Origin of the sequence: Streptomyces sp. NPDC005195 (genome assembly GCF_040608315.1) — a bacterium.
Taxonomy (GTDB): Bacteria; Actinomycetota; Actinomycetes; order Streptomycetales; family Streptomycetaceae; genus Streptomyces; species Streptomyces kaempferi.
Window position 1 is genome coordinate 109,751 of record NZ_JBEXHZ010000013.1, and the last position, 57,671, is coordinate 167,421.

Consider the following 57,671-nt stretch of genomic DNA (forward strand, 5'->3'; position numbering starts at 1 on the left):
GCCGGGGCGAGCCGCCCGCACACTCGCCCGCCTCGCACCGCCCCGCTGGATCAGCGTCAAGTCGTCAACTCAGCGGGTGAACCGCTGGTTGCGTGCGCCCGCCAGGGCGCGGTCGGGTCAGGATCAGAAGGTGCGGTGCGGTGGATGGCCTGGCGTCCTGGGCCGTCTCTGGGCCGTGCGAGGTTGCTCAACAGTGGCCAACGACGACCAATGACACCTACGCAGGCGCAGCGAGGCACCGCTCGGATCAGCGAATACGCAGGTCGCCAACTTCCTGGGCAGGACCCAGGGCAAGAAGAAGGCTTCAGGGACGGGGATCCCAGAGCGATCGGTTTGAGCGGCAGGAGATAGGTTGCCGAAAAGCTGTTGATCCGAGGAGGCCCGCCAGTGCCGCAGAGCTTTGCAGGTCCGCCGTTCGATCTGGATGACCTGATACCCGAGCTCGCGGTTCTCGGCCGGCGAACCACGTTGCTGTTGCCGAAGAGCGGGTCTCCCAGTGTCCGGGAGAGCTCTCTTGGCGGCCCCATGCTCTGGCCAGTTGTCGAGCCCTGGCCCTCCTGCGGACAACCGGGACACTGGGCGTGGCCCAACGAGAAGAGCCCGGCCGGGACGGTCCCCATGGTGCCGGTGATGCAGCTCTTCGCCCGCGACGTACCCGAGCTTCAGTTCCCGGAAGGCATGGACGTACTCCAGCTGGTCTGGTGTCCGTTGATCCACCCTCAAGACCAGGCGTGCGCTGCACTGCCGAAGCTCTTCTGGCGCAGCGAGACGGACGTTCTCGCCACCGGCGTGCTCCGGGAGATCCCCGTCCCGCAGGAGGGTGAGTACGAAGAAGAGTTCATGCCCAGTCCGTGCACGGTGTCCCCCACCCCAGTGGTGGAGTACCCGAACCGGGACCTGCCGCAGGAGCTTCAACAAACTCTGCAACCCCGTATTGACGAGCTCGTAGAGCGCTTCGGCATGGAATACACACTGCTGGCGTGTGCGCTGCAGAACAAGGTCGGGGGGTATCCGGCCTGGAACCAATCGCCCGACTGGCCCGCCTGCCACCGCGGCCACGACATGGAACACCTGCTCAGCGTCACCCCAGAGGAAGACCTCGACATGGTCATGGGTGACCTCGGAGGCATCTATATCTTCCTCTGCCGCCAGTGTCCCGAACTCCCCTACGCGCACCGCTACGACTGCTAGAGCGCAGCCTCGGAGGCAACGAGAGGCGTGCCAGACACGTGCCAGATACTGCGGTGAGCCACGGAGAATCGCGGGAAGGAAGCCCGCGGCCAACCAGCCGTGCATCAGAACCCGACAAGAGGGCGGAGCGGGAGGAGTACCGCTCCGAGGTCACGGCGTTCGAGCTGCGGAAGAGCTTGCCGGTGCTGTAGGCGCTGGTCAGTGGCAGGTCAGGGGCAGGTCAGCGGCAGTTCAGGGACGTTTTTCGTGATGCGGTACGCGGGGCCCTTGCTCGTTGACCGGGGCCCCGCGGCTGTTCTCGCGGCCCCTGGGACGCCGTCGGCGGTGCGGTCAGCCCAGGTAGAAGTCCTTGCGGGCGGCGACGAACTCCTCGATCGACCGGGCGGGGGCGCCCGTGACGCGCTCGACGCCGTCGGTCGTGCGGTCGTAGCGGCCGTCCCGGTGCAACTGGGCCATGGTGGCGACGTGCTGTTCGAGGTGCGGCGGCATCCCCAGCTTCGGGAGCTGGGCCTTCCACCGGTCCAGCGGCAGGTCCACGTACGACACCGGACGGCCCAGCGCCCGGGAGAACTCCGCGGCCAGCTCCGTCATGTCGACCGAGCGCGGCCCGGTCAGCTCGTGGACCCGCCCGATGTGCGGGGCCGGGTCGCGGAGCACGGTGGCGACGACCCGGGCGACGTCGTCCACCGCGACCGGCGAGGTGCGTCCGGTGCCGAACGGCAGCGCGATGGTGCCGTTCGCCTGGATCGACCGCGCGGCCATCATGGTGAACAGCGGAGTGTCCAGGAAGACCGTCGGCCGGATGTGCACCACGGGCAGGCCGGACCAGTCCAGTACCTGCTCCGCCAGCCAGTGCAGCCGCTGCTGGTGCGACTCCTCGGTGCTGGTGGCGGTCATCTGCGACACCGTCATCTGCGACAGGTCGACCAGGGCGTCCAGCCCGCCGTACTCCCTCGCGACGGAGGCCACGACGGTAGCCGCCAGCAGGTGGTCCGGCGAGACGCGCATCGCGAAGTACATCCGCGTCACGCCCCGCAGCGCGGCAGCCACGGTCTCGGGCCGGGTCAGGTCACCGATGACGACCTCCGCGCCGAGCGCCCGCAGTTCGGCGGCGCGCTCGTCCTCGCGGCGGACCAGGAAACGCACCGGCACATCCTGGGCGCGCAGGTGCTCGAAGACCGTGCGGCCCACGCCGCCGGCACCGGGTATGAGAACAAGGTTGTCAGTAGCCATCGGTCGATCTCCTTGGAAGTGTGGGAACAGCCGCGTTGGGTTGAAATGCCTTGATGAGGTGCTGCGTTGATGAGGTGATGAGGTGGATGAGTCGAGTGAATCGACGAGGTGACGGGGACGGTTCGTGACCGCGGTCGGGCTCAGCCGGTCTGGCGCCGGGCTCAGGGGGTCTGGCGCCGGGTACTGCCGCCGGCGGCCACGGCGGCGTCCTTGCCCGGGAGGAAGACCAGTACGACGACCGCGCCGACCAGGGCGACGGCTGCCGATCCCATCGCGGTGATGTGCATGGCGTGGAGGAAGGCGTCGTGCGCGGGCCGCACCAACGACCTGCCGGCCGGGCCCAGCTTCTCGGCGACGCTCAGGGTCGCCTGGACGGATTCACCCGCGGTGTGCCGGTCGGAGGCGGGCAGTGCGCCCAGATGGCCGTCGATGCCGTTGCGGTAGGTGGTGGACAGCAGCGACCCCAGGACGGCGACCCCCATGGCCCCGCCGACCTGCCGGAAGGTGTTGTTGACCGCGGATCCGGAGCCGGCCTTCTCCCGTGGCAGCGACGACATGATCATGACGGTGGCGGGCGGCATCACATGGGCCATTCCCGTGCCCATCAGGAAGAACAGCACCTCCAGTACCCAGATGGGGGTGTCCTGGCCGAGCAGCAGGAAGCCGGCGAAGGCCACGGCGGTGACGACGAGCCCGGTGGCGCATACGGCTCGGGCGCCGAAGCGGTTGACGACCAGCCGCGCCCTCGGGGCGAAGAACATCTGGGAGACCGCCAGCGGCACCACGAGCAGACCGGACTGCAGGACGCTGTAGCCGCGCACGCTCTGGTTGTAGAAGACGCTGAAGAACGTGACGCCCATGAGGGCGAAGAAGACCAGGCCGATGGCGGCGACGGACGCGGAGAACCGCCGGTTGCGGAAGTAGCGGACGTCGAGGGCCGGATGGTCGCTGCGGGCCTCGTACACCACGAAGCCGGCGAGGACCGCCAGGCCGCCGAGTATCGTCGCCCAGGCCTCGGGCCGGGTGAAGTCGCCCAGCTGGCCGCCCTTGATGATGCCGTAGACCAGCAGCGCCAGGCCGGCGATGGACAGCAGTACGCCGACCGGGTCGAGCCTGCCGGGCCGGGGATCCCTGGAGTCGGGGACGATCGCCGCCATCGCCACCATCGCGGCGACCACGATCGGCACATTGACCAGGAAGACCGAGCCCCACCAGAAGTGCTCCAGCAGGACGCCGCCGGCGATGGGGCCGGCGGCGATGGCGAAACCGACCACACCGGTCCAGATGCCGATGGCCTTGGGCTGCTCCTTGGGCTCGAAGACGTTCATGATGATCGCGAGGGTGGCGGGCAGGATGAAGGCGCCGCCGAAGCCCATCACGGCGCGGAAGGTGATGAGCTGGCCGGACGAGTCCGACAGCGCGGACAGCACCGATCCCACGCCGAACACCAGCATGCCGAAGAGCAGCACCTTCTTGCGGCCGAGCCGGTCGCCGAGCAGGCCCGCGGTGAAGAGCAGTCCGGCGAAGACCAGCGTGTAGGAGTTGACCGCCCACTCCAACTGGCCCTGGGTGGAGCCGAGTCCGGTGGGAGCGGGCTGGGCGATGGTCTTCATCGCCACGTTGAGGATCGAGTTGTCGAGCATCACCACCAGGAGGCTGAACGAGAGCACGGTGAGGATGGCCCAGCGCCGGCGGTGCACCACCTCGGAGACGCCTTGTCGCGGGGCGGGCGGCACGGGCGGCGTGGACGTCGCGGGCGTGGAGGACTCGGTGGGGGTGGGGGGTGATGCCACAGGGGGTCTCCAGTGTTGGTCGGTGGCTCTGCGATCGCGGGGCCCGGGTCGTCGGCCCTCGGACGGTGGGAGGCGGCGCGTGGTCGTGCTGACCTGCCGGTCGATCCCATCGACGTAAATAGATGTCGCTAGCAATCTAAACTGGGAGTAGGATAGATGGCAAGCCACATCTACTGAGGAGAGTGATTCCGTGGGCCGTGTGTCCCGGGCGCAGGCAGAGGAGAACCGGGAGCGCGTCGTAGCCACCGCCTCCCGGATGTTCCGTGAGAAAGGCACCGCGGTCAGCATCGCCGACCTGATGAAGGCCGCCGGGCTCACCCACGGCGGCTTCCACAAGCAGTTCGCCTCCAAGGAGGACCTGATCGGCGAGGCCATCACGCACGCCTTCGAGGAGCAGGCGGGACACTCGGCGGCGACGGAGGAGGGGAAGGCCGAGGAGCGCGCCGTCGAGCAGGAGCGCGAGCACGCCGGGGAGCATGCGGCAGCCCGCCGGACGATGATCGAGGACTACCTCTCGGTCTGGCACCGCGATCACCCCGGGGACGGCTGCCCCGTCTCCGGGTTCGCCACCGACCTGGGGCGCGAGCCCGGCCAGGCGGCCGACGTCCGCCACATCTACAGGAACGGGGTACGCAACCGCGCCGCTCGGGTGGCCACCGGCGACGACGACGGCATGGCCCAGCTCTGCACCATGGTCGGAGCCCTCGTACTCGCCCGCGCCACCAGGGACGACCCGATCTCCGAAGAACTGCTGCGGGCCGCGCGCACGGCCCTCCTCGGGAGCGACACCGGGCAGTCCGAGCCGCGGCAGCGCACGGACTGACCCGGCTCGGGCGGATCGGCCGAGGCGCTGCGTCCGGTCCGTCCCGTCCTGCCCGCGGAACTGACCGCCGGCCGGCGTCTGGAGGTGAGCGACGGGCGTGAAGCGGGTGCCGGCGCATGCGCCGCCGTCGAGAATGCCGTGACGACTGCCGGTTCGACGGTGACCTCTGGCCGTGCGACGACCTGCTCGATCATGCCCTCCCCTACCGGGAACACCCCGACTTTCCCGAGCGCCACAGGCCGAACCGCGGTCCATGACCGAGGGTCCGGTGGCGCCTCACTCGGCGGACGGTCCGTCGCCGGTCCGCCGGCGGTGGTTCCGTGGGGTTCAGCCCGTCGGCCGGTTCACGTACGCGGGGGACACCGCCGCGGTGCTGATGCGCCGCGGCTTTCCCGTGCCGTCGGACGGGACGGTGTACAGGTCGGCTCCGTAGTCGCCGGGGAGGGCGTAGACGAGGGTGCGGTCGTCGCGCCAGACGGCCTGGTCGTCGACGCTGCGGGGCTCGGCGAGAGGGGTTTCGCGCAGGGTGCGGAGGTTCAGGACGTACAGATGCCAGGGGGCGTCCTTCGGGAGGCCCTCCACCCGCTTCTTGTAGGCGACGCGGGTGCCGTCGGGGGAGAGCGACGGGCACTCGACGTTCGGGTGGACGGTGGTCAGGGTGCGGGCGCGCAGATCGCCCCGGACCAGGTACGTACTGCCGTGGGTGGCGAGCGTCGCGTAGAACGTGCGGTCGTCGGCGGCGAAGGTGACACCCCAGAAGTTGGCGTCCGCCGCGTGGTACGTCCTGCCGTCCTTCACGACACGGAACGCCTCCAGGGACGGGGTCAGCCGTCCCGTGCGGGTGTCGACGACCGCCGCGCGGGTCGAGAAGTTCGTGCCCGCGTACGAGTCACCGCCCACGAACGCCGTCCAGGCGGCGTAGCGGCCGCTGGGGGAGACGCGGGCGCGGGACGGGATGCCGGGGACGTCGTAGCGGGCCGTCACCCGGAGCCGGGAGTCGAGGATGACAGCCCGGTAGGTGTCCTGGACCGGGCCGTGCTGCGACTGCAGACAGACCCCCGTGCCCCCGGCCGCGTAGAAACGCAGGCACTTCACCTTCGAGGCCGTCCTCGGGCCCGCCGGGTCCGACGCCGGGACCGACGTCACTTCGTCACGGTGCGGGCCCCACGCCATGTTCCGGAAGATCATGCGGCCCCGCGTGCTGAGCGCCACCTGCCCCGCGGCGATCCTCGGGCCACCCGGTACGGCATGGTCGCGGCGGTCGGCGCGGGCCGAGGCGTGCAGGACGGACGCCGTGCCGACGCCCGCCAGCACGACGAGGGCCGAGACCAGCACCAGGAGACGGGTACGGAGGGTCATGCGGGGCCTTCCGAAGGGGTGGGCCGCAGGGCGAGCGCGACCAGGACCCCGAGCGCGAGCAGCACGGCCGACACGGTGAGGGCCGTACGGTCGCCCCAGGCCGTCCAGGCGGCGCCGAAGCCGAGCGAGCAGACGAAGCGGGCCAGCGCCTGCCCGGTCTGGACGAGGGCCAGTCCGGACGAGCGCAGTTCCTCCGGCACGCTCTGGGAGGCCGCGGCCATCAGCACGCCGTCGGTGGCCGCGTAGAAACCGCCGTGCAGGAGCAGGACCACGTACGGCAGCGCCGTGCCGTGCCAGGCCGAGAGCAGCAGGGCGTACACGAGCAGCAGGGCCCCGTGGCCGGCCAGGAACAGCCGCCGGCTGCCGATCCGGTCGGCGAGGCGGCCCAGCGGGACGGCCAGCAGGAGGAACGCGGCGGCCGTGCCGAGGGGGAGCAGCGCGAACCAGCGGTCCGGTACGCCCAGACGCCGCTGGAGGAGCAGGAAGACGAAGGCGTCGCTGACCGTCGCGAGGCCCAGCAGGAGGGCGCACAGGGTGACGCGGCGTACGGCGGGAGTGGCCAGCAGGGACAGGGCCGCGCGAAGGGTGGGGGGCGCGGTCGTGCCCGCGGGGTTCTCGCCGGCCGGCGGCGGCTCGGACTCCGTCGCCTCACGCGTGGACCGTGCCCCGGCCTTCGCGCGGGTGTCTCCCGGCACGAACAGCACCAGCACCAGTACTCCCACCACCGCCACGCAGAAGCTCACGGTGAACACCGCGTCGTAGCCGTCCACCGTCGCCCGCAGGATCAGGAAGGCGGCCAGCGGGCCCAGCAGCGCGCCCGCCGTGTCCATGGCCCGGTGCACGCCGAAGGCGCGGCCGCGCGTCGCGGGAGTGCTCGACAGGGAGATCAGCGCGTCGCGCGGGGCGGTGCGCAGGCCCTTGCCGGTGCGGTCGGCGGCCAGGACGAGGCCGATCGGGGTCAGCGAGTGCGCCAGCAGGAGCAGCGGTTTACAGGCCGCCGAGAGCCCGTAGCCGAAGCCCGCCACCCACTTGTGGCGGCCGCCGCCGCGGTCGGCGAGATGACCCCCGACCAGTCGGACGAGCGCCGAGAAGCCGTTGTAGACGCCGTCCAGCAGGCCGAAGCCCAGCGGGGAGAGGCCGAGGCCCGCCACCAGGTACAGGGGGAGTACCGCCGTGACCATCTCGGACGAGACATCGGTGATCAGACTGACTGTGCCGAGCGCCAGCACCGTGGGCGCGACCGCGGCGCGGCGCCGCCCGGCACGGGGCCGGGCGGCGCCTTCCGCGGACGCCGCACGCGCACCGGCGCGGCTGTCCGCCACGTACATCTCAGGACGTCCAGATGCCGGTGATGTCCTTGCCGGAGGCGGCGTTGCCGGCGTGCGGCAGGCCGTGCATGTCCTCCAGGGTGCGCAGCAGGTCGTAGTGGTTGTAGGTGGTGGTGGAGGAGGATCCGGCCGTCACCTGCTGGCCGTAGAGAACCGTGGGGATCTTGTTGCCGCTGAGCCGGTTGTCCTCGTCGAAGGTGACGACGAGCAGGCTGTTGTGGGTCTTGGCCCAGGTGGCGTAGGCGCCCAGGTTGTTCTTCAGCCAGGTGTCCCCGGAGGACACCGAGCAGTCGTGCATGTCGCTGCACAGGTTCGGGACGACGAAGGAGACCTGCGGCAGCGTCGTGTAGTCGGTCGGGAACTGCGTGAAGGTCTTCGCGCTCGACGTCGGCACGTTGCCGAAGCCGAACCAGGGGTTGTGCTTCTGCGCGTACTTGCCGCTGCTGCACGTCGTGGAGCCCTGGCTGGGCAGCGTCTCGTTGTAGCTCGCCCAGGTCCTGCCGGCGGCGATCAGCTCGGAGGCGAGGTTCGGCGCGGAGGAGAAGCCGGGCCTGACGCAGCTGTCGTCCGTGACGCCCTGGGTGGACCCGGAGAACAGGGCGTAGTAGTTGGGTTGGCTCGGGTGCGTCTCGGCGTAGGACTGGGAGAGGTTGGCGCCCCCGGTCTTGAGCGAGTTGATGTACGGGGCGCTGGAGGAGCCGATCACCTGGCTGTACGCGTGGTTCTCGAAGACCACGACGACCACGTGGTCCGGGGTCGGGACCCCGGCCGCGGCATGGGCGGTGGTGGACCCGCCGAGCCCGGTCCACAGTCCCACCGCGGCCGCGGTGAAGGCGAGGGCGGACGCCACGACGGCACGGCGGCGGCGGTACACGTTTCTGCCGGACACTTCAGACCTCCGGTGGGGGAGAGGTGACGGTGACGATGACAGTGCGAACAGAGCATGTACACGCCAGCATTCGACCGCCTCACCGCACCCGGCCCGGGGGATGAAGACCTGGTGAACTGCCCGCCTCGCCGTCCCTTCGGCGCCCCCGTTCCGCCGGCCCCGCCCGGGAGGAGTCACCGCACGCCCCGGCGCTTCCGCACGCCTCTCCGGTTAGGCTCGGGCTCGTACGACCTTGATCGGACCGGCTGCGCGACGCTGACCGGACCGGTGGTGCGACTTCGATCCGAGGGAGGCCGAGGATGACGGCGCCGGGGCGCAGAAGCAGTACCTTCACACGGCTGCTGCGGCACGGCTTCACCGATCCCTCGGCGGCCGAGCGGCTCCTGGAGAGCGGCCAGCTCGCGCCCATAAAGGCCGATCCGGTCCTCCTCGAAGCACTCGGGACGACCGCCGACCCGGATCTCGCACTGCTCGGGCTGGTCCGGCTGGTCGAAGCGCAGGGCGGGCACACGGCCGAGCGTGAACTCCTCGACACACTGGTCGCCGCCAAACCGCTGCGCGACCGGCTGCTGGGCGTGCTCGGCGCCTCCGCCGCCCTCGCCGACCACCTCGCCCGCCACCCGGGCGACTGGCGGGAGCTCGTCACCTACGAGCCGCAGGACCTGCATCCCGGAGTGGCGGAGTTCGAGCGCGGCCTCGCGGAGGCGGCCGACCCGGTCTCGCTGCGCGTCGCCTACCGGCGCTGTCTGCTGTCCATCGCCGCACGCGACGTCTGCGGCACCACAGACCTCGCCCAGACCGCCGCCGAACTCGCCGACCTCGCGACCGCCACCCTGCGCGCCGCGCTCGCCATCGCCCGCGGCGCCGCGCCGGGCGACGCCGCGCTGTGCCGGCTCGCCGTCGTCGCGATGGGCAAGTGCGGCGGACATGAGCTCAACTACGTGTCCGACGTCGACGTGATCTTCGTGGGGGAGGCGGCCGACGGGGCCGACGAGAGCAAGGCGATCCAGGCCGCCACCCGCCTCGCCGCCCACATGATGCGGATCTGCTCCGAGACGACCGTCGAGGGCAGCATCTGGCCCGTCGACGCCAACCTGCGGCCCGAGGGACGCAACGGCCCCCTGGTCCGTACGCTCAGCAGCCATCTCGCCTACTACCAGCGATGGGCCAAGACCTGGGAGTTCCAGGCGCTGCTCAAGGCGCGGCCGGTCGCCGGGGACATCGAGCTCGGCGCGGAGTACGTGGCCACGCTCGCGCCGCTCGTCTGGCACGCCGCCGAGCGCGAGAACTTCGTCGCCGACGTGCAGAGGATGCGGCGCCGGGTGGTCGAGAACATCCCCGTCGCCGAGGTCGACCGGGAGCTGAAACTCGGGCCGGGAGGACTACGGGACGTCGAATTCGCCGTGCAGCTCCTGCAGTTGGTGCACGGCCGGGCCGACTCCTCGCTGCGCAGCGGCACCACGCTCGACGCCTTGAAGGCACTCGCCGCGGGCGGATACGTGGGGCGCGCCGACGCCGTCCAGCTCGACGACTCCTACCGGTTCCTGAGGCTGATGGAGCACCGCATCCAGTTGTACCGGCTGCGGCGGACCCATCTGGTGCCCGAGGACAGCGCCGATCTGCGGCGCATCGGACGGTCGTTGGGACTGCGTGTCGATCCGGTCGGTGAGCTGAAGCGCGAGTGGAAGCGGCACCGGGCCGTGGTCCGGCGCCTGCACGAGAAGCTCTTCTACCGGCCGCTGCTCGACGCCGTCGCCCAACTCGCCACCGGCGAGGCCCGGCTGAGCGCGGACGCGGCCCGGGAGCGGCTCGTCGCGCTCGGATACGCCGACCCGGGCGCCGCGCTGCGGCACCTGGAGGCGCTGGCCTCCGGCGTCTCACGCAAGGCGGCCATCCAACGGACCCTGCTGCCCGTCCTGTTGGGATGGTTCGCGGACTCCGCCGAACCCGACGCGGGCCTGCTGAACTTCCGCAAGGTGTCGGACGCGCTGGGCAAGACCCCTTGGTACCTCCGCCTGTTGAGGGACGAAGGCGCGGCGGCCGAGAACCTCGCACGCGTGCTGTCCGCGGGGCGGCTCGCCCCCGACCTGCTGATGCGTGCCCCGGAGGCGGTCGCACTGCTCGGCGACGGCGACGGCGGGGGGCTGGAGCCGCGCGCCCGCGCACATCTGGAACAAGAGGTGCTCGCGGCGGTCGGGCGGGCCGCCGGTGGTGAACAGGCGGTCACCGCCGCGCGCGGGGTGCGGCGGCGGGAGCTCTTCCGCACCGCCGCGGCCGACATCGTCGCGTCCTACGGCACCGAGGAGACGCCCGTCGTCGCCGACCAGGGCGCCCTCGTGGACCAGGTCGGCGGAGCGGTCTCCGACCTGACCGCGGCGACGCTCGCGGGGACACTGCGGGCCGTGGTGCGGGACGGATGGGGGGACACCCTGCCCACCCGGTTCGCGGTGATCGCGATGGGACGGTTCGGGGGGCACGAGCTCGGCTACGGGTCCGACGCGGACGTCCTGTTCGTACATGAGCCCCGGGAGGGCGTGGACGAGCACGAGGCGTCCCGGGCCGCCAACGCCGTGGTGTCCGAGATGCGGCGGCTGCTCCAGGTGTCCAGTGCGGATCCGCCGCTGCTGATCGACGCCGATCTGCGGCCCGAGGGGAAGTCCGGGCCGCTCGTGCGGTCGCTGAAGTCGTACGAGGCGTACTACCGACGGTGGTCGCTGGTGTGGGAGTCGCAGGCGCTGCTGCGGGCCGAGTTCGTGGCCGGGGACGAGGACCTGGGGCGGCGGTTCATCGAGCTCGTCGATCCGCTGCGGTATCCGGCGGAGGGGCTGGGCGAGGACGCCGTACGGGAGATACGGCGGCTGAAGGCCCGGATGGAGTCGGAGCGGATGCCTCGCGGGGCGGATCCGACGCTGCACACCAAGCTGGGGCGGGGTGGGCTGTCCGACGTGGAGTGGACGGTGCAGTTGTTCCAGCTGCGGCACGGGTGGGACGAACCCGGGCTGCGGACCACGCGGACGCGGGAGGCGCTGGCGGCCGCGTGTGCGGCGGGGCTGGTGTCGGGGGAGGACGCGGCGATCCTCGACGAGGCGTGGGTGCTGGCTACGCGGGTGCGCAACGCGGTGATGCTGGTGCGGGGGCGGGCCGGGGACACGTTTCCGTCCGACGGGCGCGAGCTGGCTGCCGTGGGGCGGTACCTGGGGTACGGGCCCGGTCACGTGGGCGACATGCTCGACGACTATCGGCGGACCACTCGGCGGGCTCGGGCCGTGGTGGACGAGTTGTTCTACGGGGCGTGACGGTGGTGCGGGTGCGGGTTCGTGGCCGCAGGGGTGGGTGTGGTGGGGCGGGGCCGTGCCGGTACGTCGAGCCCGTCGCCGCTGGATCAGGCGTGGGCCGGTTGGGGAGCGGCTGCTCGATCCGGCCGTGAGCGACGGGCTTGCGACGTACCGGCACGGCCCCTCCCGTGCGTCGTCGGGTGCGGCAGGGCCTTCCGGGCGGGTTCCGGGGGATGAGGGCGAATCGTGCCGCCGATCGAGCGGCCACCGGATCTGGGGGCAGGGTCCCGGTCGGGGAGCTCAGGCCTTCAGGGGGAGCAAGGGGGCGCCGCGCGTCCCGGGGACCCAGCGGGGCAGCTCGTACGGCAGGGCGCCGTACCAGAGGCGGGTCACCGTGTAGCCGAAGGCCAGGCAGAGCAGGCCGCCCACCGCGTCGAGCCAGAAGTGGTTGGCGGTGGAGACGATCACCAGCAGGGTGGCCGCCGGGTAGAGGAGGCCCAGGATGCGGGCCCACGGTGCCGAGGCCAGGGCGAAGATCGTCAGGCCGCACCAGAGCGACCAGCCGATGTGCATCGACGGCATCGCGGCGTACTGGTTCGACATGTGCTTGAGGTCGCCGGAGGCCATCGAACCCCAGGTGTGGTGGACGACGACCGTGTCCACGAAGTGGCCGCCGTTCATCAGGCGGGGCGGGGCGAGCGGGAAGAAGTAGTAGCCGACCAGGGCCACCGCCGTCGTGGCGAACAGGGCCAGCCGCGCCGCCGCGTAGCGGCCCGGATGACTGTGATAGAGCCAGACCAGGACGGCCAGCGTCACCACGAAGTGCAGCGTCGCGTAGTAGTAGTTCATCCCGATGATCAGCCATGTCGCCGAGTTGACGGCATGGTTGACCGACTGCTCGACCGCGATCCCGAGGTCGTGCTCCATGCGCCAGATCCAGTCCGCGTTGCGCAGAGCCTTGCCCCGCTGTTCGGGCACGGCGTTGCGGATCAGCGAGTACGTCCAGTAACTCGCCGCGATGAGCAGGATCTCGAACCAGAAGCGGGGGCGACGCGGAGTCCGCAGACGGCGCAGGAAGCCCCTACCCGCACGGTCCTGTGCGACGGGGCGTGGAGCGGCCCGGTCCTGGCCTTCCAGTGTCGTCACGGTCGTCTCACCCATAGGCACAAAGTCTGCCAGAAAAGAGTTCCGCGACCGATCATCCCCTGGTCGGGTCCTGGCCGCACGTTCTACACCGGGCGGACCGCTACGAGTGGCGTGGGCAATCGTCCCTAGGGACGATTCCGGTCCCCAGGGGCCGAAGCGGTCGAACCGCGCACCACCAGTTCCGGCATGAACACGAACTCACTGTGCGGTGCGGGAGTCCCCCCGATCTCCTCCAGCAGCGTCCGCACCGCCGCCTGCCCCATGGCCGGCACCGGCTTGCGGATCGTCGTCAGCGGCGGGTCGGTGAAGGCGATCAGCGGCGAGTCGTCGAAGCCCACGACGGATATGTCCTTCGGTACGTCCAGACCGCGCCCGCGCGCCGCCCGTATCGCCCCGAGGGCCATCATGTCGCTGGCGCAGACGACCGCCGTACAGTCCCGTTCGATGAGCGCGGCGGCCGCGGCCTGCCCGCCCTCCAGGGTGTACAGCGAGTGCTGGACCAGTCGCTCCTCGACGTCGGCGGGAGCGAGCCCCAGCTGTTCCTGCATCGTGCGCACGAAGCCCTCGATCTTGCGCTGCACGGGCACGAACCGCTTCGGCCCCAGGGCGAGTCCGATGTTGGTGTGCCCCAGTGAGACGAGGTGGGTGACCGCCAGTTCCATCGCCGCGCGGTCGTCGGGCGAGATGAACGGCGCCTGCACCTTCGGCGAGAACCCGTCGACCAGGACGAAGGGGACCCCCTGGGCGCGCAGCTGCTCGTAGCGCTGCATGTCCGCCGAGGTGTCCGCGTGCAGTCCGGAGACGAAGATGATGCCGGCGACTCCCCGGTCCACCAGCATCTCCGTCAGCTCGTCCTCGGTCGAGCCGCCCGGCGTCTGGGTCGCGAGGACCGGGGTGTACCCCTGGCGGGTCAGCGCCTGCCCGATGACCTGCGCCAGCGCGGGGAATATCGGGTTCTCCAGCTCGGGGGTGATCAGGCCCACCAGGCCCTCGCTGCGCTGCCGCAGCCGGACCGGGCGCTCGTAGCCGAGCACGTCGAGCGCGGCCAGGACGGACTGGCGGGTGGTCGCGGCGACACCGGGCTTCCCGTTCAGGACGCGGCTGACAGTCGCCTCACTGACCCCCGCCTGGGCTGCGATGTCGGCAAGCCGTGTGGTCACGGGATGGGACTGTACCTGCCGGTTCTCGCCCTGCCCACCAACCAGACGCCGTGTGCGGGCGGTTGATCGGCCCGCTCCGGGCTGCTGCGTCATCGCGCTCCCTCGTGTTCTGGTCGGCTCGGCGTCCCGGGTGTGCGCCGCGGGAAGGGGTGGCTCCTGCAAGCGCTGACGGCCCGATGATCCCCCGTACCGCGTGGGTATGGCAAGAGCTTGCAGAGTCTTGCACAGGGGGTCCGATGCCCGCTGATCGGCCTCGGACAAGGGTTTCCGTACCCTCGCCACCGGGTCACGGGCGAGTAACTCTCGGCAGTCCTTGCACTTTTTTGCTGCAAGGTCTTTCGCGCCGCTTACAACGCTGTTACGTTCACGTCGCCCGGCGGACGCAACGGCGCAGTCGGCAAGTCGGCAAGGGGAGCGGGCGGGACTGCTTCCCCACCCACTCGGGCTTTCACCCTCAAGGAGATCTCATGCGGCGTGGCATAGCGGCCACCGCGCTGGTGGCGTCCCTCGCCCTCGCGGCGACGGCCTGCGGCGGCAGTGACAGCGGCAGCGACAAGTCGGACGGCCCCACCACCATCACCTGGTGGGACACCTCCAACGCCACCAATGAGGCGCCGACGTACAAGGCACTGGCCCAGCAGTTCGAGAAGGCCAACCCGGACATCAAGGTCAAGTACGTCAACGTCCCCTTCGACCAGGCGCAGAACAAGTTCGACACGGCCGCCGGCTCCAAGGGCGCCCCGGACATCCTGCGCTCGGAGGTCGGCTGGACCCCGGCGTTCGCGAAGAAGGGCTTCTTCCTGCCGCTGGACGGCACCGAAGCCCTCGCGGAGCAGGCCAAGTTCCAGCCCAGCCTGATCGAGCAGGCCAAGTTCGACGGCAAGACGTACGGTGTCCCGCTGGTGACCGACACCCTCGCGCTCGTCTACAACAAGGCGCTGTACAAGAAGGCCGGCATCACCGAGGCCCCCAAGACCTGGGACGACCTGAAGAAGGCCGCCGCCACGATCAAGCAGAAGACGGGCGTCGACGGCTACTGGGGCTCGACGCAGGCGTACTACGCGCAGTCGTTCCTCTACGGCGAGGGCACCGACACCGTCGACGCCTCCGCGAAGAAGATCACCGTGAACTCGGTCGCCGCGCAGAAGGCGTACGGGACCTGGCAGGGCCTGTTCTCCGGCAAGGGACTGCACAAGGCCGACACCACCGCCGACGCCTACGCCCACATCCAGGACGCGTTCGTCAACGGCAAGGTCGCCTCGATCGTCCAGGGGCCCTGGGAGATCACCAACTTCTACAAGGGCTCGGCCTTCACGGACAAGACCAACCTCGGTATCGCCACCGTCCCGGCCGGTTCCACCGGCAAGGCGGGCGCCCCGACCGGCGGCCACAACCTCTCGGTCTACGCCGGGTCCGACAAGGCCCACCAGACGGCGTCGCTGAAGTTCGTGAAGTTCATGACCTCGGCCGCCTCGCAGGCCACGATCGCGCTCAAGAACTCCACGCTGCCGACCCGTGACGACGCCTACACCAGCGCCGTCAAGGCCGACCCGGGCATCGCCGGGTACCAGACGGTGCTCGCCGCCGCCCAGCCGCGGCCGGCGCTGCCCGAGTACAGCTCGCTGTGGGGCCCGCTCGACACCGAGCTGCCGAAGATCGCGGGTGGCAAGGAGCCCCTGGACAAGGGCCTGAGCAACGTCGAACTGGCGATCGCCAAGCTGGTCCCGGACTTCAGCAAGTGAGTCCGTGTGGCCGTCGGATCCCCTCCCGGACCCTGGGGGAGGGGAGGGGATCCGACGGCCACCGGCGTGCGCACGGCCCCCACCCTGATCTTCCAGAAGGTGTCGAACCATGACAGTCGTCATCGACCGAGCGACCGGAAAGCGTGTCGGTGACCGCGGGTCACGCCCCGGTCCGTTCCAGCGTCTCAAGCGCGGGTACCAGAAGTACTGGTACGCGTACGCGATGATCGCCCCGGTGGTCGTCGTGCTCGGCGGACTGGTGCTGTATCCGCTGGTGCGGGGCCTCTACCTGACGTTTACCGACGCCAACAGCCTCAACTCCGCCCGCACGATCGGCGTCAACCACATCGACGCCACCTACAAGTTCATCGGCCTCGACAACTACAAGGACATCCTGTGGGGCCCGACGTCGTACGACCGCTTCTGGTCGCACTTCATCTGGACCATCGTGTGGACGGCGCTCTGTGTCGCCCTCCACTACTGCATCGGGCTCGGCCTCGCCCTGCTGCTCAACCAGAAGCTGCGCGGCCGTACGTTCTACCGGCTGATCCTGGTGCTGCCGTGGGCCGTGCCGACCTTCGTCACCGTGTTCGGCTGGCGCTTCATGCTCGCCGACGGCGGCATCATCGACTCCATGCTCCACGCGGTGCACCTGCCGGCTCCGGCCTGGCTGGAGGACACCTTCTGGCAGCGGTTCGCCGCGATCATGGTCAACACCTGGTGCGGTGTGCCCTTCATGATGGTCTCGCTCCTCGGGGGCCTGCAGTCCATCGACGGCACGCTGTACGAGGCCGCGGAGATGGACGGCGCGAGCGCGTGGCAGCAGTTCCGCTACGTCACCCTGCCGGGCCTCAGATCGGTCAGCTCCACCGTCGTGCTGCTCGGCATCATCTGGACGTTCAACCAGTTCGCCGTGATCTTCCTGCTGTTCGGCAGCACCGCCCCGGACGCGCAGATCCTCGTCACCTGGGCCTACTACCTCGGCTTCGGACAGCAGCCGCGCGACTTCGCGCAGTCGGCGGCCTACGGCATGCTGCTGCTGGCCATCCTCGTCGTCTTCACCTCCTTCTACCGCCGCTGGCTGAACCGCAATGACCAGCAGCTCGCGATCTGAGGCGGGAGTCTCCATGAGTACCACCACCCTTCGGACGTCTCCGGCCGAGCAGGTCCCCGCGCCCGGCGAACCGTCCGTCCGGCCCCGCCGACGCGGGGAGCGCAGCCTCCTCGGCTCGCTCACCTCGCACGGCATCCTGACCGTCGCGAGCCTGATCGCGCTGTTCCCGATCGCCTGGCTGGTGTTCCTGTCCCTCGGCCCGGACAAGGACGACTATCTGCACCCCGGACGCATCTGGCACACGATGACGTTCAGCAACTACTCCTTCGTGCTCCAGCAGACGAACTTCTTCGAGTGGATGAAGAGCTCGCTCATCGTGTCGCTGGGCACCACGGTCATCGGTGTGATGATCGCGGCCACCACCGGCTACGCGGTCTCGCGCATGCGCTTCCCCGGCTACAAGAAGTTCATGTGGGTCCTGCTGGTCACCCAGATGTTCCCGATCGCCGTACTGATCGTGCCGATGTACCAGATCCTCTCGGACCTGCAGCTCATCGACTCCTACCTCGGCCTGATCATCGTCTACTGCTCGACGGCGGTGCCCTACAGCGCCTGGCTGCTCAAGGGCTACTTCGACACCATCCCGTTCGAGATCGACGAGGCCGGACGCGTCGACGGACTGAGCCCCTTCGGCACCTTCTTCCGGCTGATCCTGCCGCTCGCCAAGCCGGGCCTGGCGGTCGCCGCCTTCTACAACTTCATCACCGCCTTCGGTGAGGTCGCGTTCGCCTCCACGTTCATGCTCGACGACTCGAAGTACACCTTCGCGGTCGGCCTGCAGAGCTTCGTCAGCGAGCACGACGCGCAGCGCAACCTGATGGCCGCCACGGCGGTGCTCATCGCGATACCCGTCTCGGCGTTCTTCTACCTCGTGCAGAAGAACCTCGTCACCGGTCTCACCGCCGGCGGAACGAAGGGCTGACCCGCCCGGGAAGCCCCAGACTCCCGCGCGCTCGTCGCGCGCGGGTGGCGGCCGCGGTGTCCATCCGACCCCGCCGGCACCGCGGCCGCCTCGTTCCGCCACCCCGACGACGCACCTCCCTCCCCGAGCCCCGGGCCACGCCCGGACGGAGGGGGAGATCCCACCTCGAACTCCTCTCCCACTCTCGGCTTCGCCCGAGCGGGGGGACCCCCACCGCATCAAGGACGCCATGAGCCAGCACTCCGCCGACCAGGCCCCGAACTCCGCCCTCGCCACCGTCGCCACCCGTCGCGACTGGTGGCGCGACGCGGTGATCTACCAGGTCTATCCGCGCAGCTTCGCCGACAGCAACGGCGACGGCATGGGCGACCTGGAGGGCGTACGTTCCCGACTGCCCTACCTGCGCGACCTCGGTGTGGACGCCGTGTGGCTCAGCCCGTTCTACGCCTCGCCGCAGGCCGACGCCGGCTACGACGTGGCGGACTACCGGGCCGTCGACCCCATGTTCGGCAGCCTCCTGGACGCCGACGCCCTCATCCGTGACGCCCACGGCCTCGGCCTGCGGATCATCGTCGACCTCGTTCCCAACCACTCCTCCGACCAGCACGAGTGGTTCAAGCGCGCCCTGCGGGAGGGCCCCGGCTCCGATCTGCGCGACCGCTACCACTTCCGTCCCGGCAAGGGCACGGACGGCGAACTGCCGCCCAACGACTGGGAGTCCATCTTCGGCGGGCCCGCCTGGACCCGGGTCACCGAGCCGGACGGCACCCCCGGCGAGTGGTACCTGCACCTCTTCGCGCCCGAGCAGCCGGACTTCAACTGGGAACACCCGGCCGTGGGCGACGAGTTCCGCTCGATCCTGCGGTTCTGGCTCGACATGGGCGTCGACGGCTTCCGTATCGACGTCGCGCACGGCCTGGTCAAGGCGGAGGGGCTGCCGGACCTCGGCGACCACGACCAGCTGAAGCTGCTGGGCAACGATGTCATGCCGTTCTTCGACCAGGACGGTGTGCACGAGGTCTACCGGCAGTGGCGCACGATCCTCGACGAGTACTCGGGCGAGCGCATCTTCGTCGCGGAGGCGTGGACCCCGACGATCGAGCGCACCGCGAACTACGTCCGCCCAGACGAGCTGCACCAGGCCTTCAACTTCCAGTACCTGGGCACCCACTGGGACGCGGCCGAGCTGCGCTCCGTGATCGACCGCACCCTTGACGCGATGCGCCCGGTCGGCGCCCCCTCCACCTGGGTGCTGTCGAACCACGACGTGACCCGGCACGCCACCCGGTTCGCCAACGAGGCCGGTCTCGGCACCCAGATCCGCACCCCGGGCGACCGGGAGCTCGGGCTGCGCCGGGCCCGCGCGGCGACCCTGCTGATGCTGGCACTGCCCGGCTCCGCCTACCTCTACCAGGGCGAGGAGCTCGGCCTGCCCGACGTCGTCGACCTGCCCGACGAGGTGCGCCAGGACCCCGCCTACTTCCGGGGCGCCGGCCAGGACGGCTTCCGCGACGGCTGCCGGGTGCCGATCCCGTGGACCCGGACGGGTTCCTCGTACGGCTTCGGCAGCGGCGGCAGCTGGCTGCCGCAGCCCGCCGAGTGGGCGGAGCTCAGCATCGAGGCGCAGACCGGCGTGGGCGGCTCCACACTGGAGCTGTACCGCGACGCGCTCGCCGTGCGGCGCGAGCGGTCCGACCTCGGGGCGGGCGACACCGTCGGCTGGCTGGACGCGCCGGACGGTGTGCTCGCCTTCCGCCGGGGCGCGTTCGTCTGCACGGCGAACACCGGGAGCGGGTCCGTGACCGTCCCGGCGTACGGCAGGGTGCTCGTCGCGAGCGGCGAGGTGACCCTGTCGCGGGACGGCGAGGCGAAACTGCCGGCCGACACGACCGTGTGGTGGGCAGCCTGACCCTCCCGCCACGACGGCTGAGTGGTGCCCCGGTCCTCCTGGACCGGGGCACCACTTTTTTACGCGCTGAAATCCCTTACGACATCTTGCTGAAACTTGGCGGCAAGAGATACGTTCCGGCACACGCCCGAATGATTCACTGGGCAACTTCCCTCCAGGGCCCCCCACTTGCACCCCGGAGCCCCGGTCACCCGCACCCGCACACCCCCACCGCACAACGACGTGCAGGAGATGACATGGCCAAGAGAGCTCTCGCCACCGCGCTCGCGCTCGCCGCGGGCATGGCGGCCTCGGTGGTCCTGCCCACCGGCACCGCCCAGGCCTCCCCGCCCGGCACCAAGGACGTCACCGCCGTCCTCTTCGAGTGGAAATTCGACTCCGTCGCCAAGGAGTGCACCAACACGCTGGGCCCGGCCGGATACGGCTACGTCCAGGTGTCCCCGCCCGCCGAGCACATCCAGGGCTCGCAGTGGTGGACCTCGTATCAGCCCGTGAGCTACCGGATCGCCGGCCGGCTCGGTGACGCCACCGCCTTCAGGAACATGGTCAGCACCTGCCACGCGGCCGGGGTGAAGGTCGTGACGGACACGGTGATCAACCACATGTCGGCCGGTTCCGGCACCGGAACCGGCGGGTCCTCGTACACGAAGTACAACTACCCGGGCCTGTACTCCTCGTACGACATGGACGACTGCACGGCGGCGATCAGCGACTACACCAACCGCGCCAACGTCCAGAACTGCGAACTCGTCGGTCTCGCCGACCTGGACACCGGTGAGGAGTACGTCCGTGTGACCATCGCAGGCTACCTGAACACCCTGCTCGGCTACGGCGTCGACGGCTTCCGCATCGACGCGGCCAAGCACATTCCGGCGGCCGACCTCGCCAACATCAAGTCCCGGCTGACCAACCCGTCCGTGTACTGGAAGCAGGAGGTCATCTACGGCTCCGGCGAAGCGGTCCAGCCCACCGAGTACACGGGCAACGGGGACGTCCAGGAGTTCCGGTACGCGTACGACCTCAAGCGGGTCTTCAACAACGAGAACCTCGCCTATCTGAAGAACTACGGGGAGGGCTGGGGCTATATGAGCAGCTCCGTCGCGGCCGTCTTCGTCGACAACCACGACACCGAGCGCAACGGCTCGACCCTGAACTACAAGGACGGGGCGAACTACACGCTCGCCAACGTCTTCATGCTGGCCTACCCGTACGGCGCCCCGGACATCAACTCCGGCTACGAGTGGTCCGACGCGGACGCGGGACCGCCCAACGGCGGTACCGTCAACGCCTGCTGGCAGGACGGCTGGAAGTGCCAGCACGCCTGGCCCGAGATCAAGTCGATGGTGGCCTTCCGCAACGCCACCCGCGGGCAGGCGCTGAGCAACTGGTGGGACGACGGCAACGACGCCATCGCCTTCGGCCGCGGCAGCAAGGGCTTCGTCGCCATCAACCACGAGACCTCCTCGCTGAGCCGGACGTACACGACGTCCCTCGCGGCAGGCACCTACTGCAACGTGCAGAACAACACGCAGGTCACGGTGAACGGTTCGGGGCAGTTCACGGCGACGCTGGGCGCCAACACGGCACTCGCCCTCTATGCGGGCAAGTCCAGCTGCTGAAAAGACTTTCTGCATCTTGCAAGACTCTTGCTGTAAACCTTGCGTGAGCGATACGGTCACGCGGGCGTTCGGCACCGGAGCCGGAACGCAGCGCGGGGTCGGACCCATATGCGCCGTAATCGCTAGGAGTTCACACCGGTGAACCTGATACCGAGAGGGCCGGCGCACCGCCCCGGCCGTTCCAGGCTGCGTGCGGCGGTCCTCGCCGCCGCGCTCGCCGTATCGCTCGCGCAACCCCTCGCGGCGCGGGCCGAGACCCCGCCCGCGCCGCCGTCGGACGCCCGGCTCGCCGCCGCGCCGGCCCGGCACGACGACACCCGTGAGCAGTTCTACTTCGTGATGCCGGACCGCTTCGCCGACGGCGACACGGCCAACGACCGCGGCGGCCTGACCGGTTCCCGCCTCTCCACCGGCTACGACCCCACGGACAAGGGCTTCTACCAGGGCGGCGACCTCAAGGGCCTGACCCGGAAGCTCGACTACATCAAGGGGCTCGGCACCACCGCCATCTGGATGGCGCCCATCTTCAGGAACCAGCCCGTGCAGGGCACCGGCACGGACGCCTCGGCCGGCTACCACGGTTACTGGATCACCGACTTCACCCGCGTCGACCCGCACTTCGGCACCAACAAGGACCTGGAGACCCTCATCTCCAAGGCCCACGCCAAGGGCATGAAGGTCTTCTTCGACGTCATCACCAACCACACGGCCGATGTCGTCGACTACGCGGAGAAGTCCTACGGCTATCTCTCCAAGGGCGCCTTCCCGTACCTGACCGAGGACGGGAAGCCGTTCGACGACGAGGACTACGCCGACGGGACACGGAAGTTCCCCTCCGTGGACGCCGGCTCCTTCCCCCGCACGCCGACCGTGCCCGCCGCGAAGAAGAACGCCAAGGTCCCGTCCTGGCTCAACGACCCGGCGATGTACCACAACCGGGGTGACTCCACCTACGCGGGCGAGTCCACCACCTACGGCGACTTCTCCGGCCTGGACGATCTGTGGACCGAGCGTCCCGAGGTCGTCAGCGGCATGGAGAAGATCTACGAGCGGTGGGTCAGGGACTTCGGCGTCGACGGCTTCCGGATCGACACCGTGAAGCACGTGGACATGCCGTTCTGGACGCAGTGGGCCACCGCCCTGGACCACTACGCGGCCGAGCGCGGCCGGAAGAACTTCTTCATGTTCGGCGAGGTCTACTCCGCCGACACCTCGGTCACCTCGCCGTACGTCACCCAGGGCCGGCTCGACGCCACCCTCGACTTCCCCTTCCAGGACGCGGCGCGCTCCTACGCCTCCCAGGGCGGCAGCGCGAAGAAGCTGGCGTCCGTGTTCGGGGACGACTACAAGTACACGACCGACAAGGCCAACGCGTACGAGCAGGTCACCTTCCTCGGCAACCACGACATGGGCCGCATCGGATCCTTCCTGAGGCAGGACGACCCGAAGGGCACGGACGCGGAGCTGGTGAAGAAGGACCGGCTCGCCAACGAGCTGATGTTCCTCAGCCGCGGCAACCCCGTCGTCTACTACGGCGACGAACAGGGATTCACCGGCGCCGGCGGTGACAAGGACGCCCGTCAGACGATGTTCGCCTCCAAGGTGGCCGACTACCTCGACGACGACGAGCTCGGCACCGATCGCACGCACGCGAGCGACGCCTACGACACGAGCGCGCCGCTCTACCAGGACATCGCCGCTCTCTCCAAGCTCCGCAAGGACAATCCGGCGCTCGCGGACGGTGTGCAGACCGAGCGGTACGCGGCCGACGGGGCGGGCGTCTACGCCTTCTCCCGCACCGGAGGCGACAGGACCGAGTACCTCGTCGCCCTCAACAACGCGGGCGAGGCGAAGACGGCGACCTTCGCGACCGGCTCGGCCGGCATGACCTTCCAGGGGATCTACGGGACCTCGTCCCGGCTGACCAGCGACGCCGGCAGGAACGTCACCGTCACCGTCCCGGCCGGCTCCGCCGTCGTCCTCAAGGCGGCCCGTCCGCTCGGCGCCCCCGCCGCGAAGCCCTCGCTCACCCTCAAGGCACCGGACGCGGGCGCGACCGGCACCGTCGAGCTCAGCGCCGACGTCACCGGCGGTCAGCTCGACCGCGTCGTCTTCGCCGCCCGGACCGGAGCCGGAAAGTGGCGGACCCTCGGCTCCGCCGACCACGCCCCGTACAAGGTCACCCAGGTCATCGGCGAGGACGTACCCGCCGGGACCGCCCTGCGCTACAAGGCGGTGGTCGTCGACTCGGCCGGGCGGACCGCCAGTGCGACGGCGACGACCACCACCGGGACCCCGCCCGCCCCCGAAGTCCCCACCGCCTCCTCGCGCGACTACGCGGTCGTCCACTACAAGCGCACCGACGGCGACTACACCGACTGGCGGCTCTACGCCTGGGGCGACCTCGCCGACGGCGAGGCGACGACCTGGCCGGCGGGCCACGACTTCGTCGGCCGGGACGCCTACGGGGCCTTCGCCTACGTCAAGCTGAAGCCGGGCGCCTCCAGCGTCGGCTTCCTCGTCATCGACAAGGACGGCACCAAGGACGTCGCCACCGACCGCACGATCGACGTCACCAAGACCGGCGAGGTCTGGCTCGAACAGGGCAAGGAGCCGGTCCTCACCGAGCGGCCCGACCACCCCGCGCAGGACAAGTCCAAGGCGGTGCTGCACTACCACCGCGCCGACGGCGACTACACCGGCTGGGGCCTGCACACCTGGACCGGGGCCGCGACACCCACGGACTGGACGAAGCCCCTGGAGCCGGTGCGCACCGACGCCTACGGAGCCGTCTACGAGGTGCCCCTCGCCGAGGGCGCGACCAGCCTCAGCTACATCCTCCACAAGGGCGACGAGAAGGACCTGCCCACCGACCAGTCCCTCGACCTCACCGCGAACGGCCATGAGGTGTGGCTGCTGAACGGCCAGGAGAAGTACCTGCTCCCGCAGCCCGCCGGCAGCGCGGCCGCACTCGACCTCACCACCTCCAAGGCGGTCTGGATCGACCGGGACACGGTCGCCTGGAACGGTTCCGACGCCGCCGTGTCCACCCAGCTCCTGTCCTCCCGCGACGGCTCCATCGCCGTCAAGGACGGGACGCTGACCAGCGACGACGAGCGCTGGCTGCGGCTGGGGAGGACCACCCTGACCGACGCCCAGAAGGCGGCGTTCCCGCACCTGAAGACGTACACCGCCTGGTCGGTCGACCCCCGTGACCGCGACCGGGTCCGCGCGTCGCTCGGCGGCCAGCTCGTCGCCTCGCAACGCGCGGCGAACGGCGCCGTGCTGGCGGCGACCGGCGTGCAGACCGCCGGCGTGCTGGACGACCTGTACGACGCGAGGAAGGCGCGGCTCGGACCGGTCTTCCACGACGGTGTCCCCACCCTGTCGGTGTGGGCTCCGACCGCGCAGTCGGTGAGCCTCGACCTCGACGGCACCACCGTCGCGATGCGACGGCACGACACCACCGGCGTCTGGTCCGTCACGGGCAAGCGGTCCTGGACGGGCAAGCCCTACCGCTACGTCGTGAAGGTGTGGGCGCCCACCGTCCGCAAGATCGTCACCAACGAGGTCACCGACCCGTACTCGGTCGCCCTGACCACCGATTCCGAGCGCAGCCTGGTCGTCGACCTGGACGCCAGGTCCCTCGCCCCGCCCGGCTGGTCCTCGCTGAAGAAGCCGAAGGCCGTGCCGCTGAGGGACGCGCAGATCCAGGAACTGCACATCCGCGACTTCTCGGTGGAGGACAGGACCGTCCCCGCGAAGGACAAGGGCACCTACCTCGCCTTCACCGACAAGAACAGCGACGGCTCGAAGCACCTGCGGAAACTGGCCGCGTCCGGCACCTCGTACGTGCACCTGCTGCCCGCCTTCGACCTCGCGACCGTTCCCGAGAAGAAGGCGGACCGGGCGAGCACCGACTGCGACCTCGCCTCCTACCCGGCCGACTCCGAGAAGCAGCAGGAGTGCGTCGCGAAGACCGCCGCGAAGGACGCCTACAACTGGGGCTACGACCCGTACCACTACACGGTCCCCGAGGGGTCCTACGCCACCGACCCCGACGGCACCGGCCGCACGGTCGAGTTCCGGAACATGGTCAAGTCGCTGAACGAGGACGGCCTCAGAGTCGTCATGGACGTCGTCTACAACCACACCGCCGCGAGCGGCCAGGCCGACACCAGCGTCCTCGACCGGATCGTCCCCGGCTACTACCAGCGGCTGCTCGCCGACGGATCCGTCGCCAACTCCACCTGCTGCGCCAACACGGCGACCGAGAACGCCATGATGGGCAAGCTGGTGGTGGACTCGATCGTCACCTGGGCCAAGGAGTACAAGGTCGACGGCTTCCGCTTCGACCTCATGGGACACCACCCCAAGGCCAACATCCTGGCGGTCAGGAAGGCCCTCGACGCGCTCACCACGGCGAAGGACGGCGTCGACGGCAAGAAGATCATCCTGTACGGGGAGGGCTGGAACTTCGGTGAGGTCGCCGACGACGCCCGCTTCGTCCAGGCCACCCAGGAGAACATGGCCGGAACCGGCATCGCGACCTTCTCCGACCGGGCCCGCGACGCCGTCCGCGGCGGCAGCCCCTTCGACGAGGACCCCGGCGTCCAGGGCTTCGCGTCGGGTCTGTTCACCGACCCCAACTCCTCGTCCGCCAACGGCACACCGGCCGAGCAGAAGGCCCGCCTGCTGCACTACCAGGACCTCATCAAGGTCGGCCTGACCGGCGACCTGGCCGCGTACCGCTTCACCGACTCCGCGGGCGAGGAGGTCACGGGCTCCGGGATCGACTACAACGGCCGGCCGGCCGGATACGCCGACGCGCCGGGCGACGCGCTGGCCTACGCCGACGCGCACGACAACGAGTCCCTGTACGACGCCCTCACCTACAAGCTGCCGGCCACCACGAGCGCGGACGACCGGGCGCGCATGCAGGTGCTCGCCATGGCGACGGCCACCCTCTCGCAGGGCCCGTCCCTCTCCCAGGCCGGCTCCGACCTGCTGCGCTCCAAGTCCCTCGACCGCAACTCGTTCGACAGCGGCGACTGGTTCAACGCCCTCCACTGGGACTGCCGGGACGGCAACGGATTCGGGCGCGGACTGCCGATGGCCGCCGACAACCAGTCCAAGTGGCCTTACGTCAAACCCCTGTTGAGCACGGTCAAGGTCGGGTGCGGACAGATCGAGGGCAGCTCGGCCGCGTACCAGGACCTGCTGAGAATCCGCACCACCGAGAGCGTCTTCTCGCTCGCCACGGCCGGCCAGGTGCAGTCGAAGCTCTCCTTCCCGCTGTCCGGGAAGGACGAGACACCCGGGGTGATCACGATGAAGCTCGGCGACCTCGTCGTCGTCCTCAACGCGACACCCCAGCGCCAGGAACAGCGGATCGGCTCCCTGTCCGGGACGCGCTACGCACTGCACCCGGTGCAACGGACGGGCACCGACCCCGTCGTCAAGTCCGCCGCGTACACGAAGGAGACGGGAACCTTCACCGTTCCGGGACGGACTGTGGCCGTCTTCTCCCTGACCTCCTGAAAAGGGCATTACCTTGGTGGGGCGGACCGGGCACCCGGTCCGCCCCACCGGCAGGCCCGAGGCTTTCAGTTGGACGGCAACAGCAGAAGGAACGGGTCGACCACCGTGCTGGTCGTCGACGACGTGGCGGACGACCGGCACGCCATGAGCGCGCTGCTGCGCCGCGCCGGTCACGAGGCCGTTCCCGTCGCCACCGCCGCGGACGCGCTGCGCGAACTCGGCACCCGGCTGCGCGAGGGCGCCCTGCCGGACGTGCTCCTCGTCCAGGTGGATCTGCCGGACATGACCGGCTTCGAACTCTGCCGCCGGCTCAAGACGCATCAGGTCCTGGGCGCGCTGCCCGTGGTGCACCTCTCGGCCGCCGGCACGGCCCCGGGTGACCGCCGCCGCAGTCTGGACTCCGGCGCCGAGGCCTGTCTGAAGCTGCCGGCCGAGCCGGAGGAGATCCAGACGGTCCTACGGGCCGTGGTGCGCGCGGCCCGGCTGCGGACGGACGACCAGGCGCTGATACGGCGGCTGACGCTGCTGTCCGAGACGATCGTCACCGTCCAGGCCGCACGCAGCCTCGACGAACTCGTCGACGCGGCCGCCGAGGGCACCGCCCGGCTCACCGGCCTGCCGGCCGTCGTGTTCGTCCTCGGCCCGGAGGGCGAGCTGTACGGGGGCAGGTCCCCGAAGCGGATCGCCCTCGCGCTGCCCGACCGCGACGCGCACGAGGCCGTGGCCCGGCTGATCGGCAGGCTCGGGGCGGACAGGGCCGTCGTCCACCGCACCGTCGTCCACTCGCCGCTGTGGCCCGCCGGGTTCTTCCGGCCCGGCGTCCAGGACGACGCCCGGCTGGTGCTGGCCCAGGGCGGCAAGGCGCCGGTGTGCCTGGCGACGCCGGTACGCGACTCGCGCCGCCAGAGCCCCGCCGACGAGGCCGGGGTGGCACGGCTCGCCCAGGCCACCGCGCTCGCCGCCGAGCCGCTGCTGATGTACCAGGTCGAGCGCCACGTCGCCCTCACCCTGCAGCGCAGCTTCCTGCCCGAGCCGGACAAGCTGCCCGACCTGCCCGGTGTCGACATCGCGGTGCGCTACGAACCCGCGTCCCGGCAGGCCGAGATCGGCGGCGACTTCTACGCGGCGCTGCGCACCGCCGACGGCGTCCTCGCCGCGGTCGGCGACGTCGTCGGGCACTCGCTGGAGGCGGCCACCGTGATGGTCGAGATCCGGCACGCGCTGCGCGCCTACTGCGTCGAGGACAGCGATCCGGCCGTCCTCGCCGAGCGCCTCGACCGGATGCTGCAGCGCTACCACCCCGAGGTCACCGCGACCGTCTGCCTGCTCCTGGTCGAGCCGGACACCGGGCGGGTACGCATCGCCAACGCGGGCCACATCCCGCCGCTGATCGTGCACGGTTCGGGCGGCGCCGAATACGCCAAGGCGCACGGGCCGCTGCTCGGCCTCGGCCTCGCGGTGAACCGGCCGACGCCCACCGAACTGTTCCTGGAGCCCTCGGACCGGCTCCTCGTGGTCACCGACGGCCTGATCGAGACCCGCGGCACGGACCTCGCGATCTCCATGGAACGCCTGCGCGCGGCCGTCGCCGAGGCCCCGCCGGGGGTCCGCCCGCTGTGCGACATGCTCCTGGACCGCTTCGGGCAGGACCGGGAGGACGACGTCGCGATGCTCGCGCTCCAGCTCAGGCCGGGGCAGGCCAGGCTCTAAGGTGACGTCGTCGCCCTAGAACAGGAGTGCTCATGCCGCAGATCACCGTCGACTACTCCGCCGCTCTCGACGAGTCCTTCGACCGGCGCGGATTCGCGCTCGCGCTGCACCCGGTGGTGGTCGAGACGGCCGCCGCACGGATCGAGGCGTGCAAGACGCGGTTCCGGCCGACCGGGGACAACGTGGTGGGAGCGGAGGCGGACGGACACGCCGTCGTGCACGTCACGCTCGCCCTGCTGGCGGGCCGCAGCGAGGAGACCAAGGTCCGGCTCACCGAGTCGGTGCTGGAGTTGCTGCGCACGTACGTCGAGCCCGTCGACGGCCTCGCCCTGCACGTCTCCGCCGAGGTCCGGGATCTCGACCCGTCGTACCGCAAGTTCGAGGAGTAGGGCGGGGCGGGAAGAGGCGCCTACGCCTTCGGGGGCGTGGCCAGCGCGATGAGCCGGACGGCGAGGTCGGTGAACGGCCCGTCGCCCGGCTCGCCCCGGAGCGCTCCGCGCAACAGCGTGCCCAGTTCCTCGTCCCGGGCGGCGCTCACCGCGGCCAGCGCCGCGAAGTCGTGCACGAGCTGCACCTCCAGCTCGCCGCGCGGAATCCGCCGTCCGTCCAGCCAGATCAGTGCCGTCGACTCGACCAGCGAGATCCACGAGCGGATCACCAGCTCCAGCCGGACGGGCGGGTTCTCGACCTTCAGATGCGACAGGATCTGGACATAGGCGGCCTGTCGCACCGCGTCGACGAGCGCGTTCGTCTTCGAGGAGCCGACCGCGGGGCCGCCGCGCATCAACGCCGAGAAACCGGGCCCGTGGTCGTCCACGAAGTCGAAGAACCGGCGCATGACCCGCAGCAGCCGCGCGCCCAGCGGCCCCTCCGGCGGTTCCACGAACCGACTCGCGAGATCGTCCGCGGCGCGCTGCAACGCGGCCTCGTACAGGCTGAGTTTGCCGGGGAAGTAGTGGTAGACCAACGGTCGTGAGATGCCCGCAGCGGAGGCTATCTCGTCGATGGAGACCTCATCGGGCGAGCGTCGGCTGAACAGCTCGAGGGCGACGCCGATCAGCTGCTGCCGCCGCTCCTCGACACCCATCCTGCGGCGTACCCCGATTGTCATGCGAACACCTTACCGATCGGATCCGGCCGGGAACGGGCCGGAGCGACCATGGTCGTTCACATGTCAAGCACGAGGCGGTCTCCGCGCGCCCGCGACACACAGATCAGCATCGAGTCGCCACGCTCCGTGTCCGTGAGCAGGTCGTCGCGGTGGTCGATCTCGCCCTCCAGGACGCGTTGTTGGCAGGTTCCGCAGAATCCCCGCTCACAGGAGTAGAGGGTGTCGGGCAGTTCGGCCCGTACGGCGGCGAGCAGTGTGGAGCCGGCCGGCACGGTCATGGTCCGTGCGCTGCGGCGCAGTTCGACCTCGAAGGCGCTGTCGCCGTCACCCGCGGCCGGGGTGCGGGGAGTGAAGCGCTCCAGGTGCAGCGCGGCCCCTTCCGGCAGTCGCTCCTCGACCGCCGCCATCAGCCCCTCCGGCCCGCAGCAGTGGACCGCCGTTCCCCCGGGCAGGCCGGCGAACAGCGTGTCGAGGTCCGGCCGCCCGTCCACGTCCTCGGCCACGACGGTGACCCGCGCCGGGTCCAGCCTCTCGATCTCCTCCAGGAACGGCATCGACGCCCGGGTGCGCCCGCCGTACAACAGCCGCCAGTCGGCCCGGCCCCGGACCGCCCGCAGCATCGGCAGGAGGGGCGTGATCCCGATACCGCCCGCGACGAAGACGTACCCGGGCGCCTGGGCGAGCGGGAACCGGTTGCGCGGCCCGCGCACCTCGACCGTCATGCCCTCCCGCAGCCGTTCGTGGACCTCGCGCGAGCCGCCCCGCCCGTCCTCGGCCAGCCGCGCCGCGATGGTGTACGACGAGGTGTCCGCGGGATCGCCGCACAGCGAGTACTGCCGGACGAGCCCGGACGGCAGCACCAGTTCGAGGTGGGCGCCGGGTTCCCAGCGCGGCAGCCCGTGCCCCTCCAGGCGCAGTTGTACGACACCGTCGGCGATCCGCTCGTGTCCGGTGACCGCCAGCCGCAGGGCCCGGGAGCGCGGGCGGCCGGAGACCGGCTCCGCCAGGGCGGGCAGCGGCCACAGCGGCGAGGCCCCGATCCGGCGGCGCAGCGCGCGCCGGACGAGCAGGGCCGTACCCGCGACGGCCGCGACGGTCCGCAGCCGGGGCGTCACACGCCCTCCTCGGCCGTGGCCGCGGCTCTCGCGGCGGGGGAGCCGGCCAGATAGGCGACGGCCTGCGCGGTGGATCCTTCCTGGGAGGGGTGGTAGGAGCGGCTGAGGTAGCGCGGGATGGACTTGAGCATGTCCCCGGTCGCCGGCAGCACGCCCTGCTGTCCGCTCAGGTAGAAGCCCTTGAAGCTCGCCCGGCCCGCCGGCAGGGTCGGGTCGTTCTCCATGAAGAAGCGCGCCCCGCGCTGCCACAGGAAGACGAGTGCGGTGAAGGCGGTGGCCCAGCTCCGCGCGCGCCGCCGGTAGCCCCCGTCGACGTGCATGAACAGCTCGAAGGCGACCGCGCGGTGCTCGACCTCCTCCGCGCCGTGCCAGCGCAGCAGGTCCAGCATGGCCGGGTCGGCACCGCGCCGGTCCAGCTCCCCGGCGTTCAGCACCCAGTCGCCGAGGAAGGCGGTGTAGTGCTCGATCGCGGCGATGATCGCGACCCGCTCCATCAGCCACCAGTCGCGGGCCCGGCCCGGGGGGAGGGTGCGGTCGCCGAGCAGCTTCTCGAAGAGCCAGTCGACCTGTGCGGTGTAGGGCGTGGGATCGAGCCCGAGTTCCCTGAGGTGGGGGAGGACCTCGTCGTGGGCCTGCGAGTGCATCGCCTCCTGCCCGATGAACCCGATCACGTCCTCGCGCAGCCGTTCGTCCCTGACGTAGGGCAGCACCTGCCGGTAGACGTGGACGAACCAGCGTTCACCGGCGGGCAGCAGCAGGTGCAGCACGTTGATCGTGTGGCCGGCGAACGGGTCTCCCGGCACCCAGTGCAGGGGCGTGTCCTCCCAGGAGAACGACACCTTCCGCGCCTTGAGCGGGGTCCGCTCCGACGAGACCGGCCGGGGCGGTCGGGCGTGCGTGTGAGACATGGCGTCAATGTACTGACGAGTAGGGCGGGGGAGAACCCCTCGGCGCCCACTTGTTGACACGAACGTCAACTAGAGCGGCCCCATCCCGTCGACCGGCCCACCGATCCGGCGCGAGCGGGCGGACGCCTGACGTGGCCCGGTGACCGACCCGCCGTCCGTCAGCGCAGCCCGGTGACCGTCCTGCCGTCCGTCAGGTCGCCCCGCAGTCCGGCCTGGGCCCCCTGCCTGGTCCGTACGGCGAGCAGGGGACCTCGCGCGGATCCGGTCACCCCACCGGTCGCGGTGACCGACGCGGTGCCCTTGCTGCCGGCCGCGAGCAGATACCAGGCACCGGCCCCCGACTTCCACAGCACGCCCGCCAGCACATGGGAGTCGCGCGCGCCGCACGCGGGCGAGTTCTCGGCCTTCGCCGCGACCGCCCCGTATGTACCGCCCGGGGTGTGGAACTGGGCCAGGACACGGGTGCCGTCGCCCCGCCAGGTGTCGGCCCGCGTGCACACCCACGCCGCCTCCCCGCCGGCGTCCGGCAACGGCTGGCGCGCGAACTGCCACGCGTTCACCGACCGCACGCCCTCGGAGCGCATCGCGGTCAGCGAGCAGGCGAACGGCGCCCAGTTCGCCAGTGCCGCCGCGCCGGTGGCCTCGTGGGGCGCCGAGGGCGGTCCGGAGGTCAGATGGGCCGGGATCAGCTCGCCGAGGTCGGTCATCAACCGGGTGCCGGTGGCGTCGGTCAGCTGCAGCGCGTTCCACGACGTGCAGGCGCCCGACCGGGCGGGACCCGCCAGCGGGGAGGTGGCGCCGTCGGCCGACAGTTCGAGGGCGGTCGGGTCCGCGGCCGGCTTCATCAGGTCGCGCTCGGCGGCCCCGGTCACCCAGGGGGCGGCCAGATAGCGGACGTTGCCGTCGGCGCGGTCCAGGACGACCGCGCTCGCCTCGGCGCCCAGCGCGCCGTCGACCCGCGCGAAGTCGAGGGCCGCCCCGCCGGTGCCGTCGCGCGGCTCGGCGTACCGGGCGATGCGCAGCCCGTCGTGGAACAGCACCACACGGGCCTGGTCCACGTCACCGGCGTACAGCAGTTGCGGCGGTCCCGGCGGGGCGCCCGCCGGGGTGCCCGGGGTCGCCGAGACCTGCACGGACTCGCCGGGGCGGGCCCAGACGGCGAGGGCGCGGCGCAGCAGCGCGCTGTCTCCCGTGAGGTTTCCGCGGGCGGGCCACACGGAGAAGTCCGTGCGCGCGGACGTCCGCCAGGCCGCCGGGGAGACCCGGGTCACCTTCCCGGGATCGAGCGCGGCCACGGCGGCCGGGTTCTGCGCGTACGAGGGGGCCGCGGCGCCCTCGGGGCCCCACCCGTCGCCGGGCAGGACGAGCAGCGCGCCGCAGACGGCGACCGCCGCTCCGGCGGCGAGCGCGGCCTTCATGTGCTGCCTGCGCCGCATCAGGTCGGTGGGGCGGGCGTGCAGCGCGCAGGGGTCGAACTCGGGGGAGAGGAGCAGTGGGTCCCGGGCCTCGACCCGGTCGGCCTGCGCGAGCGCCGCCCGGGGATCACCGACCCCGGCCGCCACGAGCACCTTGCGCACCTCGGTGTCGGCCAGCTTCTCCAGCCCGCGCAGCACGTACGCGGCGCGGGCCGGGCCGGACAGCGCGGACAGCCGCTGGTCCAGGGCGAGTTCGTCGGCGCCACCCGAGCGCGGGAAGAGCCGCAGGCCCCATACGTGGGGCAGCAGCGGCGGGAGCTGGGACCGCTTCGGCCACGCGGTGCGCCGCAGCGGCAGGCCGGCCTCCAGTGCCGTACGTACGACCGTGAGGCGTACGAAGGCGTAGCCCGGGTCGCCGTCGCGGCCGGTGGCCTGGGCCGGGATCACGGACGAGGGCGTGCGGCGCCGGGGCAGCGCGCGCTGGGTGAGGGCGTGCGCCGTCAGCACCCGCCGGTTGCGGCCGAGGCTCGGCGGCAGCACCAGATAGGCGAGCCGGACGAGCCGCGGGTAGTGCTCGACGAGCGCGGCCTCGGCCTGGGCGACGTCGACGACCGGTCCGGAGGAGGCTGTGGGGCGCGGGGCTACATCCTGTGACTGCACGTTCAGCAGAACGAGCGAATCGGTGGATGGTCACCTCAGCCCGGCGGACTCAGCCCTCGGGCTCGACGAGCAGCCGCGCGTAGTTGGCCATCGACCGCTGGTAGCGCGGCAGATGGGGAGCGAGAGCGCCGATCACCAGCGCCAGGCCCTCGCGTTCGCGGCCCAGGTCGGCCAGGCACAGCGCGAGGCAGGCGCGTACGGCGTCGTCCAACTCGTCCGACGGGGCGACGAGTTCGGGGGTGAGGAGCTTGACGCCCTCCTCGGCCTGCCCGAGGTTCCTCAGCGAGCTGGCGAGTTGGATCCTCGTGCGGCGTCCCCGGTAGCCGTCGAGTCCGCGGGACAGCGCCTCCCGGTAGAGCGGCACGGCCTGGTCGGAGTGGCCCGTCGAGTCCCAGGCGCAGGCCCGCTCGAACGGGCCGAGCGGGCTGTCCGCGGGCAGCTCGGCGACCAGTGCGTCGATCACCGCGCGGAAGTCCGCCGCGTCCGCTTCCTCGTAGGCGTCGAAAGTGGCCCAGGCCGCCGCCGTACGCTCTTCCCAGTCTTCGTTCACGCGGCACACTTTCGCATACGTGTGCTGGCGACGGCATAGGCTTTCCCGCACCCCGCGGTGGTCGATTGAGTGCTGAGCGCCTCGCAGCCGTATCGAAGACCAGGGCCCTCGCCGGGGCTCTCCATGGCGCGGGCGCAGACGGTACCGGAGGAACGTATGAGGTTGACACGCGAAATGTTCGCCGCGGGAGCCGCCGTGGCGCTGTTGGCGCTGACCGGCTGCGGCGGGTCGGGCGACGGCGGGACCAAGGGCGGCACGGCGGACAGGGTGCCGGCCACGGCGACCGGCAGCCTGGAGGATCTGGCGGCCGAGGTGAAGTGCCGTCCGGACATCCAGACCGACGCGGACGAGATCCGCCAGGGGGTCTGCAAGGTCGACACCGGCAAGTTCATCCTGGCGACCTTCGCCACCGACCGCGGTCAGCGCGAGTGGCTCAACGGTGCGAAGGACTACGGCGGTTCGTATCTCGTGGGCGCCAAGTGGGTGGCCGTCGGCGACCAGAAGATGGTCACGTCCCTGCGCGGCCGTCTCGGCGGGACCCTGGAGGAGGGGACCTCGCACGGTGCGCACGCCGGTCACGAGCACAGCGGCTGACCGCGCGAAGCCTCCCCGGCCCGACGGGCGGGGGACGTGAGGACACAAGAAAGCCGGTGGCGGGAGAATCCCGCCACCGGCTTCCTCATGGGGGTCACTTACAACGCTGGCCCTTGTTGATGCAGTTGACCATCTTGTTCATCAGGTTGTCGTCGAAGACGTTGATGAAGTCGTCGTGGTCGGTGGCCGCCTTGTGCAGCTGCTCGGGGAACCCGTCCACCGCGTAGGCGTTCTTGATCTGCCCGTTCTGCAGGGCCGGTGCCCGGAAGTTGTAGACGAGGCGCATCGTCAGCTGCGGAATGGCCTTGAAGCCATTGGCGCAGTTGCCCTGGGCGTCCGCGAAGGCCACGTGCGTGCGGTGGTTCGCGCTGTCGATGTTCACCCCGTCCCAGCAGCTCTGGAAGGCGAAGGTGCGTACCACGGTGCTGCCGCGCGGGCAGATCGGGTACTGCTGCGTGAGCTGCACCTTGTTCTCGAAGCCGGTGCAGGACCAGTGGGCGTTGGCGTTCGCGAGACCGTTGGTCGTGGTCTTCGCGTCACCCGTGATGATGCGCAGGAACTTCGGCATCGCGACGACCTGGCTCTTCGCGCTGCCGACGAACTTGATCTGCGCCTGCTTGACCTGCTGGATCTGGCCGACGTTTCCTTCCTTGCCACCGCCGTCGTTGTTCTGGTCGAAGTCCTGCGTACCGTTCTGGATACGCACGACCGGCCAGTAGTACGTCGACTTGTCGCCCTGGTTGGCGCAGGTGGTCTTGGCCGCGGCGAACGTGTCGTTGTTGGCGAACGCGTCGTTCGACTGGTTGCCGACATAGTCGTGCAGGCGGTGCGCGCCGTTGGTGACACCGGGTGCCACGATGACGTTGTCGGTGTTGAACTTCTTGTTCGCGTTCACGCCGCAGGACGTGGTGAACGTGCCCGTCGAACCGCCGGCCCGGGTCTGTGCCTTGCGGGGCACGTTCGCCTGGACCTTCGTGATGTCCACGAAGTCGGCGGCGGCGGGTCCGTTGCCGGCCTGACCGCCGGTACCGGCCTGACCACCGTTGCCCGCGGGGGCCGAGGCGGAGGCGGAGACGCTCGGGGCCGCGGTGGCCTGACCGCCGTTGTTGTTCTGGCCCTGACCGTTGTTCTGACCCTGGCCGTTGTTCTGGCCTCCGGCCGTGGTCTGGTCCGCGGTGGTCGCGGTGCAGGTGGCGAGACCGTCCAGCATGCCGGGGGCGGTGGCGCCCACCCGCTTGAAGTCGATCTTGATCCGGCTGATGACCGCGCCGCGCTTCTCCTTGAGCGGTCCGAGGATCGCGTTCTGGACGAAGTTCGCGTCCTTGGCCTGGGCCTGGCGGGTCGAGGCCAGACGGGCGTACGCCTCGGTGATCTGCTTGTCGAGCGTCGCCAGTTCGGTGGCGACGGCGGAACGCGCGGCGTTCGGCACGCTGGTCAGTTTCTGACCGACGTCGGGACAGGTGATCGTGGCCACCTGGGTGGCGGCGGCCTTCGTGGTGTTCGGGCTCGAGTTGGTCTCGTGCGCCGAGGCGTAGAAATTCGCCCAGATCAATCCGCCCCCACCGATCGCGAGAGCAGCCGATGCGGCCACCGCGCGAACAGCCAGCGGCGAACGTCGTTTTCGTGTGTTGCGTCCCATGGAACTCCTCTGACTTCCTTGCGGGGCAGCGAGGCGCCCGACAGGAGTGAAGCGGCTCCCCTTCATACGCAGGTGGCGGGTGAGGCGTTCAGAAACCTTTGAAAATCTTAGAAGTTCGTGAGGCCATTTCCGGCACAATGGGCTCAGAAGCGTATGATTTTCGGGAAGTTGATCTCAAAAATCAGGTTTGAACAATATTCAGCCCGCTCCGGAGGAGTTCCTTCGGCAGGTGAACATGCTGGGCGGGTGCTCGGGGATCGCCTGAACGGGGGGGCTGGGGGCGGAGCCCCAGGGGCGCGGGACGGCTCACCGGGTGAGCAGGCGCGCCTCCGCCTCCGGGGGCAGCCCGACCGGCGGGCGGTCCGGACGCCGCGGAGCCGTACCGCCCACGGCCCGGAGCCACGTCCACGTGTCGGCGACCGTCTCCGAGACATCCCGGCACCGAAGCCCGGCACCCACCGCCCGCGAGACATCCGCCCCGTACAGCGCATCGTCCATGTCACTCCCCGGCGGCACCCACACCGGCAGTTGTGTCCACGGCTCGACCCCGGCGCCCAGAATCATCTCCGGCTCGATCCACCGCAGTTCCGCGCCGCTCCCCGTCACCCGCACGCACGCGTCGAGCAGTTCCCCCATCGTCGTGTGGCCCGGCGGACTCATCAGGTTGTGGGCCCCGCTCGCTCCCCGCTCCACCGCCCCGAGGATCCACTCGGCGAGGTCGCGGACATCGACGTACCGCAGGGGAAGGTCCCGGGGTCCGGGCGCCGGCACGGGCCCGCCCCGCGCGATCCGGCTCAGCCACCAGGGCAGACGGCCGATGTTCTCGTGCGGCCCGAGGATCAGTCCGGACCGCACGAGCAGCGAACGCTCCGCGCCGAACGCGGAGACGGCGGCCAGCTCGCCGCCCAGCTTGTCCCGCGCGTAGTCGGTCTGCCCGGCGTCCTTCGACGCCCCGGTCACGAGCGGTGCGTCCTCGGTGTACCCGGCGGGCGGAGCCCACGCGTAGACCGAGCAGCTCGACACGTACACATGGCGCGCGGCCCGGTCCGCCAGCAGCCGTGCCGCGTCGAGGACGGCCCGCGGTGCCGCCGACCAGGTGTCGACGACGACGTCCCAGTCGCCTTCGGCGGCGGCGCCGGCGAGCACCGCGAGCCCGTCGGGAGTGGTGCGGTCACCGGTCAACGACCGCACTCCGGGGGGAGGTTCGTGCCGTCCCCGGTGGAGGACGGTCACCTCCCAGCCGCGTCGCACCGCCGCCTCCGCCACGGCCCGCCCGGCGAACTCCGTACCACCCAGCATCAGAAGTCTCATGGGACGACTCTGCACGGAGGGCACGCCGGACGGAACGGGAATCTGCTGACAGAAGATCCGCCGGGAGGTGTCGCGGACGCGGGACGGCCCGGCGGACCGGTCAGCGTCCGGTCGGAGGCGCGTACTTGTAGCCGACCCGTCGTACCGTCTGGATCGACTGCCGGTGCTGCGCCCCGAGCTTGCGGCGCAACCGCGCGACATGCACGTCGACGGTCCGTCCGTCGCCCACGTGCCCGTAGCCCCACACGGTGGTGACCAACTGGTCCCGGGTGTGCACCCGGTGAGGGTGCGCGACGAGATGCGCGAGCAGCTCGAACTCCAGGTAGGTCAGGTCGAGCGTCCGTCCGTCGACCTCGGCGGTGCGCCGCACGGAGTCGATACGGACGAGCGGGTCGCCTCCGGCGGGGGCGGGCGTCCCCGCCGGGTCAGGGGCGACGGCGACCGGCAGCAGGGGCTGCTGGTCGGCCGGCACGAGGACCAGGTAGCCGATCATCGGCGGCCGGCCCGGCAGTACCGGCAGGGTGTGCTGGGGCGCGGGCAGCCAGGTGGCGCCCGGCGGCAGGAAGTCCGCCACGTTCACCACCTCGTCCCGGTCGACGGCACGGAGCCGGTGGCGTCCGGCGCCGGTCGCGGGCGAGGCGGGGGAGGGGGAGGTCGCGACGGAGGTGAAGGAACGTGTGTTCGCCATGAGAGGTCAGCTCTTTCGCGCGAGGAGTTCGTCGGGAGGGTCGACGACCGCGAGTTCGTGGTCGGGGCCGTCGAGGACGTACGTCGTGCGCGCTGGCCGAAGGCCGGGGTGTACGGCTTTAGAGGGCCGGCGCGTTCGTCGCGCGGCAACACACCCGGTCGAAGTCGTGATGCTGACGGGAAGGCCAGAAGGGCTCCAGGTCGTGGCGACCCGTCGCGGTGCACTTCTGGTGGCTGGCCATGTCTCCATTGAAGCAGAAGCCGGGGCCGGGCAGGAGTCCTGGTTCAAAGGTCGGACGCACCCTCGACGGACGAGGGCAGGCGCCCTCGCGCGCGGTCCGCACGCCGGGCCGCCGTGCGGGGGCGCGGCACGCCGAAGGGGCGCCCACCGGCATGGTGGGCGCCCCTTCGCGGGCTGGGGGTGGATCAGACCTGGCCGGCCTTGTCCAGGGCGGCGCAGCAGGTGTCGACGAGCAGCCGCGTCACCACGTACGGGTCGACGTTCGCGTTCGGACGGCGGTCCTCGATGTACCCCTTGCCGTCCTTCTCGACCTGCCACGGGATACGGACCGAGGCACCGCGGTCGGAGACGCCGTACGAGTACTCGTTCCAGGGAGCGGTCTCGTGCAGGCCGGTCAGGCGGTCGTCGATGCCGGCGCCGTAGTTCTTGACGTGGTCGAGCGGCTTCGAGCCCTCGCCCAGCGACTCGCACGCGGTGATGATCGCGGCATAGCCCTCGGGTCCTTCGCGCATCGCCCTGGTGGAGAAGTTGGTGTGCGCGCCCGCGCCGTTCCAGTCGCCCTTGACCGGCTTGGGGTCGAGGGTGGCGGAGACGCCGAAGTCCTCGGCGGTGCGGTAGAGCAGCCAGCGGGCCACCCACAGCTGGTCGGAGACCTCCAGCGGGGCGAGCGGGCCGACCTGGAACTCCCACTGGCCGGGCATGACCTCGGCGTTGATGCCGGAGATGCCGAGGCCCGCCTTCAGGCAGTTCTCCAGGTGCGCCTCGACGATGTCGCGGCCGAAGATCTCGTCGGCGCCGACACCGCAGTAGTAGCCGCCCTGGGGGGCCGGGAAGCCGCCGGCGGGGAAACCGAGCGGGCGCTCCCCGTCGAAGAAGGTGTACTCCTGCTCGATGCCGAAGATCGGCTCCTGAGCCGCGAACCTCTCGGCGACCTCGGCCAGCGCGGCACGGGTGTTGGACTCGTGCGGTGTCATGTCGATGTCGAGGACCTCGCACATGACGAGGACGTGGTCCCCGCCGCGGATCGGGTCCGGGTAGCTGGCGACCGGCTTGAGTACGCGGTCCGAGGCGTGGCCCTCGGCCTGGTTCGTGGAGGATCCGTCGAAGCCCCAGATCGGCAGCTCGGCACCCTTGGCGTCGTCGGCCAGAATCTTCGTCTTCGAACGGAGCTTGGCCGTCGGCTCGGTGCCGTCGATCCAGATGTACTCAGCCTTGAAGGTCACGGGCCACATCCTTCGGGTGGGTCTCCAGGCGCACCGGGGGTGCCGCGGCGCTCGCGGCACCGTGGCGCCGCGTCATGCCCGGCAGCCTGTCAACAGGCGATTTCCCGATCATTGCCCGAGCGTGAACCCCGTGTTACCTGGCGTTCCTGTGCCACACCTCACTCGCCGAGAGCGATTCGCGACCGCTGTCAGGGGCCCGTTCGCGAAGGCCGCCGAGGGCGGCGCGCCGCGCGCCGTGATCGGCCCGGAGTGCCCGCGGCGGCTCGTATGCGATGGGTTTACGGCGCGCGGTCCGTCTGCCGGCCGCCCCGGCCCCTGCCTCGGTGAGGGGGCCGCGGCCCCGCGCCACGGCTCTCCGCCCGACGCCGGGGTGCTGAGTGCGTCGGGTGCGCCGAGTGGGCCGGGCGCGCTGGGCGCTCCGGAGGTGCCGGTCCTGCTGCTCGTGGCCGCGAACAGCAGGACCCATGACCCGTGCCGGGTGGCGGCACGGGCCGCCGCGGCGCTGCCGCACGTACGGACGGTCGTCCTCCCGGACGTGCCGCCCCGGGCGCCGCCGCACACCGCGTCGGCCGAACTCATTCTCCGACGCGCGGAGTTCCCGGTTCGTCAGTCGCCGGACCTCACCCCACCTTCTCGATCAGGGCCCGGCGGATCAGGAACTTGCCCGGCTCGCGGACCTGTTCGAACGCGGCGTTGTTCAGCAGCGCGCAACTGCCGGACACCGAGGTGACCTGCACGGTGGTGGACTTGTTGTTGTCCAGGTTCGTGACCTTGAGCTTCGTCCCGGCGGGGAACTGGTTACTGGAGGCGGCCGGTGCGCCGCCCTCGCCGGAGAGGGTGACGGTCGAGCCGACACAGACCTGCCGGCCGGTGGCCGCGCCGCCACCCGCCCCCTGCGCGGGTGCGGTGGTCTGCTGCTTGCCCGGCGCGCTCGGCGCGGGCTTTGCGGGTTGCGCGGGCTTTGCGGGCTGCGCCGGCTGCGCAGCCTGGGGGCCCTGAGCCGACTCCCCGACCTTGCAGTTCGACGCCGCCTGCTGGACCTTGATCTGCGCGATGACCGCCTCGCGGTTGGCGATCCGTGCCTGCGACTGGGCGTCGGGCTTGGCCCGCTGCCCGTCGATGAACGTCTGGTTGTTGCCCAGCGCCGTGGCCAGTCCCTGGCAGACCGTCGAGTTCGACGCGTTCTGGACCGGGGCCGCGTTGGAGGTGGTCGCCATGACGAAGGCGCCGCCTCCCGCCACGGCCGCGGCACTGACCAGCAGCGCGAGCTTCTTCCTGGGACTGAGAGTTCTCCTACGCGACATGCGCGCCTCCTGTCCCCGGCCGCCGCCATGGGCGGCCGGATGCGATCCGTATGCCGCTATGTACGAGATACCGAACGGGGCTGCTCAACGGTTCACTCAAGTCACTGAAGTGACCTGTGTCACGCGGAAGTTGAGGTAACCGGACAGGCGGGGCGGCCGGGGAGGGGGCCGCTAGCGGGACAGGGCCTCGCGCACGGTGTCGTCGGTGCGTGCCACGACGGCCGTGCCGTCGTCCGCGGTGATGATCGGCCGCTGGATGAGCTTCGGGTGCTCGGTCAGCGCCGTGATCCACCGTTCCCGTGAACCGTCGTCCCGGGGCCACGACTTCATCCCGAGCTCCTCGGCGTCGGCCTCCTGGGTGCGGGTGATGTCCCACGGTTCGAGGCCGAGCCGCTCCAGTACGGCCCGGATCTCGTCCGGCGTCGGTACGTCCTCCAGGTAGCGGCGCACGGTGTAGTCCGCGCCCTCCGCGTCGAGCAGGGCGATGGCGCCACGGCATTTCGAACAGGCCGGGTTGATCCAGATCTCCATGCCGGACACGGTACATCGATGGGCGTGTTCGAATTTCTGCCGTCACACGCGCACCGTTGGAATCTGGTGTGACAAGACGTCAAATAAGGCTGTCAGCTGGGCATTTGCTGGACCCTGCGCTCCCCGCGGATGTCAGTGGCGGGCGGTAGACTGGGGGCAGTGTTCGAGGGGATCGCCGGGAGGGCCGGCGGTGCCCCGACCGCGACAGGAGGATGCAGGTGCCCGCTGCCGCACTGAAGCCGCTGCCCACCCAGTCCACATCGAAGAGGGCGGTCCTGATGGACCTGCCGTACGAGCCCGTGGCGAAGCGCCCGCTGCCGCCGGGGCGTCCGCGCGAGTGGTACGTCACGCACAACCGTCGGCTCAAGGCGATGCGTCTTGCGATCGCTCTGCTCGACTCCGGTGTGTACGTGCCGAATCAGGCCCGCAACGAGGTGATACACAGCACCGCCGCGGTCATCGGGGTGCATCCGCCGTCGGACACCACGTGTCACATGGTGCGGGCGTTGATTCGCTACGCGCGCTGAGCGGGGGGATGCCCGGTGCCGGGTCTCGTGTTCCCGGCACCGGCGTCTCCCGCCCCCGCATCCGATACCTGGGCGCAGCCCCCGGACCCCGCCAGGGGCTGCGCCCCCGGACCCCCGCTTCGCCCGAAGGGCTCGTCATCGAACGCCGGACGGGCTGAAGACATGACCCCGGGCGTCAGGCCAGCCTTGGGGGAGCCTCCGGACCTCCAGCGCGGGCCCGCACCACCAGCCCGTCCGGCGCTTGAGGACAAGGCCCTCAGGGCCGGAGCGGGGGTCCGGGGGCGGCAGCCCCCAGGGACGGGACGATGGAGGTCCCCCTGTTCGAGCGAAGCCGAGAGTTGGGGGAGGGCAGGGGCGCCGGCAGCGAGAAGTGGGCCGGTGACCTCACGGAGTGGTCAGTTCGCGTTCCAGCGGCGTACGGAAGCGCGGGGTGACGCGGGCCGAGCCCAACCAGCCCCGCAGACGCCCCGCCTCCGCCTCGATCGCGGCGATCCCCTCCCGCCCCACCCCCTCCGGATCCAGCACCCGCCAGACCACCTCACCGTCCCCCCGCTGAGCCCACCCCCCGACCACCCGCCCGTCCCACCACACCGTCGGCCCGACATTCCCGCTGCCGTCGAACAACGCGGGCCGCAGCGAGGGCGCGAGATACCAGTCCCGCTCCTGCCAGCCCATGGCCGTCGGGTCGAGTCCGGGCAGCAGCGCGGCCCACGGCGCGCCGGGCTCGCCGACCGGACCCGCGTCGCCGGCCATGACGTACCCGGTCATCCCGCCGTCGAGCGACACGGCCTCCGCCCCGATCGCCCCCAGCGCCCGCCGCACATCGGTCACCTTCCACCCCGTCCACCACTTGAGGTCCGCCTCCGAGGCGGGCCCGCACGCCGTGAGCCAGCGGCGCAGCAGCTCGCGCTGGGCGTCACCGGCCGGGAGCCCGGGGTGCGGCGGGGCGACGGCCCAGCGGAACTGCGTCGAGGTCCAGGAGCCGAGCGGACGCCCCCGCACGACCCGCCCCTCGACGCCGAGCACCCGCATCAGACGCGAGGACACGGTTTGCGCACTCTCGTACCCCCGGCCCGCGCCGTAGATGAACTGCTCCCTCAACCGCGGTTCGTCACTCGTGAGTTCGTTCACGGTGGCCTGCCCGCGCCGGGCCAGCGCGGCGAGCGCGGACGCCTCGACCTCCGCGAGCCACTCCCCGGTCAGCCGCCCGTCACTGCCGGTGGCGATGTCCTTGATCAGTCCGGCCCGCGCCTTCGCCGCGATCGCCAGGCCGGTCGAGGCGTGCACCACGGCGGCCAGTTCGGTGGGGAACACGAACACGGTGTGCCGCATGCCGTGCATCCGCACCAGGGTCCGGTCCCCGTACAGCGCCCGGTCGAGCTCCGCCACCGTCCGCCCGGCGTCCGCGAGGCGCGCGCCCACCGCCAGGTACACCGTCGCCGGATCGGTCCCGTGCAGCGCGACCAGGGACTCGGCGACCTCCTCGGGGCCCGCCGCGCGCCGCGGCCCCGCGAGCCGGTGCCGCAGCGCGAGCCGGTCCCGCCGCTCCGCCACCCCGATGTGCCGCCCCTGCTCGCCCACGCCGCCTCCGCCTCATAGCCGTCGTTCCCCGCATCCTCTCGCGTCTCACCCGACTGCTGCCTCCCGCATGCGTATGCCTCGCTCAGAACCTTGACTGTGGTGAACGCGAGGCAGGGAATCCGCAGCGGAACGCCGGGAGGCGAGATGGCGAGGAACCGGGTACGGGCGCTTCGGGTACGAGGGGCACGGCTGCGGCGGGGGACGCCAGTGCTACGGGGGCGGAGAACCGCCGCACGAGGTGCCGTCGTACGAGGTGCCGCCGCACGAGAGTTCGGTGTTCGCGTCGCCGGCTCGCGCGGGACGCTGCTGGGGTCGGTCGGCGCCGCGCTGCTGGGCGTTCTGTGCGTCACCGGCTGTTCGGGCGACGGCAATCCCGCCGGTACCGCCTCCCAGGCCGCCTCCGCGGCCGCCTCCCTCGCCTCGGCGGCGAGCAGCGCCCTGGCCTCCGCGACCGCCGGAGCCGGTAACTCCCTCGCCTCCGCCACCGCCGAGGCGGGCCGGCGGTTCGACGAGTTCAGGAGCGGCCTGAACGCCAAGGGCGAGGTGAAGGTCGGCGACCAGGTGCGCACCGACTCCGACGGCCGTTCCACCGTCGAGGTCACCGCCACCAACCCCACCTCCACGTCCCGGACGTACGTCGTCCAGGTCGACTTCCGCGACAAGGGCGGCAACCTCCTCGACACGGTCGTCGTCAAGGTGGACGACGTTCCGGCCGACGGCTCCAAGGACGCCACGGCCCGCAGTACCCGTAGCCTCTCCGGAGCCGTCGGCGGCGATGTCGCCCGCGCCGTGCGGACCTGACGGCCGTGGCCCCGACCGGCGCCACCGCCACCCCCGCCGCCCGGGCCGCCCGAGGCAGGGCGGCCCGCAAACGCGCCCCCCGTTCCTCGCACGCCGGCTGGATCCCCGGCGTCGACCGCCCCGACCCCGTCGCCGTCCTGGAACGGCAGGGCAGGGACCGACTGCCGGAACTGCTGCCGATCCGGTACGGGCGGATGGCCGCCTCGCCGTTCGCGTTCCTGCGCGGAGCCGCCGCCGTGATGGCGGCCGACCTCGCCTCCCAGCCCCATACCGGCCTCACGGTCCAGCTGTGCGGTGACGCCCACCTCCTCAACTTCGGCCTGTTCGCCTCACCGGAACGCGCCCTGCACTTCGACCTGAACGACTTCGACGAGACCCATCCCGGCCCCTTCGAATGGGACGTCAAACGGCTCGCGGCCAGCGTCGCGGTGGCCGGCCGCGAGAACGGGTACGCCGAGACGCGCGTGCGCCGCGCGGCCGAGGCCGCCGCGGCCGAGTACCGCAAGGGCATACGGCGGCTCGCGGACCGGGGGGAACTGGCCGTCTGGTACGAGCGCATCGACGCCGACCAACTGCTCCCGCTCGTCCGCTCGTCCGGCGGCCGGCGACGCGTCGAGTCGAGCCTCACCCGCGCCCGCCGCCGCACCAGCCTGCACGCCCTCGGCAAACTCACCGAGACCGTCGACGGACGGCGCCGCATCGTGCGCGACCCACCGCTCCTCGAACCGGCCGGCGCCTCCGACATGGCGGCCCTGCGCAAGATCTTCAGCGACTACCGCTCCACTCTCGCCGAGGAGCGCCGCCTCCTGCTGGACCGCTACCGTTTCGCGGACGCCGCGCGCAAGGTCGTCGGTGTCGGCAGTGTCGGCACCCGCTGCTTCATCGTGCTGCTCACCGGACGGGACACGGACGACCCGCTGTTCCTGCAGATCAAGGAAGCCACCAGATCCGTACTGGAGGAGCATCTGCCCGGCGGTCCGTACGTCCATCCCGGCCACCGGGTCGTCGCCGGGCAGCGGCTGCTGCAGTCCGCGAGCGACATCTTCCTCGGCTGGATGACCGGGCCGCAGGGCCGCGCCTTCTACTGGCGGCAGCTGCGGGACATGAAGGGTTCCGCGAACGTCTCCGGCATGACGCCGGACCAACTGGTGGCCTATGCCCGGCTGTGCGGCACCGCGCTGGCCCGCGCGCACGCGCGCTCCGGCGACCGGGTCGCCATCGCCGCCTACCTGGGCGGCGCCGAGACCTTCGAACACGCCGTCGCCGACTTCGCCCTGCGTTACGCGGACCAGAACATGAGGGACCACGCGGCACTGGACTCGGCGGTGACGGCCGGAGTGGTCACTGCGACACGCGGGGTCTGAGGTCCCGGACGGCACCCCGGGAGAGCGTCACAGACCCGGGGCGCCCCACACGGGGAACCACCGGCCGAGGTCCTGCTCGATGCGCAGGTCGTCGGCGAGCGCGGCCTTGATCCGCAGTTCGAGCGCGTTGTCGCGCCGCCCGCCGGCATCCGCCGACGGCGCGAAGGGATAGAAGGTGCCGCGCTTGTAGAGATACACGAGCCCGAGCCGCTGCCCGGCCTGCTCGGGGTCCTCGGTCTCCGCGAAGGCCACCACCGAGCACAGCAGTTGAGGGCCGAAACCGCTGCCCTCCAGCGTGCTGTTGACCGCGTGCAGATCACTCACCAGCGCGGGCAGTTCGTCCGGCGCGCGCCGCGAGACCAGCCACGAGTACCCGTACTCGTCACGCGTCATCTCCACCGGTGGCCCCGCGCCGGGCTGCCCGGACGGCGCGGACTCCGCTCGGCCCGTGTCCGCCTCCAGCAGCTCCCGCACCTCGCGGTGGGCCTCGGCGAAGGCCGCGCCCTCGACGGACGCGAAGCACACCGCGCCCGTCCCGGTCGGGGTGAACCCGGCGGCCGCCTGCAGGGCCACGGCGGCCGACGGCAGCCCGAAGAGCTGGTCGAGATCGGGTGCGACGGCCTTCGTGCGCCCGAGCAGGATGTCAAGGAACCCCATGCGGACGGCTGCCTTTCGAAGAACGGCGGAGAACGGCGAAGATCGGCGGAGAACGGTCAGGCGGCGTTGTCGGGGGTCGCCGCCTCGCCCAACTCGGCTGAGATGCGACCCAGTTGCTCGAGCCGCTGTTCCAGGCTCGGGTGGGTGGAGAAGAGCTTGCCGAGACCGGGCCCGGCGCCCAGGGCGGGCGTGAAGTAGAAGGCGTTGAAGGCCTGCGCCGTCCGCAGGTCCTTCGTCGGGATCCGCGCGATGTCCCCGGAGACCTTCGTCAGCGCGGACGCGAGCGCCGAGGGCCGGCCGGTGAGCAGTGCCGCGGAACGGTCGGCGGCCAGTTCGCGGTACCGGGACAGGGCCCGGATGAGCAGGAAGCTGATCGCGTACACGGCCGCGGAGACGGCCATCACGGCCATGAAGATCGCCACGGTGTTCTGGTCCTTGCGCCCGCGCCCGCCGAAGAGCTGCGAGTAGAAGGCGAACCGCACGATCAGCCCGGCGATCACCCCGAGGAAGGAGGCCACGGTGATCACGGCGACGTCCTTGTGCGCCACGTGCGACAGCTCGTGCGCGAGGACGCCCTCCAGCTCGTCGGGCTCCAGCCGGCGCAGCAGCCCGCTCGTCACGCACAGCACCGCGTGGTCGGCGTTCCGTCCGGTCGCGAACGCGTTCGGCATGTCCAGGTCGGAGACGGCGACGAGCGGCTTCGGCATGTCGGCGACCGCGCACAGCCGGTCCACGACCCCGTGCAGCTGCGGATGCTCCTCCCGCTCCACGATCCGCCCGTGCATCGCGTACAGGGCGATGCGGTCGGAGAACCAGTACTGGGCGCCGAGCATCGCGGCGGCGACGACCACGACCAGTACCCAGGACTTCAGCAACACGATCAACGCGGCGACGAAGGCCACGTACAGCAATCCGAGCAGGAACAGCGTGACCGTCATCCGCACGGTCAGCCGCCGATCGCTCCGGAACCGGCTCTGCATTCTGCATCACCCCGAACTCAGGCACTCACGCACTCGTCCCGCTTCCATTGTGCGCCCGTGCCCGCCCAAGAACCGGTGCCGAACGACCCCACGGGAGGCAAAGAACAGCCCTGCCGGCCGTCACTTCCTTATGCGCCGCACACCCCACCGAGCGCCGCGCGCGACGGCCCACGCGCCGCGTACGACGACCCGGGTGCCGCGCACGACGGAGCCCCGCCACCACCCGAGGGCGATGACGGGGCTCCGTACGGAAGCCGGGCCGGCTCACACGTCGTAGTACAGCTCGAACTCGTGCGGGTGCGGACGCAGCTGCAGCGGCGCGATCTCGTTCGTGCGCTTGTAGTCGATCCACGTCTCGATCAGGTCGGACGTGAAGACGTCGCCCGCGAGCAGGAACTCGTGGTCGGCCTCGAGACGGTCGAGGACGGCCGGGAGCGAGGTCGGGACCTGCGCGACACCCGCGTGCTCCTCGGGGGCCAGCTCGTACAGGTCCTTGTCGATCGGCTCGGCCGGCTCGACCTTGTTCTTGATGCCGTCGAGGCCCGCGAGCAGCAGCGCCGAGAAGGCGAGGTACGGGTTGCCGGAGGAGTCGGGCGCGCGGAACTCGACGCGCTTGGCCTTCGGGTTCGAGCCCGTGATCGGGATGCGCATGGCCGCGGAGCGGTTGCGCTGCGAGTACACCAGGTTGACCGGGGCCTCGAAGCCGGGGACCAGGCGGTGGTACGAGTTCACCGTCGGGTTGGTGAAGGCGAGCAGGGACGGCGCGTGCTTGAGGATGCCGCCGATGTAGTAGCGGGCGGTGTCCGAGAGGCCCGCGTAGCCGGCCTCGTCGTAGAACAGCGGGTCGCCGTTCGCCCACAGCGACTGGTGCACGTGCATGCCCGAGCCGTTGTCACCGAAGATCGGCTTCGGCATGAAGGTCGCGGTCTTGCCGTTGCGCCAGGCGACGTTCTTCACGATGTACTTGAAGAGCTGGAGGTCGTCGGCGGCGGCGAGCAGCGTGTTGAACTTGTAGTTGATCTCGGCCTGGCCGGCGGTGCCCACCTCGTGGTGCTGGCGCTCGACCTGGAGGCCGGACTTGGCCAGTTCCAGGGAGATCTCGGCACGCAGGTCGGCGAAGTGGTCGACCGGCGGGGTGGGGAAGTAGCCGCCCTTGTAGCGGACCTTGTAACCGCGGTTGTCCTCGACCGCACCGGTGTTCCAGGCGCCCGCCTCGGAGTCGATGTGGTAGAACGCCTCGTTCGCCTTGGTGTCGAAGCGCACGCTGTCGAAGACGTAGAACTCGGCCTCGGGGCCGAAGAACGCGGTGTCGGCGATGCCGGTCGAGGCGAGGTAGGCCTCGGCCTTCTTCGCCACGTTGCGCGGGTCACGGGAGTACTGCTCGCCCGTGATCGGGTCGTGGATGAAGAAGTTGATGTTGACCGTCTTGTCGCGGCGGAAGGGGTCGACGCGCGCGGTGGACAGGTCGGCGCGGAGCGCCATGTCGGACTCGTGGATGGCCTGGAAGCCGCGGATCGAGGAGCCGTCGAACGCGAGCTCCTCGACCGGGTCGAAGGCCTCGGCCGGGATCGTGAAGTGCTGCATCACACCCGGCAGGTCGCAGAACCGTACGTCGACGAACTTGACGTCCTCGTCCGCGATGAACTTCTTGGCCTCGTCGGCGTTCTGGAACATCCAGCTCCTCCTACTCCCGCCCACTGTGGACCGGGGTGGTAGTTCGTTCGTGCGGCCAGTGCGGTGGCACACGCTGGGGCCTGACCATAGGGACGGGGGATTTCTCCAGCGTGACCCATTTGTTTCGCCCAAGTTAACCGACCGGGGCTGCCCGGGCCCCTCGTGTCCGTATGCCAAAACGGGCACAGTACCGTTGACGGGTGGACAACAGGCAAGCAATCGGATCGTGGCTCTCCGGACCCCGGGCCGCGATGGAGGACTCCGGCGCGGAACTGGGATACCGGGGCGAGCAGCTCGGTCTGCCGGAGCACGGGCCCGGCTCCATCGCCCGTCCGGGACGCCGCCTCGGCGCCCTCGCCGTCGACTGGGCCCTGTGCATGGTGATCGCATACGGGCTGCTCACCGACGGCTACGGCCAGGCGACCGGGAACTGGGCGCTGCTGGTCTTCTTCGCCCTCGGTGTCCTGACGGTCGGCACCGTCGGCTTCACGCCGGGCAAGCGGCTGTTCGGCCTGCGCATCGTGCCCGAGGGCGGCGGGCGGCTCAACCCGCTGCGCGCCCTGCTGCGCACGGCCCTGCTGTGCGTCGCCGTCCCCGCCCTGGTCTGGGACCGCGACGGCCGGGGTCTGCACGACCGCCTCGCCCGGACCGTCGAGGTCCGCGCCTAGGGCGTGGTGCGGGCGTCCCGCCTGCCTCGCGACGCCCGGCACGTCCTCTGGCCGCACCGGGCGAAAGTCTGAGTACGTCCCGTACACGGCCTTCCACGGGCACTCCCCCCAGCCTCGGGTCGGGGGGACCCCGGAGCGGGCACCGGGTGCCGGGATGCCGCGAGGCCCGTCCTCCGGGCGGACGACGGGACCTTTCGCAACACACCATGTCCGGGCACGGCGACCGGGTAGGGCGTGCGGATACGGCGACCGGGCACGACGACCGGACACGACGAAGGGGGCGGCCGGAGAGATCCGGTCGCCCCCTTCGTCGTGCGCACGTAGGAGGGATGTCAGCGGGTCTTCGGACCGCCGCGCGGCATCCGCATGCCCTTGGGCATCGGGCCCTTCGGCAGCGGCATGTTGCTCATCAGGTCGCCCATCGCCCGCAGCCGGTCGTTGGTGGCGGTCACCTGGGCGCCGGTCAGGACGCGGGGGAACTTCAGCATCGTGGTGCGGAGCTTCTTGAGCCCCACCTGCCCCTCGCCGGTGCCCACCAGTACGTCGTGCACCGGTACGTCCGCGACGATCCGCGCCATCTTCTTCTTCTCGGCCGCCAGCAGGCTCTTCACCCGGTTCGGGTTGCCCTCGGCCACCAGCACGATGCCGGCCTTGCCGACCGCGCGGTGCACCACGTCCTGGCTGCGGTTCATCGCCACCGCCGGGGTGGTGGTCCAGCCCCGGCCGATGTTGTCCAGCACGGCCGCGGCGGCGCCCGGCTGGCCCTCCATCTGTCCGAACGCGGCCCGCTCTGCCCTGCGCCCGAAGACGATCGCCGACGCGAGGAAGGCGAGCAGAAGGCCGAGAATGCCCAGATAGACCGGGTGGCCGATCAGGAAGCCGATCGCGAGGAAGACACCGAGGGTGACGATTCCGACTGCCGCGAGTACAAGACCGATCACTGAGTCGGCCTTGCGGGTCATCTTGTAGGTCAGGACGATCTGCTTGAGTCGTCCGGGGTTCGCAGCGTCCGCTGCCGGTTCCTTCCTCGCCATGCCACGAAGTCTACGTGGCCCGGCAAGGACCGACGACGGCAGTGTCCGGGCGGACGGCGGCAGCGCCCGCGGCCGGGGTACGCGGCGAGGCGTGTGGCGAGGCGTGCGACGGCTACGGACGCGTCGCCACGGACTCCAGCACGCGCTGCGCCTCGACCCGGTCCTTGGCGCGACGGCGGTCCTCCAGGACGGAGGTCCAGGCATTGCGGCGGGCGGTGCGCTGGCCGCTGCTCATGAGCAGCGACTCGACGGCACGGAGTGCATCGGTGAACGACGGGATCGCGGTGGCGCGTACGGGCGCGGCCTGCATGATGAGAGGTCCCCCCTCGGGATGACGGCTCGTGGGACGGGGCGGTACGTGGCGTAAGACCAGGGTCACTGATTGGTGTTACCAGGGCGTGACCGACCGGTCAAACACCAATGAAGCCTTGATGCAGCAGGTCTCCAGCCTGACGCGGTCCTGACGGGGGTCCCCAACTGCGCGGACGGCCGCGAGGGTGCCGAATTGGCCACTACCGGGCGGTAGTTGCTTGTGCGCCGACTCACACGCGAGCGGTGGCACTCAGTGCCACCGCTCGGGTTGAACCGGTTTCCCCCGACTGCTCCGTACGGGGGTGCCGCGCGTCGGTCAGACGGCCTGCGAGGCGACGTACGCGCCGCGCTTCTCGACGGCCATCCGGTACAGCCGGCCGGCGCGGTACGAGGAGCGCACCAGGGGGCCCGACATGACGCCGGAGAAGCCGATCTGCTCGGCCTCCTCCTTGAGCTCCACGAACTCGTGCGGCTTGACCCAGCGCTCCACGGGGTGGTGGCGCACGGACGGGCGCAGGTACTGGGTGATGGTCACCAGCTCGCAGCCCGCCTCGTGCAGCTGCCGCAGCGCCTCGCCGACCTCCTCACGGGTCTCGCCCATGCCGAGGATGAGGTTCGATTTCGTGACCAGACCGTAGTCCCGGGCCTCCGTGATGACCTTCAGGGAGCGCTCGTAGCGGAAACCCGGGCGGATGCGCTTGAAGATCCGGGGGACCGTCTCCACGTTGTGCGCGAAGACCTCCGGCCGCGAGGAGAAGACCTCGGCGAGCTGGTCGGGCTCGGCGTTGAAGTCCGGGGCGAGCAGCTCGACCTTGGTGCGGCCCTCCGCGCGCTCGGCGGTCTGGGCGTGGATCTGGCGGACCGTCTCCGCGTACAGCCAGGCGCCGCCGTCCTCCAGGTCGTCGCGGGCGACGCCGGTGATGGTGGCGTAGTTCAGGTCCATGGTGACGACGGACTCGCCCACGCGACGGGGCTCGTCACGGTCGAGGGCCTCCGGCTTGCCCGTGTCGATCTGGCAGAAGTCGCAGCGCCGGGTGCACTGGTCCCCACCGATCAGGAACGTGGCTTCCCGGTCCTCCCAGCATTCGTAGATGTTGGGGCAGCCCGCCTCCTGGCAGACCGTGTGCAGCCCCTCGCTCTTCACGAGGCTCTGCATCTTCGTGTACTCGGGGCCCATTTTCGCCCGGGTCTTGATCCACTCGGGCTTGCGCTCGATGGGGGTCTGGGCGTTCCGGACCTCCAGGCGCAGCATCTTGCGTCCGTCGGGTGCGACTGCGGACACATCGGCTCCCTGTAGCTTCGATTCTTCGGCGTACACCAGGGTACGCCCGTGCGGTGCTTGCTCCCCGGGGTGGGCAACCTTGGGGAGCGAGGGTGCATTCCCGGGGCCGGTCGAGCGGTTTCCCGCGCTCCGGAGGGTTCCCGTCCCCGGGGTGTTCCCCGGTGCGTTTCCTGGAGGGCTCCCTGGAGTGCTCTCCCCGGGGCGCTCCCCCGGAGGGGATGTCAGGCGGAGGCCCGCTCCACCTCGCGCGGCCTGAGGTCGGCGTTCCCCAGTACGCCTCCCAGGTGCTTCTCCACGGCGGGCAGTACGTCGGCGATGGTGAGCCCGCGGCCCAGCTCGTACGCCAGTGACGTCACGCCCGCGTCCCGGATGCCGCACGGGATGATCTTGTCGAAGGACGAGGTGTCGGGGTTCACGTTCAGGGCGAACCCGTGCATGGTGACGCCCTTGGCGACCCGGATGCCCATGGCGCAGATCTTGCGGTCCTCGCGCCGTTGGCCGGCGTTGGAGGGCGCGTACTGCGGTCCGTTCAGCCGCGGGTCGAACTCCTCGTCGGCGAGCCGGGGGTCGAAGTCGAGGGAGAGCCCGCCGGAGGGGCGCTGCTCGACCGGGTCGCCGAGGACCCAGACGCCCGCCCGGCCCTCCACCCGGCTGGTCTCGACGCCGAACTCCGCGCAGACCCGGATCATCGCCTCCTCCAGGCGCCGCAGGTGCGCCACCACGTCGACGGGGCGGGGAAGCTTCTGGATGGGGTAGCCCACGAGCTGGCCCGGCCCGTGCCAGGTGATCTTGCCGCCACGGTCCACGTCGACGACGGGCGTGCCGTCGAGCGGGCGCTCGTTGTCCGCCGTACGCCGGCCCGCCGTGTAGACCGGCGGGTGCTCCAGGAGCAGGCAGGTGTCAGGGATCTCGTCCAGGAAGCGGGCGTTGTGCACCCGGCGCTGCTCGTCCCACGCCTCCTGGTAGTCCACGGCGTCGGCACCGAATCCCATGCGGACGAACCGCAGCTCACTCACGGCAAGTGCCTCCCTCGAAGTCCACGACCGCGGTCCGGCACATCCGCGGAACCGTTGTCCGGTACGCGAAAGAACCTTTCGTCAGGTACGTAACGCGCCCACGCCACTGTACGTCCGGGCCCGGCGCGTCAGCCCAAAGGGCAATCCTCACACGATCGGATGAATGTATGCCGAAAGGTGCGATCGGGTGCTCACGCTCAGCTACATTCGCGCCGTTCACGAGGCCATAAGGGCTGCTCACAGGCGGGCACGCAGTGGTGCCCGAAAGGCAGGAGACCGCACCGCAGATGACGGAACGACCCGCGCAGCGCACTCCCAACCGCCAGCTCGCCGCGCTCATCGCAGAAGCGGGGTTCTCCAACGCCGGTCTCGCCCGCCGCGTGGACCAGCTCGGCCTCGAACACGGACTCGATCTGAGATATGACAAGACATCGGTGACACGGTGGCTGCGCGGGCAGCAGCCCCGGGGCACGACCCCCGCGCTCATCGCCGAGGTGTTCACCCGACGCCTCGGACGGCGGCTCACCGCGCAGGACCTCGGGCTCGACGCCTGCGCCCCCGTCTACGCGGGCCTGGAGTTCGCGGCGACCCCCGAGGAGGCCGTCGACATCGTCAGCGGGCTGTGGCGCAAGGACTCCGGCAGCCACGCCGAGCTGCGCAAGATCGCCTTCACCCCGGCGGGACTCGTCGTCCCCAGCCGGGACTGGCTGATCGGCCGGGCCGACGACCGGGTCGGCCGCGGCGACCAGACCGGCGCGCGCATCCCCGCACAGGCGCGCCCCGCCTCGCCCAGGTTCCCGGTCGCGCCCGAACCGGGAGATCCTCCGGCCCGTCGGCGCAACCAGACCGAGCGCGGCCCCGGTCAGCGGGTCACCGGCGGCGACATCGCCGCACTGCGCTCGGTCGGCGAGCTGTTCCGTGCCCTTGACCACGCCTACGGCGGCGGCCACGCCCGGCAGGCGCTGGTCCGCTATCTGGAGCACGAGGCCGAGCCGATGCTGCGCGGTGTCTACGGCGAGCAGACCGGACGCCGCCTGTTCGCCGCCGCGGCCGACCTCACCCGCCTCGCCGGCTGGACCTCGTACGACATCGCCGCGCACGGGCTCGCGCAGCGCTACTTCGTACAGGCGCTGCGGCTGTCGCAGGCGGCCGGGGACCGGGCGTACGGCTCCTACGTGCTGGTGACCATGAGCCGGCAGGCCGTCTATCTCGGCCACGGGCGCGAGGCCGTCCAGCTCGCCCGGGTCGCCCAGCAGGGCGTCGGCTCGTCGGCGCCGCCCGTCGTGCAGGCCATGCTGCACTCCGTCGAGGCGCGCGGACACGGGGTGCTGGGGGAGGTGCGGGCCTGCACGGCGTCGCTGGTGCGCGCCGAGCGGGCGCTGGAGACCGCCCGGCCCGGGGACGACGCGCCGCACTGGGCGCGGTTCTTCGACGAGGGACAGCTCGCCGACGAGTTCGGGCACTGCCACCGGGATCTGCAGCAGTACCGGGCCGCGGCGCAGCACGCCGAGCGCTCGCTGCAGTTGCGGGCGCCCGGGTACGCGCGCAGCCGACTCTTCTGCCGGGTCGTGCTCGCCACCGCGCGGCTCGGGCTCGGAGAACTCGACCAGGCCTGCCAGCTGGGCGCGGAGGCGGCGGGGCAGGCGGCGGAGATGCGGTCGGTACGGGCCGTCGAGTACGTACGGGACTTCGAGCGCCGGCTCGAACCGTACCGGGACGCCGCACCCGTGCGCGGCTACCGGGACCGGGTGGCCGCGCTCGGGTGACCCGGAGGTCAGGCGGCCGCCTCCAGCGGCTCCTCGGCCGCGGCCGGACGGGTGCCCAGATCCGCGAGCAGGGCCTGGGCGGCCCTGCGGCCCGAATGGAGGGCGCCCTGGAGCGTGCCGGTGTCCCGATGGTCGCCGCAGACGTACAGGCCCGCCAGGAGGCGTACCGGGCGGCGCAGGTCGTGCGGTGGGGGCATCGCGGGGACGGCGTCGGGGGTGTGGTGGACCGCGAGGAGTTCCCAGCGGCCCGTCGGCGTCCCGTACAGACGCGCCAGCTGGGCGCGGACCGCCGCGTCCAGCGGGGCGGCGGACGGCGGGACACCCAGCACCGTCGAGGAGATCAGGACGCGTCCGGCCGGGGCGCGGCTCGGATCGACCTGGCTCACCACCGCCGTGTGCGCCACCGGGCCGCCGCGGTCGGCGTCCAGGAGCAGGGCGGGCTCGGCGAGCGGTGGCTCGTCCGTGGTGTGGTGCAGGACCGTCACCGGGTGGAAGTCCGGGACGCGCAGTCCCGGCAGCAGCCGGGCGGCGTCGCGGGCCCCGGTGGCCAGCAGGATGGCGCGGCAGGTGAGCCGGCCGTGGTCGCGTGTGGTCACGGTGGTCGTGGAGACCGCGGTGACCTGGACGCCGGTGCGGACGGTGCCCGGGGGGAGGGAGGCCGCGAGGAGCTCCGGCAGGGTGTCCGCTCCGCCCTCCGGCAGACAGAGCCGGCCCGACGCGAACGAGTGCAGGGCCAGGTCGGCGGCCCGGCTGGAGGCGGCGAGGCCCGGATCGCACAGGAGCGCGGCGAGCAGCGGGCGCAGGAAGCCGTCGACCGTACGGGGCGGCAGTCCCCGGGCGGCCAGCGCCCGCGCGGCGGGGAGCTCGGGGCGGGTCAGGAGGCGCTCCGGCGGGGTGGCCGCGAGGCGGGCGAGGGCGGCGGTGAGACGGGTCTGGTCGAGGGGGCCGCCCAGCGGGCCGGACCGGGGGACCCCGCCCTGGCTCCGGGCGGGACGGGAGACGCTCCGGGCGGCGGCCCGGGGGAGTCGGGGGGCGCTTGCGAGGGCGCGCGCCGCGGTAAGTGCGCCCCTTGCGCTCCGGGGGGTGAGGGCGCCGGCGCGGTGGTGACGGCCGTCGCTGTGCAGCAGGACGCCCGGGGAGAACGGACGCAGGGTCAGGCCCTCCAGGCCCGGGGTGCGGCGTAGTTCCGGATACGACGTGGACAGCAGCCGGCCGACGCGGTCGAGCCGGAATCCGTCCACCTTCTCCGTCGACATGCGGCCGCCCACGGTGGGGGCGGCCTCCAGGACCACGGTGGTGAGCCCCGCCCTGGTCAGGTGCTGGGCGGCCGCGAGGCCCGCGGCTCCGGCCCCGACGATGACGACGTCCACGTCCGCTTGACATACGGGCTCTAGCACATGCCCCTCCTCGAGGTTGCGCGGCCGGTGGGGACGTCATGCCCCCAACATGCCCTGGGAATACCCGAGTTCGGGTCGAGAGTAGGGGGGCGGGCGGCGTGGGGGAGTCGCGCGTCGGGTGTGCACGGTCGCATGGGGGTGCATTCGGTTCGTGTACGACCGGGTGGTTTCGCCCCGGCCGCCCCCGCAGCGCCCGAAGGCCTCGTCCTCAAGCGCCGGACGGGCTGGATACGCGCGCCCGCACCACCAGCCCGTCCGGCGCGTGAGGGCAAGGCACTTGAGGACAAGGCCCTTGAGGCCGGAACGGGGGTCTGGGGCGGCAGCCCCCAGGAACGGATGCGGTCGGACAGGGGCGAAGGGACCCGGTCAGCGCAGGGCCGCTCGGAGCGTGTCCTCGATCGACGGGAACGTGAAGGTGAAGCCGGACTCCAGAAGGCGGCCCGGCAGGACCCGCTGACTGCCCAGGATGTCCCCGGACATGTCACCGAGAGCCACCCGCAGCACCCCCGCGGGAGCGGCCAGCACCGTGGGCCGCCGCAGCACCCGCCCCATCGCCGCCGTGATCTCAC

45 protein-coding genes (1 of these 45 cut by a window edge) are annotated in these 57,671 nt (G+C 71.1%); 17 read left to right on the forward strand and 28 right to left on the reverse strand.

The annotated features are described in order from the left end of the window. Window positions 1-387 precede the first annotated feature (387 nt). Window positions 388-1,191, forward strand: coding sequence for a DUF1963 domain-containing protein (locus ABZV34_RS17030; protein WP_356276452.1), 804 nt, complete (start codon window positions 388-390; stop codon window positions 1,189-1,191). Between the two features lie 330 nt (window positions 1,192-1,521). Here the strand turns inward: ABZV34_RS17030 and ABZV34_RS17035 are convergent, their stop codons facing one another. Next, window positions 1,522-2,424 (reverse strand): NmrA family NAD(P)-binding protein, encoded by a 903-nt coding sequence (locus tag ABZV34_RS17035; protein WP_356276455.1) that lies wholly within the window; start codon window positions 2,422-2,424, stop codon window positions 1,522-1,524. A gap of 161 nt (window positions 2,425-2,585) precedes the next feature. Then, complete coding sequence (locus tag ABZV34_RS17040; RefSeq protein WP_356276615.1) at window positions 2,586-4,160, reverse strand: MFS transporter; 1,575 nt, start codon at window positions 4,158-4,160, stop codon at window positions 2,586-2,588. 247 nt (window positions 4,161-4,407) lie between these two features. Here ABZV34_RS17040 and ABZV34_RS17045 point away from each other — a divergent pair, with 247 nt between their 5' ends. Then, on the forward strand, window positions 4,408-5,040 hold the full coding sequence (locus tag ABZV34_RS17045) for a TetR family transcriptional regulator (RefSeq protein WP_356276458.1): 633 nt from the start codon (window positions 4,408-4,410) through the stop codon (window positions 5,038-5,040). A 327-nt stretch (window positions 5,041-5,367) separates the two neighbouring features. Here ABZV34_RS17045 and ABZV34_RS17050 read toward each other — a convergent pair whose 3' ends face one another. Genes ABZV34_RS17050 through ABZV34_RS17060 form a run of 3 tightly spaced genes read right to left on the reverse strand, consistent with a single transcriptional unit; the run spans window position 5,368 to window position 8,616 of the window. Next, on the reverse strand, window positions 5,368-6,399 hold the full coding sequence (locus tag ABZV34_RS17050) for a TolB-like translocation protein (RefSeq protein WP_356276461.1): 1,032 nt from the start codon (window positions 6,397-6,399) through the stop codon (window positions 5,368-5,370). After that, complete coding sequence (locus ABZV34_RS17055) at window positions 6,396-7,727, reverse strand: MFS transporter (protein WP_356276464.1); 1,332 nt, start codon at window positions 7,725-7,727, stop codon at window positions 6,396-6,398. The genes ABZV34_RS17050 and ABZV34_RS17055 overlap by 4 nt, the downstream gene beginning before the upstream one ends. Window position 7,728: 1 nt before the next feature. Next, entirely contained in the window at window positions 7,729-8,616 is an 888-nt protein-coding gene (locus ABZV34_RS17060) for an alkaline phosphatase family protein (protein ID WP_356276467.1), read from the reverse strand. Window positions 8,617-8,915: 299 nt separating this feature from the next. Between ABZV34_RS17060 and ABZV34_RS17065 the strand changes: the two genes are divergently transcribed. Further along, window positions 8,916-11,912 carry a bifunctional [glutamine synthetase] adenylyltransferase/[glutamine synthetase]-adenylyl-L-tyrosine phosphorylase gene (locus tag ABZV34_RS17065; RefSeq protein WP_356276470.1) on the forward strand — a complete coding sequence of 999 codons (2,997 nt, stop codon included), beginning with the start codon at window positions 8,916-8,918 and terminating at the stop codon, window positions 11,910-11,912. A 279-nt stretch (window positions 11,913-12,191) separates the two neighbouring features. On the opposite strand, the gene ABZV34_RS17070 is transcribed toward ABZV34_RS17065, so the two are convergent. Together ABZV34_RS17070 and ABZV34_RS17075 are read right to left on the reverse strand one after the other, a co-directional pair. Continuing rightward, a complete protein-coding gene (locus ABZV34_RS17070; protein ID WP_356276473.1) occupies window positions 12,192-13,052 on the reverse strand; it encodes a phosphatase PAP2 family protein in 861 nt (286 codons plus the stop codon). Between the two features lie 110 nt (window positions 13,053-13,162). Continuing rightward, entirely contained in the window at window positions 13,163-14,197 is a 1,035-nt protein-coding gene (locus tag ABZV34_RS17075) for a LacI family DNA-binding transcriptional regulator (protein WP_356276476.1), read from the reverse strand. A gap of 467 nt (window positions 14,198-14,664) precedes the next feature. Here ABZV34_RS17075 and ABZV34_RS17080 point away from each other — a divergent pair, with 467 nt between their 5' ends. From ABZV34_RS17080 to ABZV34_RS17115, 8 genes are all read left to right on the forward strand, one after another. Then, window positions 14,665-15,939 (forward strand): extracellular solute-binding protein, encoded by a 1,275-nt coding sequence (locus ABZV34_RS17080; protein ID WP_356276479.1) that lies wholly within the window; start codon window positions 14,665-14,667, stop codon window positions 15,937-15,939. 109 nt (window positions 15,940-16,048) lie between these two features. Further along, window positions 16,049-17,053 carry a sugar ABC transporter permease gene (locus tag ABZV34_RS17085; RefSeq protein ID WP_356276482.1) on the forward strand — a complete coding sequence of 335 codons (1,005 nt, stop codon included), beginning with the start codon at window positions 16,049-16,051 and terminating at the stop codon, window positions 17,051-17,053. Window positions 17,054-17,066: 13 nt separating this feature from the next. Next, window positions 17,067-17,975, forward strand: a complete 909-nt coding sequence (locus ABZV34_RS17090; protein ID WP_356276485.1) for an ABC transporter permease subunit — start codon at window positions 17,067-17,069, stop codon at window positions 17,973-17,975. A 229-nt stretch (window positions 17,976-18,204) separates the two neighbouring features. Further along, the gene (locus tag ABZV34_RS17095; protein ID WP_356276488.1) at window positions 18,205-19,884 is read left to right on the forward strand and encodes a glycoside hydrolase family 13 protein; all 1,680 of its coding nucleotides are present in this window, start codon (window positions 18,205-18,207) and stop codon (window positions 19,882-19,884) included. Window positions 19,885-20,120: 236 nt separating this feature from the next. Beyond that, window positions 20,121-21,503, forward strand: coding sequence for an alpha-amylase family protein (locus tag ABZV34_RS17100; protein ID WP_356276491.1), 1,383 nt, complete (start codon window positions 20,121-20,123; stop codon window positions 21,501-21,503). A 144-nt stretch (window positions 21,504-21,647) separates the two neighbouring features. After that, complete coding sequence (gene pulA, locus ABZV34_RS17105) at window positions 21,648-27,044, forward strand: pullulanase-type alpha-1,6-glucosidase (protein WP_356276618.1); 5,397 nt, start codon at window positions 21,648-21,650, stop codon at window positions 27,042-27,044. Window positions 27,045-27,149: 105 nt separating this feature from the next. Further along, window positions 27,150-28,754, forward strand: a complete 1,605-nt coding sequence (locus ABZV34_RS17110) for a fused response regulator/phosphatase (RefSeq protein WP_356276494.1) — start codon at window positions 27,150-27,152, stop codon at window positions 28,752-28,754. Window positions 28,755-28,786: 32 nt separating this feature from the next. Next, the gene (locus tag ABZV34_RS17115; RefSeq protein WP_356276497.1) at window positions 28,787-29,143 is read left to right on the forward strand and encodes a 5-carboxymethyl-2-hydroxymuconate Delta-isomerase; all 357 of its coding nucleotides are present in this window, start codon (window positions 28,787-28,789) and stop codon (window positions 29,141-29,143) included. A gap of 20 nt (window positions 29,144-29,163) precedes the next feature. Here ABZV34_RS17115 and ABZV34_RS17120 read toward each other — a convergent pair whose 3' ends face one another. From ABZV34_RS17120 to ABZV34_RS17140, 5 genes are all read right to left on the reverse strand, one after another. Next, window positions 29,164-29,865, reverse strand: coding sequence for a TetR/AcrR family transcriptional regulator (locus tag ABZV34_RS17120; RefSeq protein ID WP_356276500.1), 702 nt, complete (start codon window positions 29,863-29,865; stop codon window positions 29,164-29,166). 56 nt (window positions 29,866-29,921) lie between these two features. Beyond that, window positions 29,922-30,980, reverse strand: a complete 1,059-nt coding sequence (locus tag ABZV34_RS17125) for a PDR/VanB family oxidoreductase (RefSeq protein ID WP_356276503.1) — start codon at window positions 30,978-30,980, stop codon at window positions 29,922-29,924. Further along, window positions 30,977-31,888 (reverse strand): metal-dependent hydrolase, encoded by a 912-nt coding sequence (locus ABZV34_RS17130; protein ID WP_356276506.1) that lies wholly within the window; start codon window positions 31,886-31,888, stop codon window positions 30,977-30,979. Before ABZV34_RS17130 ends, ABZV34_RS17125 begins: the two co-directional genes overlap by 4 nt. 158 nt (window positions 31,889-32,046) lie before the next feature. Next, on the reverse strand, window positions 32,047-33,963 hold the full coding sequence (locus ABZV34_RS17135; protein ID WP_356276508.1) for a hypothetical protein: 1,917 nt from the start codon (window positions 33,961-33,963) through the stop codon (window positions 32,047-32,049). A gap of 49 nt (window positions 33,964-34,012) precedes the next feature. Further along, window positions 34,013-34,513, reverse strand: coding sequence for a tetratricopeptide repeat protein (locus tag ABZV34_RS17140; RefSeq protein ID WP_356276510.1), 501 nt, complete (start codon window positions 34,511-34,513; stop codon window positions 34,013-34,015). Between the two features lie 156 nt (window positions 34,514-34,669). Between ABZV34_RS17140 and ABZV34_RS17145 the strand changes: the two genes are divergently transcribed. Further along, the gene (locus ABZV34_RS17145; RefSeq protein ID WP_356276512.1) at window positions 34,670-35,107 is read left to right on the forward strand and encodes a hypothetical protein; all 438 of its coding nucleotides are present in this window, start codon (window positions 34,670-34,672) and stop codon (window positions 35,105-35,107) included. A gap of 94 nt (window positions 35,108-35,201) precedes the next feature. On the opposite strand, the gene ABZV34_RS17150 is transcribed toward ABZV34_RS17145, so the two are convergent. The 6 genes from ABZV34_RS17150 to ABZV34_RS17175 all read right to left on the reverse strand — a co-directional run bounded on the left by ABZV34_RS17150 (window position 35,202) and on the right by ABZV34_RS17175 (window position 42,043). Beyond that, complete coding sequence (locus tag ABZV34_RS17150; RefSeq protein WP_356276514.1) at window positions 35,202-36,746, reverse strand: DUF1996 domain-containing protein; 1,545 nt, start codon at window positions 36,744-36,746, stop codon at window positions 35,202-35,204. Between the two features lie 306 nt (window positions 36,747-37,052). Beyond that, the gene (locus tag ABZV34_RS17155; RefSeq protein WP_356276517.1) at window positions 37,053-38,057 is read right to left on the reverse strand and encodes an NAD-dependent epimerase/dehydratase family protein; all 1,005 of its coding nucleotides are present in this window, start codon (window positions 38,055-38,057) and stop codon (window positions 37,053-37,055) included. 100 nt (window positions 38,058-38,157) lie between these two features. Further along, a complete protein-coding gene (locus ABZV34_RS17160) occupies window positions 38,158-38,745 on the reverse strand; it encodes a winged helix-turn-helix domain-containing protein (RefSeq protein ID WP_356276520.1) in 588 nt (195 codons plus the stop codon). Window positions 38,746-39,170: 425 nt separating this feature from the next. Beyond that, the gene (gene glnII / locus ABZV34_RS17165) at window positions 39,171-40,208 is read right to left on the reverse strand and encodes a glutamine synthetase (protein WP_356276523.1); all 1,038 of its coding nucleotides are present in this window, start codon (window positions 40,206-40,208) and stop codon (window positions 39,171-39,173) included. 620 nt (window positions 40,209-40,828) lie between these two features. Next, complete coding sequence (locus ABZV34_RS17170) at window positions 40,829-41,512, reverse strand: hypothetical protein (RefSeq protein ID WP_356276526.1); 684 nt, start codon at window positions 41,510-41,512, stop codon at window positions 40,829-40,831. 171 nt (window positions 41,513-41,683) lie between these two features. Further along, window positions 41,684-42,043, reverse strand: coding sequence for an arsenate reductase family protein (locus ABZV34_RS17175; protein ID WP_356276529.1), 360 nt, complete (start codon window positions 42,041-42,043; stop codon window positions 41,684-41,686). A gap of 218 nt (window positions 42,044-42,261) precedes the next feature. On the opposite strand from ABZV34_RS17175, the gene ABZV34_RS17180 reads away from it, so the two are divergent. Beyond that, a complete protein-coding gene (locus tag ABZV34_RS17180) occupies window positions 42,262-42,570 on the forward strand; it encodes a hypothetical protein (protein ID WP_356276532.1) in 309 nt (102 codons plus the stop codon). 384 nt (window positions 42,571-42,954) lie between these two features. Here ABZV34_RS17180 and ABZV34_RS17185 read toward each other — a convergent pair whose 3' ends face one another. Continuing rightward, on the reverse strand, window positions 42,955-44,151 hold the full coding sequence (locus tag ABZV34_RS17185; protein WP_356276535.1) for a winged helix DNA-binding domain-containing protein: 1,197 nt from the start codon (window positions 44,149-44,151) through the stop codon (window positions 42,955-42,957). Between the two features lie 144 nt (window positions 44,152-44,295). On the opposite strand from ABZV34_RS17185, the gene ABZV34_RS17190 reads away from it, so the two are divergent. Beyond that, window positions 44,296-44,952, forward strand: a complete 657-nt coding sequence (locus ABZV34_RS17190) for a hypothetical protein (RefSeq protein ID WP_356276538.1) — start codon at window positions 44,296-44,298, stop codon at window positions 44,950-44,952. A gap of 5 nt (window positions 44,953-44,957) precedes the next feature. Next, on the forward strand, window positions 44,958-46,316 hold the full coding sequence (locus ABZV34_RS17195; RefSeq protein WP_356276541.1) for a DUF2252 domain-containing protein: 1,359 nt from the start codon (window positions 44,958-44,960) through the stop codon (window positions 46,314-46,316). A 27-nt stretch (window positions 46,317-46,343) separates the two neighbouring features. Here the strand turns inward: ABZV34_RS17195 and ABZV34_RS17200 are convergent, their stop codons facing one another. The 3 genes from ABZV34_RS17200 to glnA form a co-directional block, all read right to left on the reverse strand. Further along, on the reverse strand, window positions 46,344-46,973 hold the full coding sequence (locus ABZV34_RS17200; protein WP_356276544.1) for a hypothetical protein: 630 nt from the start codon (window positions 46,971-46,973) through the stop codon (window positions 46,344-46,346). A gap of 56 nt (window positions 46,974-47,029) precedes the next feature. Beyond that, entirely contained in the window at window positions 47,030-47,953 is a 924-nt protein-coding gene (htpX, locus tag ABZV34_RS17205) for a zinc metalloprotease HtpX (RefSeq protein ID WP_356276547.1), read from the reverse strand. A 264-nt stretch (window positions 47,954-48,217) separates the two neighbouring features. After that, a complete protein-coding gene (gene glnA / locus ABZV34_RS17210; protein ID WP_356276550.1) occupies window positions 48,218-49,627 on the reverse strand; it encodes a type I glutamate--ammonia ligase in 1,410 nt (469 codons plus the stop codon). Window positions 49,628-49,827: 200 nt separating this feature from the next. Here glnA and ABZV34_RS17215 point away from each other — a divergent pair, with 200 nt between their 5' ends. After that, a complete protein-coding gene (locus ABZV34_RS17215; RefSeq protein WP_356276553.1) occupies window positions 49,828-50,295 on the forward strand; it encodes an RDD family protein in 468 nt (155 codons plus the stop codon). Between the two features lie 332 nt (window positions 50,296-50,627). Here the strand turns inward: ABZV34_RS17215 and ABZV34_RS17220 are convergent, their stop codons facing one another. The 4 genes from ABZV34_RS17220 to lipB all read right to left on the reverse strand — a co-directional run bounded on the left by ABZV34_RS17220 (window position 50,628) and on the right by lipB (window position 53,939). Further along, window positions 50,628-51,329, reverse strand: a complete 702-nt coding sequence (locus tag ABZV34_RS17220; RefSeq protein WP_356276556.1) for a DUF4191 domain-containing protein — start codon at window positions 51,327-51,329, stop codon at window positions 50,628-50,630. A 112-nt stretch (window positions 51,330-51,441) separates the two neighbouring features. Then, window positions 51,442-51,639: a hypothetical protein gene (locus tag ABZV34_RS17225; RefSeq protein WP_148013661.1), complete on the reverse strand. Its 198-nt coding sequence runs from the start codon at window positions 51,637-51,639 to the stop codon at window positions 51,442-51,444. Window positions 51,640-51,957: 318 nt separating this feature from the next. Then, the gene (lipA, locus tag ABZV34_RS17230) at window positions 51,958-52,923 is read right to left on the reverse strand and encodes a lipoyl synthase (protein WP_356276559.1); all 966 of its coding nucleotides are present in this window, start codon (window positions 52,921-52,923) and stop codon (window positions 51,958-51,960) included. Between the two features lie 221 nt (window positions 52,924-53,144). After that, window positions 53,145-53,939, reverse strand: coding sequence for a lipoyl(octanoyl) transferase LipB (gene lipB, locus ABZV34_RS17235; protein ID WP_356276562.1), 795 nt, complete (start codon window positions 53,937-53,939; stop codon window positions 53,145-53,147). A 287-nt stretch (window positions 53,940-54,226) separates the two neighbouring features. On the opposite strand from lipB, the gene ABZV34_RS17240 reads away from it, so the two are divergent. Continuing rightward, window positions 54,227-55,705 carry a regulator gene (locus ABZV34_RS17240; RefSeq protein WP_356276565.1) on the forward strand — a complete coding sequence of 493 codons (1,479 nt, stop codon included), beginning with the start codon at window positions 54,227-54,229 and terminating at the stop codon, window positions 55,703-55,705. Window positions 55,706-55,713: 8 nt separating this feature from the next. Here ABZV34_RS17240 and ABZV34_RS17245 read toward each other — a convergent pair whose 3' ends face one another. Further along, a complete protein-coding gene (locus ABZV34_RS17245; protein WP_356276568.1) occupies window positions 55,714-57,102 on the reverse strand; it encodes an NAD(P)/FAD-dependent oxidoreductase in 1,389 nt (462 codons plus the stop codon). 366 nt (window positions 57,103-57,468) lie between these two features. Continuing rightward, on the reverse strand, window positions 57,469-57,671 hold the 3' end of the coding sequence (locus tag ABZV34_RS17250) for a TIGR01777 family oxidoreductase (protein ID WP_356276571.1). The gene runs 715 nt beyond the window's last position; only the last 203 of its 918 coding nucleotides appear in the window; its start codon lies beyond the right edge, outside the window; its stop codon occupies window positions 57,469-57,471.

Bases quoted from the DNA above. Each gene is read 5' to 3' on its own strand.
- ABZV34_RS17090 (WP_356276485.1), top strand. From the start codon at position 17,067: ATGAGTACCACCACCCTTCGGACGTCTCCGGCCGAGCAGGTCCCCGCG.
- ABZV34_RS17225 (WP_148013661.1), bottom strand. From the start codon at position 51,639: ATGCAGGCCGCGCCCGTACGCGCCACCGCGATCCCGTCGTTCACCGAT.
- ABZV34_RS17035 (WP_356276455.1), bottom strand. From the start codon at position 2,424: ATGGCTACTGACAACCTTGTTCTCATACCCGGTGCCGGCGGCGTGGGC.
- ABZV34_RS17130 (WP_356276506.1), bottom strand. From the start codon at position 31,888: ATGTCTCACACGCACGCCCGACCGCCCCGGCCGGTCTCGTCGGAGCGG.
- ABZV34_RS17155 (WP_356276517.1), bottom strand. From the start codon at position 38,057: ATGAGACTTCTGATGCTGGGTGGTACGGAGTTCGCCGGGCGGGCCGTG.
- ABZV34_RS17160 (WP_356276520.1), bottom strand. From the start codon at position 38,745: ATGGCGAACACACGTTCCTTCACCTCCGTCGCGACCTCCCCCTCCCCC.
- ABZV34_RS17055 (WP_356276464.1), bottom strand. From the start codon at position 7,727: ATGTACGTGGCGGACAGCCGCGCCGGTGCGCGTGCGGCGTCCGCGGAA.
- glnA (WP_356276550.1), bottom strand. From the start codon at position 49,627: ATGTTCCAGAACGCCGACGAGGCCAAGAAGTTCATCGCGGACGAGGAC.
- ABZV34_RS17150 (WP_356276514.1), bottom strand. From the start codon at position 36,746: ATGGGACGCAACACACGAAAACGACGTTCGCCGCTGGCTGTTCGCGCG.
- htpX (WP_356276547.1), bottom strand. From the start codon at position 47,953: ATGCAGAGCCGGTTCCGGAGCGATCGGCGGCTGACCGTGCGGATGACG.
- ABZV34_RS17175 (WP_356276529.1), bottom strand. From the start codon at position 42,043: ATGGAGATCTGGATCAACCCGGCCTGTTCGAAATGCCGTGGCGCCATC.
- ABZV34_RS17240 (WP_356276565.1), top strand. From the start codon at position 54,227: ATGACGGAACGACCCGCGCAGCGCACTCCCAACCGCCAGCTCGCCGCG.
- ABZV34_RS17065 (WP_356276470.1), top strand. From the start codon at position 8,916: ATGACGGCGCCGGGGCGCAGAAGCAGTACCTTCACACGGCTGCTGCGG.
- ABZV34_RS17085 (WP_356276482.1), top strand. From the start codon at position 16,049: ATGACAGTCGTCATCGACCGAGCGACCGGAAAGCGTGTCGGTGACCGC.
- ABZV34_RS17095 (WP_356276488.1), top strand. From the start codon at position 18,205: ATGAGCCAGCACTCCGCCGACCAGGCCCCGAACTCCGCCCTCGCCACC.
- ABZV34_RS17050 (WP_356276461.1), bottom strand. From the start codon at position 6,399: ATGACCCTCCGTACCCGTCTCCTGGTGCTGGTCTCGGCCCTCGTCGTG.
- ABZV34_RS17115 (WP_356276497.1), top strand. From the start codon at position 28,787: ATGCCGCAGATCACCGTCGACTACTCCGCCGCTCTCGACGAGTCCTTC.
- ABZV34_RS17200 (WP_356276544.1), bottom strand. From the start codon at position 46,973: ATGGGGTTCCTTGACATCCTGCTCGGGCGCACGAAGGCCGTCGCACCC.
- ABZV34_RS17080 (WP_356276479.1), top strand. From the start codon at position 14,665: ATGCGGCGTGGCATAGCGGCCACCGCGCTGGTGGCGTCCCTCGCCCTC.
- ABZV34_RS17220 (WP_356276556.1), bottom strand. From the start codon at position 51,329: ATGGCGAGGAAGGAACCGGCAGCGGACGCTGCGAACCCCGGACGACTC.
- ABZV34_RS17070 (WP_356276473.1), bottom strand. From the start codon at position 13,052: ATGGGTGAGACGACCGTGACGACACTGGAAGGCCAGGACCGGGCCGCT.
- ABZV34_RS17145 (WP_356276512.1), top strand. From the start codon at position 34,670: ATGAGGTTGACACGCGAAATGTTCGCCGCGGGAGCCGCCGTGGCGCTG.
- ABZV34_RS17190 (WP_356276538.1), top strand. From the start codon at position 44,296: ATGGCGAGGAACCGGGTACGGGCGCTTCGGGTACGAGGGGCACGGCTG.
- ABZV34_RS17120 (WP_356276500.1), bottom strand. From the start codon at position 29,865: ATGACAATCGGGGTACGCCGCAGGATGGGTGTCGAGGAGCGGCGGCAG.
- ABZV34_RS17100 (WP_356276491.1), top strand. From the start codon at position 20,121: ATGGCCAAGAGAGCTCTCGCCACCGCGCTCGCGCTCGCCGCGGGCATG.
- ABZV34_RS17170 (WP_356276526.1), bottom strand. From the start codon at position 41,512: ATGTCGCGTAGGAGAACTCTCAGTCCCAGGAAGAAGCTCGCGCTGCTG.